The 57671-nt window shown below is 71.3% G+C and carries 47 protein-coding genes, 3 rRNA genes and 1 pseudogene (2 of these 51 only partly in view); 30 read left to right on the forward strand and 21 right to left on the reverse strand.

The features are described from left to right. Window positions 1-254 carry the 5' portion of an STAS domain-containing protein gene (locus EV372_RS11500; RefSeq protein ID WP_013156307.1) on the reverse strand. The gene continues 94 nt to the left of window position 1, outside the view, so 254 of the gene's 348 nt are visible here — the first part of the coding sequence; it begins with the start codon at window positions 252-254; the stop codon falls past the left edge of the window. A gap of 233 nt (window positions 255-487) precedes the next feature. Between EV372_RS11500 and EV372_RS11505 the strand changes: the two genes are divergently transcribed. The 5 genes from EV372_RS11505 to EV372_RS11525 all read left to right on the forward strand — a co-directional run bounded on the left by EV372_RS11505 (window position 488) and on the right by EV372_RS11525 (window position 4507). After that, window positions 488-2782 carry a DEAD/DEAH box helicase gene (locus tag EV372_RS11505; RefSeq protein ID WP_197044248.1) on the forward strand — a complete coding sequence of 765 codons (2295 nt, stop codon included), beginning with the start codon at window positions 488-490 and terminating at the stop codon, window positions 2780-2782. A gap of 154 nt (window positions 2783-2936) precedes the next feature. Further along, window positions 2937-3146 carry a DUF4244 domain-containing protein gene (locus EV372_RS11510; RefSeq protein WP_130395990.1) on the forward strand — a complete coding sequence of 70 codons (210 nt, stop codon included), beginning with the start codon at window positions 2937-2939 and terminating at the stop codon, window positions 3144-3146. Continuing rightward, window positions 3124-3474, forward strand: coding sequence for a TadE family type IV pilus minor pilin (locus EV372_RS11515; RefSeq protein ID WP_130395991.1), 351 nt, complete (start codon window positions 3124-3126; stop codon window positions 3472-3474). The genes EV372_RS11510 and EV372_RS11515 overlap by 23 nt, the downstream gene beginning before the upstream one ends. 5 nt (window positions 3475-3479) lie before the next feature. Then, window positions 3480-3836 (forward strand): Rv3654c family TadE-like protein, encoded by a 357-nt coding sequence (locus EV372_RS11520; RefSeq protein ID WP_130395992.1) that lies wholly within the window; start codon window positions 3480-3482, stop codon window positions 3834-3836. 482 nt (window positions 3837-4318) lie between these two features. Then, window positions 4319-4507: a hypothetical protein gene (locus EV372_RS11525; RefSeq protein ID WP_486483972.1), complete on the forward strand. Its 189-nt coding sequence runs from the start codon at window positions 4319-4321 to the stop codon at window positions 4505-4507. Window positions 4508-4565: 58 nt separating this feature from the next. Here EV372_RS11525 and EV372_RS11530 read toward each other — a convergent pair whose 3' ends face one another. From EV372_RS11530 to EV372_RS11550, 5 genes are all read right to left on the reverse strand, one after another. Then, entirely contained in the window at window positions 4566-5276 is a 711-nt protein-coding gene (locus EV372_RS11530) for a type II secretion system F family protein (protein ID WP_130395993.1), read from the reverse strand. A gap of 208 nt (window positions 5277-5484) precedes the next feature. Then, the gene (locus tag EV372_RS11535) at window positions 5485-6165 is read right to left on the reverse strand and encodes a type II secretion system F family protein (RefSeq protein WP_130395994.1); all 681 of its coding nucleotides are present in this window, start codon (window positions 6163-6165) and stop codon (window positions 5485-5487) included. After that, on the reverse strand, window positions 6150-7301 hold the full coding sequence (locus EV372_RS11540; RefSeq protein WP_130395995.1) for a TadA family conjugal transfer-associated ATPase: 1152 nt from the start codon (window positions 7299-7301) through the stop codon (window positions 6150-6152). Before EV372_RS11540 ends, EV372_RS11535 begins: the two co-directional genes overlap by 16 nt. Then, complete coding sequence (ssd, locus tag EV372_RS11545) at window positions 7298-8644, reverse strand: septum site-determining protein Ssd (RefSeq protein ID WP_130395996.1); 1347 nt, start codon at window positions 8642-8644, stop codon at window positions 7298-7300. The genes EV372_RS11540 and ssd overlap by 4 nt, the downstream gene beginning before the upstream one ends. A gap of 1062 nt (window positions 8645-9706) precedes the next feature. Then, entirely contained in the window at window positions 9707-10519 is an 813-nt protein-coding gene (locus tag EV372_RS11550; protein WP_130395997.1) for a Fic family protein, read from the reverse strand. Window positions 10520-10761: 242 nt separating this feature from the next. Between EV372_RS11550 and acs the strand changes: the two genes are divergently transcribed. The 9 genes and pseudogenes from acs (at window position 10762) to rrf (ending at window position 24400) form a co-directional block, all read left to right on the forward strand. Next, entirely contained in the window at window positions 10762-12732 is a 1971-nt protein-coding gene (gene acs / locus EV372_RS11555; protein ID WP_130395998.1) for an acetate--CoA ligase, read from the forward strand. A gap of 238 nt (window positions 12733-12970) precedes the next feature. Then, complete coding sequence (locus tag EV372_RS11560; protein WP_130398880.1) at window positions 12971-13447, forward strand: phage holin family protein; 477 nt, start codon at window positions 12971-12973, stop codon at window positions 13445-13447. Between the two features lie 114 nt (window positions 13448-13561). Further along, window positions 13562-14311, forward strand: a pseudogene (locus tag EV372_RS29410) (alpha/beta fold hydrolase); the annotation flags it as partial. Window positions 14312-14407: 96 nt separating this feature from the next. After that, entirely contained in the window at window positions 14408-14941 is a 534-nt protein-coding gene (locus EV372_RS29415) for a DUF309 domain-containing protein (RefSeq protein WP_253797570.1), read from the forward strand. A gap of 607 nt (window positions 14942-15548) precedes the next feature. After that, window positions 15549-17969, forward strand: a complete 2421-nt coding sequence (locus tag EV372_RS11570) for a sodium-translocating pyrophosphatase (RefSeq protein ID WP_130398882.1) — start codon at window positions 15549-15551, stop codon at window positions 17967-17969. A gap of 200 nt (window positions 17970-18169) precedes the next feature. Next, entirely contained in the window at window positions 18170-18643 is a 474-nt protein-coding gene (locus tag EV372_RS11575) for a SixA phosphatase family protein (RefSeq protein WP_130395999.1), read from the forward strand. Between the two features lie 572 nt (window positions 18644-19215). Continuing rightward, window positions 19216-20748, forward strand: a 16S ribosomal RNA gene (locus EV372_RS11580). A gap of 332 nt (window positions 20749-21080) precedes the next feature. Further along, window positions 21081-24177 (forward strand): 23S ribosomal RNA (locus tag EV372_RS11585). A gap of 107 nt (window positions 24178-24284) precedes the next feature. Further along, window positions 24285-24400 (forward strand): 5S ribosomal RNA (rrf, locus tag EV372_RS11590). Together the 16S, 23S and 5S rRNA genes form the textbook arrangement of a ribosomal RNA operon. A 284-nt stretch (window positions 24401-24684) precedes the next feature. On the opposite strand, the gene serB is transcribed toward rrf, so the two are convergent. Both serB and EV372_RS11605 read right to left on the reverse strand, forming a co-directional pair. Beyond that, window positions 24685-25944, reverse strand: a complete 1260-nt coding sequence (gene serB, locus EV372_RS11600) for a phosphoserine phosphatase SerB (protein WP_130396001.1) — start codon at window positions 25942-25944, stop codon at window positions 24685-24687. Window positions 25945-26045: 101 nt separating this feature from the next. Next, the gene (locus EV372_RS11605) at window positions 26046-26699 is read right to left on the reverse strand and encodes a DUF1707 SHOCT-like domain-containing protein (protein ID WP_130396002.1); all 654 of its coding nucleotides are present in this window, start codon (window positions 26697-26699) and stop codon (window positions 26046-26048) included. A 368-nt stretch (window positions 26700-27067) separates the two neighbouring features. Between EV372_RS11605 and EV372_RS11610 the strand changes: the two genes are divergently transcribed. Beyond that, complete coding sequence (locus tag EV372_RS11610) at window positions 27068-28627, forward strand: serine hydrolase domain-containing protein (protein ID WP_130396003.1); 1560 nt, start codon at window positions 27068-27070, stop codon at window positions 28625-28627. A gap of 108 nt (window positions 28628-28735) precedes the next feature. Here the strand turns inward: EV372_RS11610 and EV372_RS11615 are convergent, their stop codons facing one another. Next, complete coding sequence (locus EV372_RS11615; protein WP_130396004.1) at window positions 28736-29515, reverse strand: hypothetical protein; 780 nt, start codon at window positions 29513-29515, stop codon at window positions 28736-28738. A 56-nt stretch (window positions 29516-29571) separates the two neighbouring features. Between EV372_RS11615 and EV372_RS11620 the strand changes: the two genes are divergently transcribed. The 3 genes from EV372_RS11620 to EV372_RS11630 all read left to right on the forward strand — a co-directional run bounded on the left by EV372_RS11620 (window position 29572) and on the right by EV372_RS11630 (window position 32675). Further along, the gene (locus EV372_RS11620) at window positions 29572-30357 is read left to right on the forward strand and encodes an ABC transporter ATP-binding protein (RefSeq protein WP_013156327.1); all 786 of its coding nucleotides are present in this window, start codon (window positions 29572-29574) and stop codon (window positions 30355-30357) included. 403 nt (window positions 30358-30760) lie between these two features. Beyond that, on the forward strand, window positions 30761-31684 hold the full coding sequence (locus EV372_RS11625; RefSeq protein WP_130396005.1) for an SPFH domain-containing protein: 924 nt from the start codon (window positions 30761-30763) through the stop codon (window positions 31682-31684). A 232-nt stretch (window positions 31685-31916) separates the two neighbouring features. Next, window positions 31917-32675: a sulfite exporter TauE/SafE family protein gene (locus EV372_RS11630; protein WP_130396006.1), complete on the forward strand. Its 759-nt coding sequence runs from the start codon at window positions 31917-31919 to the stop codon at window positions 32673-32675. A 72-nt stretch (window positions 32676-32747) separates the two neighbouring features. On the opposite strand, the gene EV372_RS11635 is transcribed toward EV372_RS11630, so the two are convergent. The 3 genes from EV372_RS11635 to EV372_RS11645 form a co-directional block, all read right to left on the reverse strand. After that, window positions 32748-33371 carry an HD domain-containing protein gene (locus EV372_RS11635; protein WP_017563491.1) on the reverse strand — a complete coding sequence of 208 codons (624 nt, stop codon included), beginning with the start codon at window positions 33369-33371 and terminating at the stop codon, window positions 32748-32750. Window positions 33372-33581: 210 nt separating this feature from the next. Continuing rightward, the gene (locus EV372_RS11640) at window positions 33582-34451 is read right to left on the reverse strand and encodes an alpha/beta hydrolase (protein ID WP_130396007.1); all 870 of its coding nucleotides are present in this window, start codon (window positions 34449-34451) and stop codon (window positions 33582-33584) included. Then, window positions 34445-35035 (reverse strand): TetR/AcrR family transcriptional regulator, encoded by a 591-nt coding sequence (locus tag EV372_RS11645; protein ID WP_130398883.1) that lies wholly within the window; start codon window positions 35033-35035, stop codon window positions 34445-34447. Before EV372_RS11645 ends, EV372_RS11640 begins: the two co-directional genes overlap by 7 nt. Window positions 35036-35437: 402 nt before the next feature. Here EV372_RS11645 and EV372_RS11650 point away from each other — a divergent pair, with 402 nt between their 5' ends. Continuing rightward, a complete protein-coding gene (locus EV372_RS11650; protein ID WP_071620995.1) occupies window positions 35438-36895 on the forward strand; it encodes an aldehyde dehydrogenase (NADP(+)) in 1458 nt (485 codons plus the stop codon). A 236-nt stretch (window positions 36896-37131) separates the two neighbouring features. Here EV372_RS11650 and EV372_RS11655 read toward each other — a convergent pair whose 3' ends face one another. After that, complete coding sequence (locus EV372_RS11655; RefSeq protein ID WP_130396008.1) at window positions 37132-37749, reverse strand: hypothetical protein; 618 nt, start codon at window positions 37747-37749, stop codon at window positions 37132-37134. 145 nt (window positions 37750-37894) lie between these two features. On the opposite strand from EV372_RS11655, the gene add reads away from it, so the two are divergent. From add to EV372_RS11680, 5 genes are all read left to right on the forward strand, one after another. Next, on the forward strand, window positions 37895-38953 hold the full coding sequence (gene add / locus EV372_RS11660; protein WP_130396009.1) for an adenosine deaminase: 1059 nt from the start codon (window positions 37895-37897) through the stop codon (window positions 38951-38953). Window positions 38954-39676: 723 nt separating this feature from the next. Next, window positions 39677-40723 (forward strand): chaplin, encoded by a 1047-nt coding sequence (locus EV372_RS11665; RefSeq protein WP_130396010.1) that lies wholly within the window; start codon window positions 39677-39679, stop codon window positions 40721-40723. Window positions 40724-40934: 211 nt separating this feature from the next. Then, entirely contained in the window at window positions 40935-41900 is a 966-nt protein-coding gene (locus EV372_RS11670; RefSeq protein ID WP_130396011.1) for an SURF1 family cytochrome oxidase biogenesis protein, read from the forward strand. Window positions 41901-42012: 112 nt separating this feature from the next. After that, entirely contained in the window at window positions 42013-42840 is an 828-nt protein-coding gene (locus tag EV372_RS11675; protein ID WP_130396012.1) for a class I SAM-dependent methyltransferase, read from the forward strand. 344 nt (window positions 42841-43184) lie between these two features. After that, window positions 43185-44078, forward strand: coding sequence for a transposase (locus EV372_RS11680; RefSeq protein ID WP_130395136.1), 894 nt, complete (start codon window positions 43185-43187; stop codon window positions 44076-44078). Window positions 44079-44104: 26 nt separating this feature from the next. Here the strand turns inward: EV372_RS11680 and EV372_RS11685 are convergent, their stop codons facing one another. Beyond that, window positions 44105-44653 carry an RNA 2'-phosphotransferase gene (locus tag EV372_RS11685; protein ID WP_130396013.1) on the reverse strand — a complete coding sequence of 183 codons (549 nt, stop codon included), beginning with the start codon at window positions 44651-44653 and terminating at the stop codon, window positions 44105-44107. Between the two features lie 475 nt (window positions 44654-45128). On the opposite strand from EV372_RS11685, the gene EV372_RS11690 reads away from it, so the two are divergent. The 4 genes from EV372_RS11690 (at window position 45129) to EV372_RS11705 (ending at window position 47545) form a co-directional block, all read left to right on the forward strand. After that, window positions 45129-45584, forward strand: a complete 456-nt coding sequence (locus EV372_RS11690; RefSeq protein WP_130396014.1) for a GNAT family N-acetyltransferase — start codon at window positions 45129-45131, stop codon at window positions 45582-45584. Between the two features lie 98 nt (window positions 45585-45682). Then, the gene (locus tag EV372_RS11695) at window positions 45683-45934 is read left to right on the forward strand and encodes a Smr/MutS family protein (protein WP_130398884.1); all 252 of its coding nucleotides are present in this window, start codon (window positions 45683-45685) and stop codon (window positions 45932-45934) included. Between the two features lie 35 nt (window positions 45935-45969). Further along, window positions 45970-46467 (forward strand): GNAT family N-acetyltransferase, encoded by a 498-nt coding sequence (locus EV372_RS11700; protein ID WP_253795839.1) that lies wholly within the window; start codon window positions 45970-45972, stop codon window positions 46465-46467. A gap of 280 nt (window positions 46468-46747) precedes the next feature. Continuing rightward, a complete protein-coding gene (locus tag EV372_RS11705; RefSeq protein WP_130396016.1) occupies window positions 46748-47545 on the forward strand; it encodes a VOC family protein in 798 nt (265 codons plus the stop codon). Between the two features lie 67 nt (window positions 47546-47612). Here the strand turns inward: EV372_RS11705 and EV372_RS11710 are convergent, their stop codons facing one another. The 3 genes from EV372_RS11710 to EV372_RS11720 all read right to left on the reverse strand — a co-directional run bounded on the left by EV372_RS11710 (window position 47613) and on the right by EV372_RS11720 (window position 51201). Further along, on the reverse strand, window positions 47613-49184 hold the full coding sequence (locus EV372_RS11710; RefSeq protein ID WP_130396017.1) for a long-chain-fatty-acid--CoA ligase: 1572 nt from the start codon (window positions 49182-49184) through the stop codon (window positions 47613-47615). 136 nt (window positions 49185-49320) lie between these two features. After that, window positions 49321-50316 carry an amidohydrolase family protein gene (locus tag EV372_RS11715; protein WP_130396018.1) on the reverse strand — a complete coding sequence of 332 codons (996 nt, stop codon included), beginning with the start codon at window positions 50314-50316 and terminating at the stop codon, window positions 49321-49323. A gap of 45 nt (window positions 50317-50361) precedes the next feature. After that, on the reverse strand, window positions 50362-51201 hold the full coding sequence (locus EV372_RS11720; RefSeq protein ID WP_130396019.1) for an EamA family transporter: 840 nt from the start codon (window positions 51199-51201) through the stop codon (window positions 50362-50364). Between the two features lie 375 nt (window positions 51202-51576). On the opposite strand from EV372_RS11720, the gene EV372_RS11725 reads away from it, so the two are divergent. Further along, a complete protein-coding gene (locus EV372_RS11725; protein ID WP_130396020.1) occupies window positions 51577-51873 on the forward strand; it encodes a DUF4287 domain-containing protein in 297 nt (98 codons plus the stop codon). Window positions 51874-52418: 545 nt separating this feature from the next. Next, window positions 52419-53711 carry an MFS transporter gene (locus tag EV372_RS11730; RefSeq protein ID WP_130396021.1) on the forward strand — a complete coding sequence of 431 codons (1293 nt, stop codon included), beginning with the start codon at window positions 52419-52421 and terminating at the stop codon, window positions 53709-53711. Window positions 53712-53809: 98 nt separating this feature from the next. Here the strand turns inward: EV372_RS11730 and EV372_RS11735 are convergent, their stop codons facing one another. From EV372_RS11735 to EV372_RS11750, 4 genes are all read right to left on the reverse strand, one after another. Continuing rightward, window positions 53810-54550 carry an anti-sigma factor gene (locus tag EV372_RS11735; RefSeq protein WP_130396022.1) on the reverse strand — a complete coding sequence of 247 codons (741 nt, stop codon included), beginning with the start codon at window positions 54548-54550 and terminating at the stop codon, window positions 53810-53812. Beyond that, on the reverse strand, window positions 54547-55158 hold the full coding sequence (locus tag EV372_RS11740; protein WP_130396023.1) for a sigma-70 family RNA polymerase sigma factor: 612 nt from the start codon (window positions 55156-55158) through the stop codon (window positions 54547-54549). The genes EV372_RS11735 and EV372_RS11740 overlap by 4 nt, the downstream gene beginning before the upstream one ends. 250 nt (window positions 55159-55408) lie before the next feature. Beyond that, complete coding sequence (locus EV372_RS11745) at window positions 55409-56053, reverse strand: fasciclin domain-containing protein (protein WP_130396024.1); 645 nt, start codon at window positions 56051-56053, stop codon at window positions 55409-55411. Between the two features lie 76 nt (window positions 56054-56129). Then, window positions 56130-57671 carry the 3' portion of a molybdopterin-dependent oxidoreductase gene (locus tag EV372_RS11750; RefSeq protein WP_130396025.1) on the reverse strand. 96 nt of this gene lie beyond the right edge of the window, so 1542 of the gene's 1638 nt are visible here — the last part of the coding sequence; its start codon lies beyond the right edge, outside the window; its stop codon occupies window positions 56130-56132.

The following is a 57671-nucleotide window of genomic DNA, read 5'->3' on the forward strand; positions in this document are numbered from 1 at the left end:
CGCTCCTGGGTGCAGACCAGGTCGAGGGTCCCGTCGTGGGCCCGGACGCGCTTGAGCCCGCCCACGAGCACACCGAGGCCCGTCGAGTCCAGGAACTCCACCTTCTCCATGTTGACCACGAGGTGGAAGTTGCCCTTGTTGACCAGGTCGATCAGCAGCTCGCGGAGCCGGGGCGCGGTATAGACATCGATCTCACCCTCAACGACGACGATCTCGGTGTCGCCCTCGGTGTAATGATCAAGCTTCAAGTCCACTAGTCCTCCAGCGCCGAACCGCGAAAAACGCGAATGATCTCTGCCGGGCGTTACCCCACCAGCACGCATTCAACCACGCGTGTCGAGTGCGTCTTCCTGTGATGCACAGAAAAACCGTGACACCGCGCCACTGTTCCCTCGGATGTCACACTGAAACCAATGTCCCAGTGCTCCACCCTTGGGTGAGAGGCGCCTGCGGGCCTCGAACGCGTACCAGTGAGGAGGGGTCTCGGATGAGGCGACCGGAGCCCGTGCTTCCCGGTGTGTGGCGTGACGATACCCGGTACCCACAGGTGACCCACATCGAGCACGTGGCCCGCAACGACGGGGTGAGCGGGGAGTGGCCGGTGTGGACCGCGCCCCGCCTGGTCGAACGGCTCGCCGACAGGGGGATCACGGGACCGTGGTCCCACCAGGCCGAAGCCGCCGACCTCGCACGTTCGGGCCGTGATGTGATCATAGCCACGGGTACCGCCTCGGGAAAGTCACTCGCCTTCCTCCTACCCGCTGTGGACGCGATTGACGCGGGCGGGACCGTGCTCTACCTCTCCCCGACCAAGGCTCTCGCCCAGGACCAGCTGCGGTGGATAACGGACCTCTCCCTGCCGGGGATGCGGACAGCCGTCTATGACGGCGACACCTCGACCGAGGAGCGCTCCTGGGTGCGCGAGCACGGCAACTACGTGCTCACCAACCCGGACATGCTGCATCACGGCATCCTGCCCCGCCACGGGGCGTGGGCGCGCTTCCTGCGCCGGCTGCGCTACGTGGTGATCGACGAGGCGCACCGATACCGGGGGGTTTTCGGCTCGCACGTCGCGCAGATCCTGCGTCGGCTGCGCCGGGTGTGCGCCCGCTACCGGTCGCGTCCGGTGTTCGTGCTCGCCTCGGCCACCTCCGGCAGCCCGGCCGAGAGCGCCACCCGGCTGACCGGCGTGCCCGTCACGGCGGTCAGCCGGGACGGTTCCCCGCGTCCGGGGATGTCCGTGGCGCTGGTGGAGCCGGAGCTGACCGACCTGACCGGCGAGCACGGAGCGCCGATCCGCAGGACGGCGCCCTCGCAGGCCGCCGAGATGCTCGCCGACCTGGTACGCGACGGTGTGCGCACCCTGGTGTTCGTCCGCTCCCGGCAGGGTGCGGAGGTGGTCGCGCTGACCACCCAGCGCCTGCTGACCGAGCGCGGCGACCACGCCCTGGCCGGGAGGGTGGCCGCCTACAGGGGCGGATACCTGGCCTCGGAGCGCCGGGAGCTGGAGGAGGCCCTGCGCTCGGGGGAGATCCTCGGCCTGGCCAGCACCAACGCCCTGGAACTGGGGGTGGACATCAGCGGTCTGGACGCGGTGCTCATCGCCGGGTGGCCGGGAACCCTCGCGTCACTGTGGCAGCAGGCGGGCCGTGCCGGACGGCACGGGGAGGACGCTCTGGCGGTGTTCATCGCCCGTGACGATCCTTTGGACACCTATCTGGCGCACCACCCGGAGGCCATTTTCGGCCGGTCCGTAGAAGCGACCGTTCTCGATCCGGAAAACCCGCACATCCTGGGGCCGCACCTGTGCGCCGCCGCCCAGGAGCTGCCGATCACCAAGGACGACTTCGACCTCTTCGGAGCGACGACCGAGGAGCGGCTCGCCGAACTCGTCGAACGCCGCCTGCTGCGAAGGCGTCCACGGGGCTGGTTCTGGACGAGTAACGAACGGGCTAGCGACCTGGCCGATATCCGCGGGTCGGGCGGGCCGCCCGTACAGATCGTCGACACCGGGAGCGGCCAGCTGCTCGGCGAGGTCGACGAGCCCGCCGCCCACGGCACCGTCCACCCCGGCGCGGTGTACCTGCACCAGGGGTACACGTACCTGGTCGACGACCTCGACCTCGACGAGGGCGTCGCCCTGGTCCGCCCGGCGGAACCGCCCTACAGCACCTGGGCGCGCGACACCACCGACATCACGGTCCGGTCGGTGCTGCGCCAGGAGGAGTGGCCGAGCGGGGCCACCGTGTACTTCGGTGAGGTGCAGGTGGTGCGCCAGGTGGTCGGGTTCCTGCGCAGGGACGTGCGCACCGGTTCGGTCCTGGGGGAGCAGTCGCTGGACCTGCCCGAGCGCACCCTCGACACCCGCGCGGTGTGGTGGACGCTGCCAGCCGAGGGCGAGGAGCGGCTGCGCCGGGAGGACGTGGGGCTGCTGGGCGCCGCCCACGCCGCCGAGCACGCCGCGATCGGGCTGCTGCCGCTGCTGGCGACCTGCGACCGCTGGGACATCGGCGGGGTGTCCACCTCGATGCACGGTGACACCGGCAGGCTGACGGTGTTCGTCTACGACGGCTACGAGGGCGGCGCGGGCTTCGCCGAACGGGGGTACGCGGCGGCGCGCGAGTGGCTGTCCGCGACCCGCGCGGCCATCGCCGACTGCGAGTGCGACCAGGGCTGCCCGTCGTGCATCCAGTCGCCCAAGTGCGGTAACGGCAACGAGCCGTTGAGCAAGGCCGGTGCGCTGCGCCTGCTCGACGAGGTCCTCGCGGACGGCGAGGACTGACGGCCGGGTCGAGACCGTCCACAGCCTGTGGACGAAGCGCGGGGCGCGGAGGGAGTTGTCCACAGGCGGGGGAAGGGGCTTTCGCTTCGGCTCCGGCCCGCCGAAGCTGGAGGAAGAGGGCCGGAGCAGACGGCCCCCCACCAGGAAGGCCGCCATGTCCGCTCCCGTGCCCACGTCCGCTCCCGTGCCCCCGCCCATCGCCGCGCCGCCTCCGGCGGACGCCGGGATGACGACCTCCGAATACGCCTTCTGCACCATCGCGGCGGTCGCCTTCGCCGGAGTCCTCTACGCCGTGCTCACCAGCGGCGCGGTCGAGGACGTCCTCACCGATCTCGTGGTCAATGCGCTCGGCTCGGGTTTTTGACCGGGGCTCGGCCACCGCGGAGGCGGCGATGGTGCTGCCCTCCCTGCTGCTCGTCCTGGCCGTGGCCCTCGGTGCCGTCCAGGCCGCGTCGGCCCAGCTCTCCTGCGCCGACGCGGCGCGCGTGGGCGCCCGGGCGCTGGCCCGCGGCGAACCCCACGACCGTGCCCGCTCCCTGGCGCTGACCGCCGCCCCCGACGGAGCGGACGTGCACCTGTCCGAGGACGGGGGCATGGCCCGCGTCACCGTACGGGCCCTACTCCCCTTCGGCACGGGGATCTCCCTGCCGGTGGACGGCAGCGCCGCCGTCCCCCTCGAACCCGGGAGCTGACCCCGGTGCGCTCCGACTCCGGTTCCGCCACCGTCTGGTGGGTCGCCTTGGGGGCGCTGCTCTGGTTCGTCACCCTCGCCGTCCTCGCGACCTCCGCGGCGCGGCTCGACCGCGACCGCGCCACCACCGCGGCGGACCTGGCCGCGCTCACCGCCGCCGCCGAGGCCGTCCACGGAACGGAACGGGCCTGCGCGCGGGCCCGCGACACCGCCGAGGCCAACCGCGCCTCCCTCGAATCCTGCGTCCTCACCGGCTCCACCGTCGAGGTGGTGGTCGCGGTCTCCTCGTCCCTCATCGAACGGCCCGTCCGGGCGCGCTCCCTGGCCGGACCGGCCGCCGTCTCCTCCGAGGAAGTGGAATGAGTCCTGCCCCCGTCTCCGTGCTGATGTGCGCCCTCCTGCTGGGAGCCCCCGCCCAGCCCGGGGGCGCACCGCCCTGCCCCGCCTCGCCCGCGCCACAGAACACAGATCCCGTCGGTGCCGACCACTCCGGTGTTTCCATCACTCCCGAGGACTCCGCGCACGCCCCCGGTTCCGCCGGTCTCACCCACGCCGTTGGTCCTCAAGACAGAACGGGTGCCACCGGTGTGGAGGATGCGGCCCCCTCCGGCGGGCCCACCGATGCCGCGCGCTCCGGCGACCCCCTCCGCTCCGGCGACCCCCTCCGCTCCGACGAACCCGTCGGCTTCGGAGCCCTCGAGGACTCCGGCCGGACGGCCCCTTCCGCCGGTCCCGAGCGGTGCGCCGAACCGTCACCGGTCCCCGCCTCCCCGGAACCGTCCCGCCTCGCGCGGGAGAGCCCGCGCGACGCGACGGACGCGCCCTCGCCCGTCAGCGAACCGGTGGTGTACCGCACGGCCGCCGCTCCGTCCCCGACCAGTACGGCGTTGCGGATCGTCGGCAACGTCTCGACCGGAATCCTGGCGCTGCTGTGCGTCGTGGTGCCGGTGCTGCGCCTGTCCGTCGGCTGGCCCCGCTTTCCCGTCCCCTACGAGGGTCAGCGGCGGCGCGGCTCCCGGGACGAGCAGCCCTGACCGCCACTGCGCCCCCGCGCCCCCCCGCACCGCCGCGCACGCGACCGGGCCCGGGCCCTCAACCGCCCAGGGCCCGGGACAGCAGCTCGGCGGCCATCGGCACGATGCCGATCAGCACGAACGCGGGCAGGAAGCACAGACCCAGGGGCGCCACCACCAGCACGCCCAGCCGCTCCACCCGTGCTGTTCCCCGGGCCCGCAGGGTCCGGCGCAGATCGACCGCGTGCCGGTCCAGGAGGTCGGCCACCGGCGCCCCGGTGTCGGCGGCCCGGGCCAGGTCGCGCCCCACCGGGACGAGGGGCTCGGGCAGCGCCGGGCGCCGCCACGCCTCGGCGGGAGCGGCGCCCAGGCGCAGTTGTTCGGCCACCGCCGCCAGTTCCTCGCCCAGCCTCCCCCGCGTCGCCCGGGACACCGCCGTGAGGCAGGCGGGCACCGTCGCCCCGGCGCGGATGCCCGAGGCGAGCAGACCGATTACCACGGGCAGGTCGGCGGTCACCGGCAGCCGTTGCGAACGGGAACCGGCGCTCCTGCGGGCGCGTACCCACAGGGCGGCGCACACCCCGGCCACGACGAGGCCCCCGACCGCGCCGAACAGGGCCACCGCGACGGTCAGCGCGAACGACCCCGCCAGGGCCGGTCCCAGCAGCCGGACCGGCAGCCCCGGCCCGGCCGGAGCACGGGAGGGCGGACGCAGTTCGCGCGCCGTTCCCCCGCCCAGCAGTACCCACACACACGCGGCTCCCAGAACCGCGGCGGCCGTCAGGAACATCCGTCCTCCCCCTTCTTCCTCGCGCTCCGCCACCGCGGCCGGAGCGGTGCCGACCGTGTCCAGTCGTCCCCCCGGGCGCGGCTCGATGGCCGACGCCCGGGCCCTGGGCCCGAATCCCGGGCCGGATTCCCGACCGAGGTGCCCGGACGGCTCTCCGGGCGGTTCCCCGGACGGGGCCCGCCGTCCGAGTCCCGTTGCCCGGGTCCTGTCAGGGAAAGGAGGTCGCCGAACGCACCATGCGCAGCGTCCACCAGGTCCCGAGAGCGTCCAGGGCCGCCCCGCCCACCAGGCAGGCCAACCCCAGCGGCGTGGTGAACAGGAACACCAGCGGCGATCCGCCCAGGCCCGAGGACAACAGCAGTCCGACGGCGGGAAGGGCGGCCAGCACGATCGCGGTGGTGCGCGGACCGGTGGTGCGCGCGGCGGCCTCCGTGCGCTGCTCCTCCTGCTCGGTGAGGTTCGCGGCCAGGGCGTCCACCACCTCGGCCAGACCCGCCCCGGTGTCCGCGGCCACCTCCCAGCACACCGCCAGGTAGGCCAGTGCCCACAGGTCCGGTTCGCGCTCGGCCTCGCGGCGCAACGACGCCGCGTCGGTCAGGGCGCCCACCAGCGGGCCCGCCTCGGCGGCGGAGATCCGCAGGGCCTCCTCCGGCGGCTGCCCGGCGCGCAGTTCGGCGGCCAGCACCCGGCACAGCACCACCACCGCGGCGCGGCGCAGGGCGCCCTCACCGGCACGGGCCGCCAGCGCCCGCCAGTCCACGGACCGCGCCACCGGCCGCCGGGGCCGGGGAAGGAGGGACGCCAACCGGCTGCGCCGCTCCCCGGGGACCAGGCACAGCAGCACCAGGCCTCCCGAGCAGGCCGCCAGTGCGGTCACCACCGGCGCCACCCCCCGCCCAGCCGGGCGGCCACCTCGTCCGCCCCGGCGTGCTCCCGGCGGCTGCCGTCGGGACCGAAGGACACCGCCGGCACCGCGTCCACCAGCCCGTCCGAACCGCGTCTGAGCACCCGCAGCTCGGCCAGGCGCCGACCGCCGGAGTCCCGGACCAGGTGCACGATCATGACCCTGGTGGCGGCCAGCTGGCTGTGCACGGCGGCCCGGTCCAGTCCGGCCGCGCACCCCAGCGCCTCCACCCGGGCGGGCACGTCGCCCGCGCCGTTGGCGTGCAGGGTCCCCGCGCCGCCCTCGTGCCCGGTGTTCAGGGCGCCCAGCAAGGACACGATCTCCGGCCCGCGAGCCTCGCCGACCACCAGCCGGTCCGGACGCATCCGCAGCGCCTGTCGGACCAGGGCCTCCAGCGACACCTCGCCGCTGCCCTCGATGTTGGGCGGACGGGTCTGGAGACGGACCACGTGCGGATGTTCGGGCCGCAGCTCGGGGGAGTCCTCGGCCAGGACGATCCGCTCCCCCGGGTCCACCAGGGAGAGCAGGCACGACAGCAGGGTGGTCTTGCCCGTGCCGGTGCCCCCGCTGACCAGGAACGGCGCCCGCGAGGCCACCAGGGACCGCAGCAGCGCGACCCCGCACGGGGTGACCGTCCCCCGCCGGGACAACCGCTCCAGGGTGAACACCCGCCGGGGCGGCAGCCGCAGCGACACGCACGCCCCGGCGGGCGCCACCGGCGGCAGCACCGCGTGCAGCCGCGCGCCGCTGGGAAGCCGTGCGTCCACGTAGGGCACGGCCGCGTCCAACCGTCTCCCCGCCTGCGCCGCCAGCCGCTGGGCCAGTCGGCGCACCGCGTCCGCCGACTCGAAGCGCACCCCGGCCCGGCGCAGGCCTCCGCCGTCGTCCACCCACACCTCGTCGGGACCGTTGACGAGGATGTCGGTGACCCCCGACGTCATGAGCTCCTCCAGCGGCCCCGCCCCGGACAGGTCGGCGGCCAGACGGCGGGTCATGGACAGCACCTCGGTGTCGCCCAGCAGACCTCCCTCGGCGCGCAGCGCCGCCGCGACGCTCGACGGGCTCACCGGCACCCCGGACGCCACCAGGCGGTTGCGCACGGCCTCCACCAGGGGGCTCACCGGACCTCCTCCAGCGCGGGCAGGCCCGCGACGACCCGGTCGGCGAACCGGGCCAGGGGCGAACGGGGATGGCGGGCGGGCACGTCCCCCGCGGCCAGCGACCGGGCCAGCCCCGGCTCGGACGGCAGGTCCGCGCCCAGGTCCACCTTCAGGGCCCTGGACACCACGTCCGCGCTCAGTTCGCCCCGGGCGCCGCGCACCACCAGCCGCACGGTCCGCGTCTCCTCGCGCAGCCGGGCGACCGTCCTGGTCGCCGCCACCACCGAGGGCACGTCCGCCGGGACGACCAGCAGCACCAGGTCGGATCGGTTCAGGAACACGGTGGTGGCCGGGTCGAAGGAGCGCGGCAGGTCGGCCACCACCAGGTCGGTGCCGTCCCTGGCCGAGGACAGGACCGCGCGCACGGCACCCACCGGCAGGGGGCCGGTCGGCTCCCGGCCGCGCGTCCAGGTCAGCACCGACACCCGGGACGTCCCCGGCAGTCCGGCGCGCAGGTCGCGCCAGCGCACCCGGCCGCGCCTGCGCAGCAGGTCGCCCCAGCCGGTCCACCGCTCGGGAGCGGGGGAGGGGGCCCGGTCGCATCCGAGGTAGACGTCGGGGCCGCACCCGAACGGGTCGGCGTCCAGCAGGGCGGTGGAGCGTCCGGCGCGCTCACCGGCCAGGGCGAGGGCCACCGCGAGCAGGCTGGCCCCGGCACCGCCCCGGCCGCCGACCACCGACACCGTGGGCGCCGGAGCCCGCCCGGGGGAGGAGGCCCTCGCGAGCAGGTCGACCAGCAGCGCCTCGTCCCTGGGCAGCAGGAGCACGCGTGCCTCCCGGAACCCCCGCGGGGATCCCTCCCGGGCGACGTCCGAAGCCGGGGCCTCCACGGGAAGGCCCGGCCGGTGTCCGGCCACGCGCATGTCCGAGGTCGGGTGCTCCGCGGCGGGGCTCGGCCGGTACGCCTCCGCTGGGGCGTCCGGAGAGGAGCGCCCCGCGGGAGCGCCCGGAGGGGAGCCCTGCGCGTGGGCGCCCGGTCGGTACCGCTCCGGGGGGACGCGCGGCCGGGGCACCGCGGCGACCGGCGGCGCGTCCCCCTCCTCCGGCGGGCCCCCGCCGGCGGCGGCCTCCCGGGGATCCCGGGTCACGACCACGTGGCGGCCCGGCGGAGGGTCGGCGGCCCGCAGGAGCGCGCGCAGGTCGGTGCCGACCACGACGAGCGGGGCGCGCGGCCACAGGTTCAGTGCCCGGTCGAGCGTGTGTGCGACGGTGACCTCGGTGGAGGCGGCGGCGGCCAGCCTGAGGAGGTCGTCGAGGAGGAGGGGGTCGGCGGTCGCGAGCAGGGGCCGGTGCTGGGCGTCCATGGGACCTCCCGGGTCGAGGGGCTTTCCTCGACCTTCGCCGACCGGGCACGACGGCGAAAGCCCCGATGCGAAGCTGTGGACAACGTCGGCGGGGTTCGGAACAGCGCGGGGAGGCCGGGAGCCGCGCAGGTGGGCGACCCGGTGCGTCGGCGGCCCGGATCAGCCGGGGTCGGCGGGTTCGTGCGCGGTCCGGCTCACCTGGCGGGCGGGATGCGTATACGGGGGCGGATACGCACCCCCGCCCGACAGGCGAGATGAGCGGACGCGGGGACTCGCCTTCACAGGGGGAGAAGGCCGCCACGCGGGGTTGCCGGTCCCGGGGGGGTGAGGACCGGGTCCGCTCTCTGGTGAGGGTCGGCGAAGAGACGTGCTCTCGCGACCACCGGAAGGCACACGGACGTCATTCGGCGAAGAGGGATACCACCGGAACGCGAAATGGGGCGCGTACGGCGGAGGCGCGAAGCGGGCGGCCCGCCCTCTTGGGAACGACGGGACAGACGTTACCACGGAGAGTTCCGTATCGGTTCTGGAATCAAGGGCAAAAATTCGGGTCAACCGCCTTTTCGTCGCCGGAACATCGGCGTAGAAAGAAAGCAGTCGGTGGCTGAGAACCACCCCGACACGACAACCGGGAACCCACGCGCCACTTGGCCCCGTGAGGCCCGTCTAGATCGGACAGGCTGATGTCCTGCCTGGTCAGACTAGGGAAATGGACGCCTGCTAACCCGGCGGAACGTGTCGGAGGCGGCGCCCCGGGAGACAGGACGGGGCGCCGTTCGTCCTGTGCGCACGCAAGGGCCGTGCCACCCCCGCCCCCTTGTGGAACCGGCAAGCGTGATCGAACCGATACTCTTCCTGAACCTACCGGTCGGTAAATAAACGATTAGTGTTCAACATTTCGGTCGCGCACAGTTGCCGACCGTCAAAAGTTGTTGCCCTTTCCCGGCTTCTCCGTGCGCCTCGCACAACCCCGCGTACCGCCGAGGCCTCCGGTCCGTCCGTGGGCCCCGCGCTCCCCCGGGCGTCTCCGAGGCGTCCGGCCCGGAAACCGGCGCCCCGCGCTCAGCCGCGCTTGAGGGCCTCACAGGTGGCCAGCGAGTCCTGCGCCCCCGCGCGGACCGCGCGGCAGCAGTAGGCCACCCACTCGGCGACGCCCTCCGGGGTGCCGCCCATGTAGCCGCGCAGCGCCGGCCCGTACTCGTCCCGCAGCGTCCGGTGACCGAGCTCGGAGGGCACCAGCGACTTGGGGTCCAGGCCCCGCTCCACCAGCGTCAACCGCTCGGCCGCGCGCGCCACCAGGCCGTCGCCCCACCCGAACGGCCGGACCGCCATCAGCTCCCCGTGCACCAGGGCCGACATCACCAGCGCGGGGACCGACGTGCGCGCGCCCAGCAGCGAGTACAGACCCTCCAGCCGAGCCATCGCCGCCTCCGGGGCCGGGGCCGGACCCAGCCCCAGGGGGTCCTCGACGCGTTCCCCGGCCCTGCGGGGGCGGCCCAGCGCGTCCGCGGACACCGCGTCCGCCGCGGCCAGCGTGTGCAGCCGGGCCAGGGCCTGGCGCGGCGCCCTCGGCCAGGTGTCCACCAGGCTCCCCAGCTCTCCGGACACCCGCAGCGCGCCCTTGACGCGCGTGTCGTACACGTGCCCCTCGCGGATCTCCTCCATCGAGACCTCGGCGCCCTCCAGCGCCGCCGACGCGACCGCGCCGCGCAGCGCGGACTCCATGGACACGTCGCTGCTGCGGCGGCGCAGCACGCGGTGGCCCAACAGGCGGTCGACCAGGGTCCGTGTCTCGGCGACCGCGTCGGCCACACCGGGCAGCTCGGCGATCCGGGCCAGCGGGTCGGACACGGGGGAAGAAGTCGGTTCGCTCACGGAAAACAACACTACGCGCCGGTAACCCGGGAGGCCCACACCGGCGGGCCGGGTCGGCGGTCCGCGCCGACGGCAGCGCGCGAACCGGTCCCCGCGACCGCTCGTCGCGGCGGGGCGACCGTTCGCCGCCCGTTCGTCGCGCGCCCGGCCTTCCCCGCCGCTGGACGCCACCCCGCCTGTTCACGGGGTATCGCACGACATGATTAATTGGGTGTGAACCAGCCTACGTAAGGAGAATCACAGTGGCCGACAGCACTCCCGCGAGCCAGGAGACACTGTCCAACCTTCTCCACGAGACGCGCAGCTTCCCTCCCCCGGAGGCGCTCGCCGCCGACGCCAACGTCAAGGCCGACGCCTACGCCAGGGCCGACGAGGACCGTCTCGGCTTCTGGGAGGAGCAGGCCCGCAGGCTCCAGTGGGAACAGCCCTGGGACACCGCCCTGGAGTGGAACCCGCCCTTCGCCAAGTGGTTCGTCGGCGGGAGGATCAACGCCTCCGTGAACTGCGTGGACCGGCACGTGGCCAACGGCCTCGGCGACCGGGTCGCCTACCACTGGGAGGGCGAGCCCGGCGACACCCGCACCATCACCTACGCCGAGCTCAAGGACCTGGTCTCCCAGGCGGCCAACGCCATGACCGGACTCGGTGTGCGCAAGGGCGACCGCGTCGCCATCTACATGCCGATGATCCCCGAGACCGTCGTGGCCATGCTCGCCTGCGCCCGGCTCGGCGCCGTCCACATGGTCGTGTTCGGCGGCTTCTCCGTGGACGCCCTGGGCCAGCGCCTCGACGACAGCCAGGCCAAGCTCGTGGTCACCGCCGACGGCGGCTACCGCCGCGGCAAGGCCAGCGCCCTCAAGCCCGCCGTGGACGCCGCCGTCGCCGACCGCCCCGCGGTCGAGAACGTCCTCGTCGTCCGCCGCACCGGCCAGGACGTCGAGTGGACCGACCGCGACGTGTGGTGGCACGACGTCGTGGAGTCCCAGAGCACCGAGCACACGCCCGAGGCGCACGACGCCGAGGACCCGCTGTACATCATGTACACCAGCGGCACCACGGCCAAGCCCAAGGGCATCCTGCACACCACCGGCGGCTACCTCACCCAGGTCGCCTACACCCACTGGGCGGTCTTCGACCTCAAGCCCGAGACCGACGTCTACTGGTGCGCCGCCGACATCGGCTGGGTCACCGGCCACTCCTACATCGTCTACGGCCCGCTCGCCAACGCGGCCACCACCGTCCTGTACGAGGGCACCCCGGACACCCCGCACAGGGGCCGCTTCTGGGAGATCATCGAGAAGTACAAGGTCACCATCGCCTACATGGCCCCCACGGCGATCCGCACCTTCATGAAGTGGGGGGACGACATCCCCGCCAAGTTCGACCTGTCCAGCCTGCGCGTCATCGGCTCGGTGGGCGAGCCCATCAACCCCGAGGCCTACGTCTGGTACCGCAAGAACATCGGCGGCGACCGCACGCCGGTCGTGGACACCTGGTGGCAGACCGAGACCGGCGCCGTCATGGTCAGCCCCCTGCCGGGCGTGACCTCCGGCAAGCCGGGCGCGGCCATGCGGGCCATCCCCGGCATCGTCGCCGACGTCGTGGACGAGCAGGGCGAGTCCGTCCCCGACGGCGAGGGCGGCTTCATCGTCATCCGCGAGCCGTGGCCGTCCATGCTCCGCGGGATCTGGGGCGACCCCCAGCGCTACAAGGACACCTACTGGTCGCGCTTCGAGGGCCTGTACTTCCCCGGTGACGGCGCCAAGAAGGACGCCGACGGCGACCTGTGGCTGCTGGGCCGCGTGGACGACGTCATGCTCGTCTCCGGCCACAACATCTCCACCACCGAGGTCGAGTCCGCGCTGGTCTCCCACCCGCGCGTGGCGGAGGCCGCGGTCGTCGGCGCCACCGACAAGGTCACCGGCCAGGCCATCGTCGGCTTCGTGATCCTGCGCGGCGGTGAGGAGGAGGTCCCCGAGGACCTGGTCCAGGAGCTGCGCAACCACGTCGGCACCTCGCTCGGCCCGATCGCCAAGCCCGCCCGCCTCCTGGCGGTGCCCGAGCTGCCCAAGACCCGCTCGGGCAAGATCATGCGGCGCCTGCTGCGCGACATCGCCGAGAACCGGGCCGTCGGCGACACCTCCACGCTCACCGACTCCTCGATCATGGAGGTCATCGCCAAGCAGCTGCCCTCCGCCAAGCGGGAGGACTGAGCCGAGGGGCCCCGCGCCGGGCCCCTCGTCCACCGGTGAACGGCGCCCCGGTCCGGGGCGCCGTTCGCTGTCTCCCCTCTCCCCCCGCGTTCCCCGGTTCGGGGACCCGCGCCCGCCGCCCGTGTGACCGAAGGCGGCGGCGCCGTTGTGCGTGCCGTGAGAGACGTCCGAGACGGGGTATGTGCGAGGATGCGGAGGATCATCCGTGCGTTCGGACCGAGAGAAGGGAACCTCCACGATGGCGGAGAAGCCGGGTACCGGTGGACCTGGCGCCACCAGGGACACCGACCGTTCGATCAGCGAACTGGTCTCAGACGCCACGGGCAACATCTCCCGTCTGGTCAGCCTGGAGATCAAGCTGGCCAAGCTGGAGGCCAAGGCCGACGCGGCCAAGATCGGCAAGGGCGTGGCCGGTTTCGCCGTGGTCGGGGTCCTCGCCCACATCTTCGTCATCCTCCTCTCGGTGACCGTGGCCTTCGTCCTGTACGAGGTCGCCGGGCTCCCCGGCTGGGCCAGCTTCGGCATCGTCACCCTCGTCTACCTGCTGCTCGCCGCGGCCGTCGGTTTGTACGCGCTCGCCACCCTGCGCAAGCGGGAGGGCCTCCAGCGCACCGCGCTGACCACCTCGCGCCTGGCCGGCATCCTGCGCGGCGACATCCGCCCGCCCTCGAACGCCGTCGAGACCGCCGAGGCGTCCGCTCCCGCGGCCCGGTAGGCCCTCGCGTTGTTGGACGACTCGGCCGCCTACGTCGACGGCCCCTGGACCCACAGGACCGTCAGCGCGGCGGGGGCCCGGTTCCACGTCGCCGAGGCCGGTGACGGGCCTCTGGTGCTCCTCCTCCACGGCTTCCCCCAGTTCTGGTGGGCCTGGCGTGCCCAGCTGACCGCGCTCGCCGACGCCGGTTACCGCGCGGTCGCCGCGGACCTGCGCGGCTACGGCGCCAGCGACAAGACCCCGCGCGGCTACGACCTCGTCACCCTCGCCCAGGACGCCGCCGGACTGGTCCGCGCCCTCGGCTCACGGGACGCGGCCGTGGTCGGGCACGGCCTGGGCGGCCTCGTCGCCTGGACGATGACCGCCTACCACCCCGGCACCGTGCGCGCCCTGGCCGCGGTGTCGTCGCCGCACCCGCTGCGCGCGGCCCGCGTCCTGGCCTCCGGCGGTCCCGGCGTCCGCCACATGCTCCGGGCACAGCTGCCGGTCCTCCCCGAGCACCGGCTCCTGAGCGACGGGTGCGAACGCGTGGGCGACCTGCTCCGGGCGTGGTCGGGCCCCGGCTGGTCCGACACCGAGGCCGAGGAGCGCTACCGCCGCGCCTTCGCCATCCCCAAGGTCTCCCACTGCTCCCTGGAGAGCCACCGCTGGATCTTCCGGTCGCGGTGGCGCGCGGACGGACTCCGCTACAACGCGCGGATGCGCCGTGCTCCCGTGCGCGTCCCCGTCCTCCAGCTCCACGGGACCCTCGACCCGGTGTGCCCGCCCGGACCGGCACGCGCCTCACGGGGCGCGGTGACGGGGCCCTACCGTTGGAGGCAGGTCCACGGCGCGGGACACTTCCCGCACGAGGAACGACCGGAGGAGGTCTCCCGCGCGCTCGTCGAGTGGCTCGCGGAGGTCTCGGCGGTGAGGCGGACGGAGTCCTCGCAGGCGAGGGGGAACGGCGGTGAGGCACTGATGGCGACGGAGACCGCGGACGGGCACCGGGAGTCCGGGGGCCGCGGAGGCGGGCGGGACCGCAACGAGACCGGGCAGGCGCAGAACCAGCGCCCCCGGGACCGGTACGGGCGCCCGATGCCGCACGGGAGCCGGGGCGAGGTGGAGCGGGTCCCCGACGACGCCGAGTTCTCCGCGGAGGAAGGTCTGGACGAGGCCCAGAGGCTGCTCGACCAGGGATACGCTTTCACCGCCCACGAAGTCCTCGAAGCCGTGTGGAAGTCCGCGCCCGACCCCGAGCGGGAACTGTGGCGCGGCCTCGCCCAGACGGCCGTGGGGGTCACCCACGCGCAGCGCGGCAACATGGTCGGCGCGGCACGTCTGCTGAGGCGGGGCGCGGACCGCGTGGAGCCGTTCGGACCGGACGCCCCCCACGGGGTGGACGTGGCGGGGGTGGCGGCGTTCGCCCGCGCCCTGGCCGACGACCTCGACGCCGGGCGCGCCCGCCCGGGCGACGGGATCGACCCTTCGGGGATGCGCCTGCTCGGCCGGTAGCCGCCGAGCAGCGTGTCCTCCGGCCGACGCGGCAGGTGTTCTTCGGTCGCCGGCGCACGCGTCCGCGACTCCCGCCGCGGACCGGTGGCGGACCCCGCGGAAGGCCCCGTGGCACCAGCACCTCCTGTGACCAGTGAGGTCTGTGTGACCTGCGGGGCTGATTCCCTTTTTGTGGGCTTATGCACGCTTTAGCGTTAACATCGCATTACGGCATTATGAGATGTTATGTAAGCTGCATATCACCGAAAAAGGCATTTATCCTTTTTCTGAGATCACCGGAAGATCACATCTTCGGATTTTCTTGAGGAATGGCGGGTTCGGCTCTCACCTTTCTTTGTCGCCGTGCGTAGACTCCCCGGATCACCGCCCGTGAACACGCGGCACGGGCGGTACGCACCACAACCAAAGGTGGCACCGCTTCGACCCCGCCAAGCGTGCCGTCGGGCCAGCTCAGGCTCCTTCCGGACGGCGGTACGTCCACGACCGCGAGGACCGGCGCCCACAGGGCGAGCCGTTCCGCGCGTTCTCCCGTGGACGGGGCCGAAAAGGTCGTGCCCGTCTCAAGGAGGACGGATTGTCTGGGCTCAACCTCGCCGCTGAAGGCGGCATGGCCCTATCACTGGCAGGCACCGACTTCACCCTCGTCATCATCGTCATGGTGGTGGCCCTTCTGGCACTCGCCGTCGCGGGCGTGCTGGTACGTGAGGTCCTCGCCGCAGGGCAGGGCACAGAGCGAATGCGCGGCATCGCGCTCGCGGTGCAGGAAGGAGCGGCGGCCTACCTCAAACGACAGTTCCGCACCCTCGCGGTCTTCGTCGTCCTAATCCCGCTCCTGCTGCTCCTGCTCCCCGCCGACTCGTGGGCCATCGCGATCGGCCGGTCGGTCTTCTTCGCCCTCGGCGCCCTGCTGTCGGCGGCGACCGGATTCATCGGCATGTGGCTCGCCGTGCGCGGCAACGTCCGGGTCGCCGCGGCCGCCCGGGGCGGTGACGAAGCCTCCAACCGCACCGCCATGCGCATCGCCTTCCGCACCGGCGGAGTGGCGGGCATGATCACCGTCGGCCTCGGCCTGTTCGGCGCGGCCGTCGTCGTCCTCCTCTACCGGGGCGACGCCCCCATCGTCCTGGAGGGCTTCGGCTTCGGCGCGGCCCTCCTCGCCATGTTCATGCGCGTGGGCGGCGGCATCTTCACCAAGGCCGCCGACGTCGGCGCCGACCTCGTCGGCAAGGTCGAGCAGGGCATCCCCGAGGACGACCCCCGCAACGCCGCCACCATCGCCGACAACGTCGGCGACAACGTGGGTGACTGCGCCGGCATGGCCGCGGACCTGTTCGAGTCCTACGCGGTCGTGCTCGTCGCCTCGCTGATCCTCGGCCGCGTCGCCTTCGGCACCGAGGGACTGGTGTTCCCGCTCCTCGTCCCCATGATCGGCGTGCTCACCGCCATCGTCGGCATCTTCCTGGTCGCCCCCCGCGCCAAGGACAAGACGGCGATGTCGGCGATCAACCGCGGGTTCTTCATCTCCGCGGCGATCTCCGCCGTGCTCGTCGTCGGCACCGCCTTCTGGTACCTGCCCTCCAGCTTCGACCAGCTCTCCGGCGTCAGCCCGCAGGTCCTGGCCGAGATCGAGGAGGCCGGGACCAACCCGGACCCGAGGATCCTCGCGGTCGTGGCGGTCCTCATCGGCCTCGTGCTCGCCGCCGCCATCCAGCTGCTCACCGGCTACTTCACCGAGACCGACCGGCGCCCCGTCCGCGAGATCGGCGACAGCTCCGAGACCGGCGCGGCGACCGTCATCCTCTCCGGCATCTCCGTCGGCCTGGAGTCGGCCGTCTACTCCGCCCTCCTCATCGCCGGAGCCGTCTACGCCGCCTTCCTGCTCGGCGGCGGCTCCATCACCCTGAGCCTGTTCGCCGTCGCCCTCGCCGGAACCGGACTGCTCACCACCGTCGGCATCATCGTGGCGATGGACACCTTCGGCCCCGTCTCCGACAACGCCCAGGGCATCGCGGAGATGTCCGGCGACGTGGAGGGCCCGGGCGCGGAGATCCTCACCGGGCTCGACGCCGTCGGCAACACCACCAAGGCCATCACCAAGGGCATCGCGATCGCGACCGCGGTCCTGGCCGCGACCGCGCTCTTCGGCGCCTTCCGCACCTCCGTGCAGGCCCAGCTCGGCGACGCCGACGAGGCGTTCTCGCTCTCACTGGACCAGCCCGACGTGCTCGTCGGCGTCATCATCGGCGCCAGCGTGGTGTTCTTCTTCTCCGGGCTCGCCATCATGGCGGTCGGCCGGGCGGCGGGCCGCGTGGTCATGGAGGTGCGCGACCAGTTCCGCACCCGCCCGGGGATCATGGACGGCACGGAGAAGCCCGAGTACGCGCGCGTGGTCGACATCTGCACCAAGGACTCGCTGCGGGAGCTGGTCACCCCGGGCCTGCTGGCCGTCCTCGCGCCGATCGCGGTCGGCTTCGCCCTCGGCTACGCCCCGCTGGGCGCGTTCCTGGGCGGCGCCATCGCCGCGGGCGTGCTCATGGCCGTCTTCCTGTCCAACTCGGGCGGGGCCTGGGACAACGCAAAGAAGCTCGTCGAGGACGGCCACCACGGCGGCAAGGGCTCGGAGGCCCACGCCGCCACGGTCATCGGCGACACGGTCGGCGACCCCTTCAAGGACACCGCGGGTCCCGCCATCAACCCCCTGCTCAAGGTGATGAACCTCGTCGCCCTGATCGTGGCGCCCAGCGTGGTGATCTACGCCGACAACGTCGTCCTGCGGGCGGGGATCGCGGTGGCGGCCGTCGCCGTGCTCGTCGGCGCGATCCTGTGGTCCAAGCGCCGAGGGGGAGGCACCGAGACCGACCTCGCCGAGACCGGCGGCCGGTCCGCGCCCAAGGGCGCCCCGGAGACCGGAGGCGGAGCCTCGCCGAAGGGTGAGGTCTCCCCCGCCGGGGACGGCGGTGTCGGCGGGGACACCGCGGACGGCGCCGACGACCGCAAGGAGGAGGCCCGCGCAGGAGAGGGGAAGTAGGAGGGAGCACCGACCTCCGCGGCCGCCCGGGCAGCCCCCGGGCGGCCGCGCCCGTGTCGGGGCGGGGCCTAACCTGGGAACACAGCCGAGCGAGCGAAGGGGTGGTTCCCGGTGTCCGGGATGAAGGGACTGTTCGTCATCGTGGGTGTCATGGTGGCGTTCATCGTGGCCCTCTCCGTCGTCGCGACGGTGGTCTCCCCGTGAGCGGCGCGCGGAGGCTGCTGCTGATGCGGCACGCCCAGGCCGAGAACGGGTTCGAGGACTTCGAGCGCGGTCTCACCGACCGGGGCCGGAGCCAGGCCGAGGCGGTCGGCCGCCTGCTCGCCGAGCGGGGGTACGTGCCCGACCACGTCATCTGCTCCGCGGCCCGGCGGACGCGGCAGACGCTGGACGGTGTGCTCGGGGCCATGGAACCGGGGGTCCGTCCGGAGGTGGACTACTCCGAGGCGGCGTACTCGGCTGGGGTGGACACACTCCTGGAGCTGGTGAACCAGGTGGACCCCGACGCGGGGACGGTCCTGGTCGTCGGGCACAACCCGACGGTGGCCCAGCTGGCCGGTGCCTTCCTGGGGAACCCGGTCGCCTATCCACCGGCCACGGTCGCGGCCGTCGAGCTGGAGGTGGAGTGGCTCTACGCCGCCCCGGGGACCGGTTCCGGCACACTGCTGAACTAGTGTGACCCACGACACGCAAACTTCGAGTTGCCAGACCCCCGGACCGCGGGTAATGTACTCCGAGTCGCCACCGAACGGCCCAGGGCCGCGAGGGGCTGCGACACCCTTCCGAGCGAAACGAACGCGATTTTTCGCGGGCGTGCCGGATACCCCTTCTTCCTCCGAATCACTGTTCCGAGCACTGCTTCGGTTCGGGTAGGCTCGGAGGGCGCTTCCAAGGAAACACGGAAGCGGAACAGGAAACGGGCTTTACCCCGATCAGAAACACCCCAAACCGCCGATTTGGCGGGGTGCGGAACACCTGATAAAGTAAAGACACAACAAAGCGGAAACGCACAACGCCTTCGGCGGAAAAGCTCACAGCAGCTTGTAAGCGAAGAGCGGTTGTTTCTTGAGAACTCAACAGCGCGTGTTTGATTTTCTTTAAGCCATGTTTGTTTTGGCCCCGTCACACAGAACCATCACGGTTCGTGTGCGGAGGTTCCTTTGATTAGCCGGGGTAACCCGGTTGGTCAGGATTACTTCTAGGTTTACCCGCCCAGACCTTCACGGTCGGGTCGGGTTGAGTGACCTTTATGGAGAGTTTGATCCTGGCTCAGGACGAACGCTGGCGGCGTGCTTAACACATGCAAGTCGAGCGGTAAGGCCCTTCGGGGTACACGAGCGGCGAACGGGTGAGTAACACGTGAGCAACCTGCCCCTGACTCTGGGATAAGCGGTGGAAACGCCGTCTAATACCGGATACGACCCGCCACCTCATGGTGGAGGGTGGAAAGTTTTTCGGTCAGGGATGGGCTCGCGGCCTATCAGCTTGTTGGTGGGGTAACGGCCTACCAAGGCGATTACGGGTAGCCGGCCTGAGAGGGCGACCGGCCACACTGGGACTGAGACACGGCCCAGACTCCTGCGGGAGGCAGCAGTGGGGAATATTGCGCAATGGGCGAAAGCCTGACGCAGCGACGCCGCGTGGGGGATGACGGCCTTCGGGTTGTAAACCTCTTTTACCACCAACGCAGGCTTCCAGTTCTCTGGAGGTTGACGGTAGGTGGGGAATAAGGACCGGCTAACTACGTGCCAGCAGCCGCGGTAATACGTAGGGTCCGAGCGTTGTCCGGAATTATTGGGCGTAAAGAGCTCGTAGGCGGCGTGTCGCGTCTGCTGTGAAAGACCGGGGCTTAACTCCGGTTCTGCAGTGGATACGGGCATGCTAGAGGTAGGTAGGGGAGACTGGAATTCCTGGTGTAGCGGTGAAATGCGCAGATATCAGGAGGAACACCGGTGGCGAAGGCGGGTCTCTGGGCCTTACCTGACGCTGAGGAGCGAAAGCATGGGGAGCGAACAGGATTAGATACCCTGGTAGTCCATGCCGTAAACGTTGGGCGCTAGGTGTGGGGACTTTCCACGGTTTCCGCGCCGTAGCTAACGCATTAAGCGCCCCGCCTGGGGAGTACGGCCGCAAGGCTAAAACTCAAAGGAATTGACGGGGGCCCGCACAAGCGGCGGAGCATGTTGCTTAATTCGACGCAACGCGAAGAACCTTACCAAGGTTTGACATCACCCGTGGACTCGCAGAGATGTGAGGTCATTTAGTTGGCGGGTGACAGGTGGTGCATGGCTGTCGTCAGCTCGTGTCGTGAGATGTTGGGTTAAGTCCCGCAACGAGCGCAACCCTTGTTCCATGTTGCCAGCACGTAATGGTGGGGACTCATGGGAGACTGCCGGGGTCAACTCGGAGGAAGGTGGGGATGACGTCAAGTCATCATGCCCCTTATGTCTTGGGCTGCAAACATGCTACAATGGCCGGTACAATGGGCGTGCGATACCGTAAGGTGGAGCGAATCCCTAAAAGCCGGTCTCAGTTCGGATTGGGGTCTGCAACTCGACCCCATGAAGGTGGAGTCGCTAGTAATCGCGGATCAGCAACGCCGCGGTGAATACGTTCCCGGGCCTTGTACACACCGCCCGTCACGTCATGAAAGTCGGCAACACCCGAAACTTGCGGCCTAACCCCTTGTGGGAGGGAGTGAGTGAAGGTGGGGCTGGCGATTGGGACGAAGTCGTAACAAGGTAGCCGTACCGGAAGGTGCGGCTGGATCACCTCCTTTCTAAGGAGTCTTTACAGGTCGGCATTACTTCTACAGCCGGCCGGACTCGAAAGTGGACCTGGTGCTGCGTGCAGTATCCAGGATGGCTCAAAGACAAATCGGACTTGACCTCGGGCGACTAGAAGCGTCCGGGGGCGCGCTGTTGGGTGTCTGAGGAAGCAACCTCCGGCTGGGGCCTTTTCGGTTCTGGTCGGGTGTTGGTTCCCGCGGACCGCCTCTGAGAACTCTCAGTTGTCGTCAGGACGAGGATCCTGGTGGTGTGAGTGGTGTCGGGGTGTGCGGTTGGTGTTTTGATTTGTGAATAGTGTGCGCGAGCATCTTATTATCTGTAGTGGCCAAGTGATAGTGGCACACGGTGGATGCCTTGGCACCAGGCGCCGATGAAGGACGTGGGAGGCCGCGATAGGCCACGGGGAGCTGTCAACCGAGCTGTGATCCGTGGGTGTCCGAATGGGGAAACCTAGCCCGAGTTGTGTCGGGTTGCCGCCACCTGAATGTATAGGGTGGTTGGTGGTGACGCGGGGAAGTGAAACATCTCAGTACCCGCAGGAAGAGTAAACAACAGTGATTCTCCTAGTAGTGGTGAGCGAACGGGGAAGAGGCTAAACCGCAGGCGTGTGATAGACGGCAGTCGTTGCGTGTGCGGGGTTGTGGGATGCGTCTGTCTGGGTCTGCCGACTCAGAGCGCTGAGTGGTTCTTGTAGCTGAAACCGTTGGGAAGCGGTACCGGAGTGGGTGAGAGTCCCGTAGGTGTAGGAAGAACCTAGGTGTTGGACGTATTCCCGAGTAGCGCGGAGCCCGTGAAAGTCCGTGTGAATCTGGCAGGACCACCTGCTAAGCCAAAATACGTCCTGGTGACCGATAGTGCACTAGTACCGTGAGGGAAAGGTGAAAAGTGCCCCGGTGAGGGGTCGTGAAATAGTACCTGAAACCGTGTGCTGTCAAGCCGTCAGAGCTGAAGCTTGTCTTTGGTGATGGCGTGCCTTTTGAAGAATGAGCCTGCGAGTCATGGTGTGTGGCGAGGTTAACCCGGGTGGGGTAGCCGTAGGGAAACCGAGTCTGAATAGGGCGTTGGAGTCGCATGCTGTGGACCCGAAGCGGAGTGATCTACCCATGTCCAGGGTGAAGCGGGGGTAAGACCTCGTGGAGGCCCGAACCCACCAGGGTTGAAAACCTGGGGGATGAGGTGTGGGTAGGGGTGAAAGGCCAATCAAACTCCGTGATAGCTGGTTCTCCCCGAAATGCATTTAGGTGCAGCGTCGCGTGTTTCTTGCTGGAGGTAGAGCTACTGTTTGGCTGATGGGCCCGACAAGGTTACTGACGTCAGACAAACTCCGAATGCCGGTCAAGTGAAGCGCGGCAGTGAGACTGCGGGGGATAAGCTTCGTAGTCGAGAGGGAAACAGCCCAGATCATCAGCTAAGGCCCCTAAGCGTGTGCTAAGTGGGAAAGGTTGTGGAGTTGCTGAGACAACCAGGAGGTTGGCTTAGAAGCAGCCATCCTTTAAAGAGTGCGTAATAGCTCACTGGTCAAGTGGTTCTGCGCCGATAATGTAGCGGGGCTAAAGCACACCGCCGAAGCTGTGAAGCTCAGGACTAGATTCCTGGGTTGGTAGGGGAGCGTCGTGCGTCCGGTGAAGCTGCCGAGTGATCGTGTGGTGGAGGGCGTGCGAGTGAGAATGCAGGCATGAGTAGCGATAGCAACGTGAGAAACGTTGCCGCCGATTGACTAAGGGTTCCTGGGGCAGGTTAATCCGCCCAGGGTGAGTCTGGACCTAAGGCGAGGCCGACAGGCGTAGTCGATGGATAACGGGTTGATATTCCCGTACCCGTGCACGAGCGTCCAGTACTGAATCAGGTGATGCTAACCACGCTGGTTCTTGGTGGTTCCTTCGGGAACTGCCTCTGAGCTGGTCTGGGAACCGAGCTTGTAGTAGGTAAGTGATGGGGTGACGCAGGAGGGTAGCTCTACCCGGCGGTGGTTGTCCGGGGGTAAGCGTGTAGGCTGAGAGGTTGGCAAATCCGCCTCTTATATGAGCTGAGACGTGATGCCGAGCCGTTTTTGGTGAAGTGAGTGATCCCATGCTGTCGAGAAAAGCCTCTAGCGAGTTCGTGTGTGGCCAGTACCCTAAACCGACGCAGGTGGTCAGGTAGAGAATACCGAGGCGTTCGGGTGAACCATGGTTAAGGAACTCGGCAAATTGTCCCCGTAACTTTGGGAGAAGGGGAGCCCTGTCTGGTGACGGATCTTGCATCCTGAGCTGGGTGGGGTCGCAGATAGCGGGGGGAAGCGACTGTTTATTAAAAACACAGGTCCGTGCGAAGTCGTAAGACGCTGTATACGGACTGACGCCTGCCCGGTGCTGGAACGTTAAGAGGACTGGTTAGTGGGGGTTCGCCCTTGCGAAGCTGGGAATCTAAGCGCCAGTAAACGGCGGTGGTAACTATAACCATCCTAAGGTAGCGAAATTCCTTGTCGGGTAAGTTCCGACCTGCACGAATGGCGTAACGACTTCCCCACTGTCTCAACCATGGGCCCGGTGAAATTGCACTACGAGTAAAGATGCTCGTTTCGCGCAGCAGGACGGAAAGACCCCGGGACCTTCACTATAGCTTGACATTGGTGTTTGGGATGGTTTGTGTAGGATAGGTGGGAGCCGGTGAAGCTGTCACGCTAGTGGCGGTGGAGGCGTTGGTGAAATACCACTCTGACTGTTTCGGGCATCTAACTTTGGACCGTGATCCGGTTCGGGGACAGTGTCTGGTGGGTAGTTTAACTGGGGCGGTTGCCTCCCAAAGAGTAACGGAGGCGCCCAAAGGTTCCCTCAGCCTGGTTGGTAATCAGGTGTTGAGTGTAAGTGCACAAGGGAGCTTGACTGTGAGACGGACGTGTCGAGCAGGAGCGAAAGCTGGGACTAGTGATCCGGCACCGGCGTGTGGAAGCGGTGTCGCTCAACGGCTAAAAGGTACCCCGGGGATAACAGGCTGATCTTCCCCAAGAGTCCATATCGACGGGATGGTTTGGCACCTCGATGTCGGCTCGTCGCATCCTGGGGCTGGAGTTGGTCCCAAGGGTTGGGCTGTTCGCCCATTAAAGCGGCACGCGAGCTGGGTTTAGAACGTCGTGAGACAGTTCGGTCCCTATCCGCTGTGCGCGTTGGAGACTTGAGAAGGGCTGTCCCTAGTACGAGAGGACCGGGACGGACGAACCTCTGGTGTGCCAGTTGTCCTGCCAAGGGCATGGCTGGTTGGCTACGTTCGGGAGGGATAACCGCTGAAAGCATCTAAGCGGGAAGCTTGCTTTGAGATGAGGTCTCCTGCCTCCTTGAGGGGGTAAGGCTCCCTATAGACGATGGGGTTGATAGGCCGGGTGTGGAAGCCTTGTGAGGGGTGGAGCTGACCGGTACTAATAGGCCGAGGGCTTGTCCGCTGCAGATAATTGGATGTTCGCGCACACTTTTCACGGAGCTTGCTGCTCGCTGTGATTCCTTGCTCCTTTGTGGGGGTCGGTGGAGTCGGGTGGGTGGTGTGTGGTTTCCGTGGTGGTTATTGCTGGAGGGTCACACCCGGTCTCTTTCCGAACCCGGTCGTTAAGTCTCTTTGCGCTGATGGTACTGCCCTGTGGTGGGGTGGGAGAGTAGGTCGCTGCCACGGTTTTTTGTGAGAGGGGGGTCGCCTGTTGGGGCGGCCCCTCTTTTTTTGTGTGGGGGTGGGGTTGCCGGGGAGGCTTCCTCACCCCCTTTTTTTTTGTGGGGTTGTTTGTGCGTTTGTGAATGTGGGGGTGGGTGGGGGTGTGGGTCCTTGGGTGGGCCCCCTGTGTTCCAGTGAACCGGGTGCGGGGGTGGGGGTGCCAGGGCCTCTTGCAGGCTGTGGACAAAAGGCCCCGCTCCCGGGTGCGGGAGCGGGGCCTGGTGGTTCCGGGGATCCGGTCGGAGACGTCAGTCGGGCAGCACCGCACTCGACACCGGCTCGATCTGGCCCCGCATGTCCGCGGCCTCGATCTCCTCCCGGGTGATCCCGAGGATGAACGCGATCGTGTCCAGGTAGGGCACACTCACCGAGGTGTCGGCCTGCTGCCGCACGACCGGCTTGGCGTTGAACGCCACGCCCAGCCCCGCCGCCTGCAGCATGTCCAGGTCGTTCGCGCCGTCGCCCACGGCCACGGTCTGCTCCAGCGGCACACCGGCCTCCGCGGCGAACCGCTCCAGGGTGGTCGCCTTGCCCTTGCGGTCGATGATCGGCCCCACCAGTTCGCCGGTGAGCTTGCCGTCGACGATCTCCAGGGTGTTCGCGGCGGCGTAGTCCAACCCGAGGCGCTCCACGAGCACGTCCGTGAACTGGGTGAAGCCGCCGCTGACGATCCCGCACTCGTAGCCCAGGCGCTTCAGGGTGCGCACCAGCGTCCTGGCGCCCGGTGTCAGCTGGATCTCCTCGCACACCTTGGGAATGGCGGAGGCGTCCAGGCCCCTCAGCAGCATCACCCGGCGGCGCAGCGACTCCTCGAAGTCCAGCTCGCCGCGCATGGCCTCCTCGGTGACCCGGGCGACCTCGTCCGCGCATCCGGCGTGCGCGGCCAGCAGCTCGATGACCTCGCCCTGGATCAGCGTGGAGTCCACGTCCATGACGATGAGGTGCTTGGCCCGCCGGTGCAGGCCGCTGGGCTGCACGGCCACGTCCACCCCCTGGGTGGACCCCTCCATGGCGAGTTCGGCGCGCAGCTGGTCGGCGTCACCGCCGGAGATCTCCATCTCCACGGAGGTCACCGGGAAGCTGGACAGCCGCTCGATCCGGTCGATGTTCGCGCCCGCGCGCGCGACGCACGAGGTGAGGGCGCCCAGGGCGCCGGGACGCAGCGGGTCGGCCAGGACGGTCACGTGCAGCCGGTCGTGGACGACCGCCTTCACACGGCCGTTGTCCTTCCCGCCGCTCTTGCCGTAGCCGACCTCCATGTCGAGGTCGATGGCGGTCTTGTCGAGCGCGTTGCGGACCTCCTCGAAGACCCGCGAGGGACTCACACCGGGAGCCACCCGCTCGTCCACCTCCAGGACCGCGCCCAGCACGAGGCGGCCCGCGAGGACCACCTGTTCCAGGTCGGCGATGGTCACCGGAAAGACGGAGAGGGTGCTCAGCAGACGGGCACTGATGCCCGGACGGTCGTGGCCGGTCACCGTCACCAACAGCGTGGATTTCTCATTCATGGCGGTGTCCACGGTACTCGGCCGTCCCGGAGGGGCGTCGCGCAGGGCCGACCCTTTTCCCAGCTAGTTCACTATGTGGACAGCTGTAGGCGCGACGTGCGTCACCTGTCCTTCCGACTCTTTTTCTTTCGCTTGGGGCCCTTGGCCTTGACGTCCACCCCGCCCAGCATGCAGGTTCCCGTCAGACGGACGACCGGGGCGTTCGGGTCGGTGACCTGGTCCGTTCCGTGCAGATCGGCGCCGCCCAGGATCCCGGACGTGTTGTTGATCACCCTGACCCCGTGGGGCACGACGATGTCCACGCCGCCCATGATCACCGCGACCTGGACGGTCACCTCGTGCTGGCTGAGCACAGCCTCGCGCAGGTCCAGTTCCACCCCGCCGCACAGCACGGACACGTTCGTGCGCGGCTCGACCAGCCAGCGGCCCTTGCGCTCGCAGCCGCCGAACACCGCGACCAGGTTCTCCGAACCCTTGCTCTGTCCGGCCAGGTCGCGCGCCTCGCTGCCCAGGATCTCCATGCCGCTGGGCGCGTCGGAACGCCGCTCCATCGACGCGTAGTCGTACCCGTGGCCGGGTGCGGGCAGGTCCTCCACGATGGGGCCGAGCTCGCCCATGGTCTTGGCCTTGTAGAGGGTGTCCAGCCGCTCCTCGTGCTCGACTGGTGTCAGCCGCCCCTCGGCCAGGGCCTCGCGCAGCCGCTCGGCAACCTTGTCCCGGTCCGCGTCGGAGGCTCGGATGTGCTCGGGCTGCATGATGACGGGTCTCCTCGTTCCTTCCGTGGGGCCGGGGATCCGGCCGACCACACAACCAGTATCGGTATTCTCCGCCTCCACGGGATCAGGTAACGCCCCTGGCCCGACCCCGAGAATTCCGCTCCCCGTCCCAGGGTGTTCCCGCCCCCCTCCAGAGTGGCCCGCGATCCCACGCGGAACAACCCCCGCCCCGCCCCCGCTCAACGCCTCCGCGTCCGGCCGGACCGACGTCCGGCCGGACGCGTGCCGGGGCCGGGCACGGGACCGCGGGGTGGTGCGCACCGCAGGGCCGCGGTGGCGGGGACCCCAGGACGGTTCCGGGGCCCGCACCATGGAGGGCGCCCCGCCGCCCTCCCTAGCGTGGCCGCATGACTCCCGACCCACGCGCCCGCCCGCATCCGGACCCCCGCCCGGGGCCACGCGGCGGACACCGCGTCCTCAGCGTCCTGGGGGCCGCCGCGCTGCTGCTCCTGCACGCGGCCCCCGCCTCCGCCGAACCCCTGCGGACCCCGGCCCCCGCCGCGGTCGACGCCCTCGTGGAGGAGTACCGGGAGGCCACCGGCCTTCCCGGCGCGGCGGTGGTCCTGACCCACGGCACGCAGGTCGTCCACGCGGAGGGGTACGGCACCACCCCCGGCGGGGAGCCCGTCACCGAGCACACACCCATGGCCGTGGCCTCGGTGAGCAAGTCCTTCACCGCGCTGGCGGTCCTCCAGCTGGCCGAGGCGGGAGAGCTCGGCCTGGACGACCCGGTGCGGGAGCACCTGCCCGAGTTCACGACGGCCGACCCCCGCGCGGCGCGGATCACCGTCCGCCAGCTGCTCGACCAGACCTCCGGCATGTCCGACTCCGAGTTCGCCTCCTACAGCCGGGGCCGGAGCACCCTCACACTGCGCCAGTCCGTCGAGGACCTGCGCGACGCGGGTCTGGCCGCCGAACCCGGTACGCGGTGGGAGTACCACAACCCCAACTTCCAGGTCGCCGCCCGCCTGGTCGAGGTGGTCGGCGGACGGTCCTTCGCCGACCACCTGGACGAGCGGGTCCTCTCGCCGCTGGGGATGGACGACACCACCACCGTCGACACCGACCTCGACCTTCCGCCCAGCGCGCGCGGCCACATCAGCGTGCTCGGCCTCCCGTTCCCGGCGGACGAACCCCCCGGGTTCGGCAACGGCTCGGGCGGCGTCCTCAGCACCGCCGCGGACATGGGCGCGTGGCTCGTCGCCCACAGCAACGGCGGTCGGGGCCCCGGCGGGGAGCGGATCCTGTCCGAGGAGGGGATCGAGGCCCTGCACACCCCCTCACCGGTCTCCGGGGGCTCCTACGCCCTGGGGTGGTCTTTGGACCAGACCCGTTCGGGGGCGCCGGTGGTCGAGCACAGCGGCAACCTGCTCACCGCCACCGCGCACCAGGCGCTGCTGCCCGAGAGCGGTCACGGTGTGGCGGTCATGGCCAACAGCGGGTCGGCGGGCAGCGGAGCCTCCGCCCTGGCCGCCGCGCTCGTGGAGCTGATCGACTCCGGGCGGGCGCCCGCTACGCCGACGGGCACGGTGGTGCTGGTCTCGGACGCCGTCCTGCTCGCCCTGGGCACCGCCGCCGTACCGCTCGCCTGGCGCGGCGTCCGGCGCGCGGGTGACTGGGCCCGTGCGCGCGGGGGACGCCCGTGGTGGGCCGCGGCGGCGCGCCTGCTGCCCTACGCCGCGCCGCCGCTGCTTCTGGCGGTCCTGCACGAGGTGGTCGGGTGGCTCTACCGGGGCAGGGACGTGGCGTGGTTCCAGGTGCCCTACCTCTTCACGTCCTTCTGGGTGGCCCTTGTCATACTCGCTCTGGCCTGCTCGGCGGTCGCCTCGGTCCGCGTCGTCCGTCTGGTGTCGGTGCGCCGTGGGACAGGCGGTGCCGGCGGGACAGCGGAGCGCGCGTCGGGCTGAGCGGCGGGGGCCGCCCGGTCGCCCGGGGACGGGCACGGCCGTCCCCGGCTTCCCGTCCGTTCCCGGACCGGGGCCCGGTGCCCGCGTCCCGGCCGCTCCCGGGTCCGCTCAGCGCCCCGGCACGCCCCGGTCGGACGGGTCGATCGCCCCGTGCGCGGCCACCAGGGCCCTGCGCACCGCCGCGTCGAGCCTGCGCAGCCCCTCGGAGCGGGCCGTGGCCTGGTGGGCGGTCAGTCCCCGTCCCGACGACGGCTCGGCCAGCTCCACCACCCCGGCCAGCCGGGCCGCCTGCTCCGCCACCCGGTGCGCCCGGGGCGGGTACCCGCGCGCCAGAGAGGGCGGGCCGCCGTCCAGGTCGCCCAGCCGACGGTGCACGTCCGGTGCGAACGGGGCGACGTCGTCCACGCCCTCCATGGCCTGGACGGCCTCGATGAGGGCGAGCTTCAGCGCCTGTTCCGCCTCGGCCAGGCCGGGTACCTGCGGCAGCGCGTCGTTCGCCGGATACGGTGTCCACGAAACGCCCACATAGGATGAACCACGCCGGTCGGCGGAGGGCACCAGGCCCACCTGCCGGTCGGCGAGCCGCACCAGCACCCCCTCCCGCGCCTCGACGGCGGCCTGGTTGAGTTCCTTGGGGCCCACGAGCCCGAGGGGATCGCCCCAGGTGGGCAGGGCCAACCGGAAGGCGGACAGCCCCAGGCCGCGCAGCCGTGTCAGTGCGGCCCGCAGCGGTACGCCGCTGTCGAAGGGCAGGTCCACTGCCGGTACTGTCCCGATCAGGTTGGGACCACCGCGCCGCTCGACGGCGTCGACGGCCTCGTCGAGGCCGACGTGTCCGGCCAGCCAGGCGTTGCCCCAGGCGACGAGTGGTGCGGACGAGAGATGCATTGCTTCAGGGTAGGGCGGCCCGTGCACCGGCGTGGGACGTGACGTGAGGGAGGACGATGGACGGGCGTGTTCTGGGCCTGAGCGGGGTCACGGTGCGGAGGGGCGACGCCCATCTGCTGGACGGGGTGGACTGGACGGTCCTGGAGGGCGAGCGCTGGGTGGTCCTGGGCCCCAACGGTGCGGGCAAGACCACGCTGCTCAACGTGGCCTACAGCCAGACGCATCCGACCGCGGGCGAGGTGGAGATCCTCGGTGAGCGGCTGGGCCGGGTGGACGTGTTCGAGCTGCGTCCGCTCATCGGCTACGCGGGCGCCTCGGTGGCGTCGCGGATCGAGGAGGGCACCGAGGTCCTCGACATCGTGCTGAGCGCCGCCTACGGCTACGTGGGCCGCTTCCGCGAGGAGTACGGGAACCCGGACTACGGCCGGGCCCGCGCCCTGCTGGGCCACTGGGGCGTCGCCGACCTGGCCGACCGCCGGTTCCACACCCTCTCCGAGGGCGAGCGCAAGCGCGTGCTCATCGCCCGCGCGCTGATGTCCGACCCGGAGCTGCTGCTCCTGGACGAGCCCGCCGCCGGGCTGGACCTGGGCGGCCGTGAGGACCTGGTGCGCCGTCTGGGGAGCCTGGCCCGCAACGAGGCCGCGCCCGCGCTGGTGGTGGTGTCCCACCACGTGGAGGAGATCCCCGCCGGGACCACGCACGCCCTGCTGCTGCGCGGGGGCTCGGTGGTGCAGGCCGGTCCGATCGACGGGGTCCTGACCGCGGACCACCTGTCGGAGACCTTCGGGCTCGCGCTGAAGGTGGAGAGGGACGGCGAGCGCTGGAGCGCCCGGGCCGTCTGAGGGTCCGGGACGCCGGGGGCTGGCGGTACGGGTGCGCCGGAGTCCGTCCGGGCGGATGCCCCGCCCCGGGGTCCGGGCGTGCGGACACCCGGCCGTCCGGGCAGGTGTTCCGTCCGTACGCATGAGCCTCCGACGTCAGAATCCCTCTTATTGGATTGCATTAACGGAGCAAATGTATTGACCATAAACAGTGTTTCTGTCCGGATGTGGTCGCCCCGGCACATATGGGGTAGCGTCAGCGGACGGTGAGCGGATCGCTTCATTTCGGCGCGCTTTATGATCTTCGGGTGGGCGGGGCCGCCGGGTGCGGTCCGTGCCCGCCTGTCACCCCCGTCTGGAGATCCGGAGCTGCCCAGATGCCGATACCGAATGACGTCCTCCGTCCGGAAACCGGGGCGGCCCCATGACCATGATCATCATCGTGGCGCTTTTCGTCGCGGTTCTTCTGCTCGTCTTCTGGCGGAGCGTGCGTATCGTTCCGCACTCGATGGAGGACGTCGTCGAGCGTTTCGGTAAGTTCCACCGGACGTTGAGCTCGGGTTTCAACATCGTCGTCCCCGGTGTGGACCACGTGCGCGAACGCATCGACCGCCGCGTCCAGGTCGTGAGCTTCCCACCGCAGTCGGCCATCACGGAGGACAACCTCGCGGTCGAGGTCGACTCGGCGGTCTACATCAGGGTCGTGGACGCCTACCGGGCCACCTACGAGGTGGCCAACTTCATCCAGGCCGTCGAGCAGCTGACCCTGGCCACGCTGCGCAACGTCATCGGCGGCATGAACCTGGAGGGGACGCTCACCTCCCGGGACGCGATCAACCGCGAGCTGAAGGCCGTGCTGGACGAGGCCACCAGCGACTGGGGCATCGAGATCAGCCGCATCGAGCTCAAGGGCATCGAGCCGCCGTCCTCCGTGCAGGAGGCGATGGAGATGCAGATGCGCGCCGACCGCGAGAAGCGCGCCCAGTTGCTCAGCGCCGAGGGCGAGAAGCAGTCCGCGGTCCTGCGCGCCGAGGGTGAGCGCTCGGCCGCGGTGCTGCGGGCCAGGGGCGCGGCCGAGGCACAGGCGCTCACCTCCAAGGCCGACGCCGAGGCCCAGACCACCCGGGCCCGCGGTGAGGCCGACGCCATCCACATGGTGTTCAAGGCCCTGCACACCAGCCGGGTCGATCCGGACGTGCTGGCCTACCACTACCTCCAGAAGCTCCCGGAGATCGCCCGGGGCGACGCCAACAAGGTGTGGGTCGTCCCGGCCGAGATGGGCCAGGCCCTCAAGGGGGTCAGCGCCGCGTTCGACCGGCTGCGCGACGACGTGGTCCGGGCCCCCTGACCCGGCTCCGCCGCCCGGCCGTCCGGGTGCGCGTCCCGCGCGGCGGGGCCCGCCCCGCGAACCGGTTCCGCGGCGTCGGACCGGCCGGCTGAGGGTCGGACCGCCAGGGCCCGAGCCCGGTCCAGTACCGGGCTCGGGCCCTCCGCGTATCCCGGCATGATCATCCGATGACCTGCTCTCGTAGTCTGTTGTCGTCCTCGACCGTCGGGGGCGGACAGGGAGAGCTGGGCGGATGGAACTCTGGGAGGCGGCGGTCATCCTTCTCGCCGGTGTGGCGGCCGGCGGGATCAACGCCATCGCGGGGTCGGGGACCCTGTTCACCTTCCCCGTGATCCTGGCGCTCGGCTACCCGCCGATCACCGCGACCGTCTCCAACAGCATCGGCCTGGCCCCCGGGACGCTGAGCGGCACCATCGCCTACCGCCGGGAGCTGGCGGGCCAGCGCGCCCGCATCCTCCGGCTGGGCAGCATGTCCTTCCTCGGAGCGGTGACCGGCGCCCTGCTGCTGATCTACCTGCCTCCGGGCGTGTTCGAGGCCGTGGTGCCGTTCATGATCGGACTCGCCTGCGTGCTGATCGTCCTCCAGCCGCGGATCACCCGGTGGGTCCGCTCGCGCAGGCCCGCCCACAGGGACGGCGGCCCTCTGCTGCCCCTGGGCGCCTACGCGACCGGCGCCTACGGCGGCTACTTCGCCGCCGCCCAGGGGATCATCCTCATGAGCATCCTGGGCACCGCCCTGGACGAGGAGATCCAGCGGCTCAACGCCCTGAAGAACATGCTCGCGACCATCGTCAACACCACGGCCTCGGTGTTCTACATCGTCCTGGCCGAGCCCGCCTGGCCGGTGGTCGGCCTCATCGCCTGCGGGACCATCATCGGCGGGTACCTGGGCGGAAGGTTCGGGCGCAAGCTCAGCCCGGCCGCCCTGCGGGTGTGCCTGGTCCTGGTGGGGCTGTCCGCCGCGGTCCAGATCATCATGGGCCGGGTCTGACCCCGCCCCGCCGAGCCCTCGCACGGACCCGCGGCGCCCCGCGAGAGGGCTTCGGGTCGTGCCCCGCCGGGGTCAGGTCCGGAAGTACCCGCGGCGGTCGGCGTCGTCCACCAGGGCGGTCGCGTAGGCGCCCAGCGCCTCCGACCCCTCCTGGATCAGCTTGACCTTCTCCATCACCTGCGCCCGGGTGATCCCGAAGCGCACCCACGTGCCGCCCTCGTTGTGCCAGTTGGCGAGCATGGGCGAGAGCCGGTCGACCGCGCGGGCGAACCGCGCCTCGGCGGTGGCGCGCGCCTCGAACTCCTCCCACAGCTCGCGGGCCCGCTCGGCCTGGTCCTCGGGCAGGAGGGGGAAGATGCGGTCGGCCGCGGCCCGCTCGCGCTCCGCCTGGGTCCGGGAGTTGACGGTGTCGAAGAGGAAGGTGTCCCCGGCGTCGATCTCGACGATGTCGTGGAGGACCAGCATCTCGACGACGCGGTCGATGTCGGTGCCCTCGGGCGCGTACTCGGCGAAGGTGCGGGCTGACAGGGCCAGGTGCCAGGAGTGCTCGGCCGAGTTCTCGCGCCGGGAGCCGTCCACCAGGAGGGACTGCCGCAGGATGCGCTTGAGTTTGTCGACTTCCAGAAGGAAGCGGAGTTGCGCGTTCAACCGCTCGTTGTCGACCCCGCTGGCAAAGACCGGTGCCGGTTCCGTCACGTGGTTCGCCCTCCTGAAGGATGAGTCGAAACGGTCAGGTGGGCCGCTCCGTGCGGCCGCCACTGGATGATCCCATGGAACGCGCACCAGCTGTCGCGGCGGCGTCCGTTGAGGGGACGCCGGAGGAGGTGCCAGGGTGCACCCGGTGAACGGGGGGTTTCGCACCGGACCGGAAAGCGGACGAAGCGCCCGGCGGGTCCGCCGGAGCCCCTACTCGGCCGTCCGGACCTGGTCGGAAGAGCTGAGGTGCTGGTGGAACCACTCGGTCAGCGCCCGGTCGGTGAGGACTCCGGCCGGGGTGAGCGGGCCGGGTCGCAGGCCCGGCTCCGGACCGATGGCGTGGGCCAGCTCGGGGACCACGATGTGACGGAGCGCATGTTCGGGTGCGTGGGCCGCCACGGCGTCGTGCAGTGACCGGCCGTGCTCGGGGGGCACGACCTCGTCCCGGCCCCCGCTGACGACGAGCAGGGGGACGCGGTCGCGGGACACCTCCTCGGCGCGGTCGCAGAAGTCCAGCCAGTCGCGGGTGCTCAGGGCCTGCTCGGTCCACTCGTAGGCCGTGCCGGTGCGCCGCTCGCGCGCGGCGATGACCAGGGCGGGGTCCACGACCGGGTTGACGACGGCGGCGGCGCCGACGGGCAGGCGCCCCTCGGCCAGGGTGAGCAGGACGGCCGCGGCTCCGGCGCCCACGCCGACCAGCCCGACGGGCGCGTCGGTGACGGGGAAGGCGGCGCGCAGGTCGGCGGTGACGCGGTGGAGCTCGGCGGCGGCCTCCTCCACCACCGGGCCGAACAGTTCGACGAGGTAGTCGCGCTCGCCGCGCCGGTTGATCTCGGCGACGCCGCCCTCGGGGAGCCGGGCCCCGAACAGGGGCAGGCCCAGGTAGACCCGCCAGGCCGGGAGCGGGGCCATGGGCACGGTGCCGGCCAGGGCGGCCTCGGCCCGGGGAGGCTCGAAGGCGTGCAGGCCCAGTACGAGCGGGGCCGGGACGTCACCGCTGGCGGGCGGGAGGGCCAGGAAGGGCACTCCGGCGGCCGTTCCGGTGACGGGCCGGGAGAGGGTGCCGGCGTCGGCTACCACGGATGGTCGCCTCCGTTGCGTTGGGAGAAGTGGGACAGGTAACTGCTGACCAGGTGCTTGGCCTCGCGGACGAGCGCGGGGTCGCCCTCGGGGTCGTCGCGGAAGGCGAGCTTGAGCACGGCGTCCGCGGCCTCGACGGCGACGTCGATGGCCCGGTCGAGTTCCTCATTGTCGGGGATGCCTGTGACAGAGACGATGATCCTGCGCAGGCGGATGGAGATGACGCGGTTGTTGTCGGCGCCTCCGTTGAGGAGGCGTGCGTCGACGATGTCACCGAAGTGCAGGCTGCGAAAGCCTGGCACGTGGCGGTGCATGTCGATGTACTCGTCGACCACCGCGTCCACGGCCAGGGTCCAGTGGCTGAAGGAGGCGTCGGCGAGGCGCTCGGTGACGCGCGTGCCGAACTGGTCGAGGAAGCGCAGGCCCAGGGCCTGGGTGATGGCCTTCTTGTCCGGGAAGAACTGGTAGACGGAGCCGATGGCGACCCCGGCGCGTTCGGCGATCCTGGTCGTGGAGAGGTTGTCGTAGCCGACCTCGTCGAGGAGTTCGGCGCAGCAGTCGAGCATGCGCTGGACCCTGAGCATGCTGCGCTGCTGGGCGGGCAGCCTCCGCAGCGGCGCCTGCGCGAAGGCGAGTTCGTCGTGGGCGACGCTGGCTCGTCCACGGTCCTCGCGTGACGCGTGGTCGCTCCCCGTGCTGCCTGGGGAGCGTCGTGACCGCGGGGGCGTTGAGCTTCGGGAGTTTGTCGTCACAGCTCCTATGATGCCTTTCCGGAATCACCTGGTTCCGGGGAAATTCCAGTTTCGTTCCACCGCCCCTCCCGGAGCGGGGCCAGCGGCCCGGAGCGGGGGGAGCCCCGGCCCGGGCCTCCCGGACGTTGCGTGCGCGGAGTGCGCCCCACGTTTGGATAGCGCTTTCCTGCTCGGCTCTGGCATGGTTGGATCAGGGCCGACGCAGCGTACACACCCTCCTGGAGGCTGAGAGCCATGACCACCGCCCCGGACACCACACCGGAGGAACTCGACGCCGTGATGGAACGGGCCGCCGCGGCGGCGCCGCTCCTGGCCGCGCTCACCCCGGGCGAGCGCGCCGGACTGCTGCGCGCCGTCGCCGACGCCTTGGACGGCGCCGCCGACGAGCTCGTGCCGATCGCGATGGAGGAGGCGCACTACCCCGAGGCGCGCTGCCGGGGGGAGCTGGGCCGCACCACCTTCCAGCTGCGCCTGTTCGCCGAGACCCTGGAGGAGGGCTCCTACCTGGAGGCCGCCGTGGACCCGGCGGACCCCGACTGGGGCACCCCGCGCCCGGACGTGCGCCGCCTGCTGGTCCCGCTGGGGCCGGTGGTGGTGTTCGGGGCGAGCAACTTCCCGTTCGCGTTCGCCACGGCCGGAGGGGACAGCGCCTCCGCCCTGGCCGCCGGGTGCCCCGTGGTCGTCAAGGCCCACCCCGGGCACCTCCGGCTCGCCCGGCGCACCGCGGAGATCGTGGTCGCGGCGCTCGACGGCGCCGGGGCGCCCGAGGGCGGTTTCGCCCTGGTCGAGGGAGTGGAGACGGGCAAACGCGCGGTCACCCACCCGCTCACCCGGGCCGTGGGCTTCACCGGGTCCATCCCCGGCGGGCGGGCCCTGTTCGACCTGGCGGTCTCGCGACCGGACCCGATCCCCTTCTACGGGGAGCTCGGCAGCGTGAACCCGGTGTTCGTCACCCGCGCGGCCGCCGCCGCGCGCGGCGACGAGATCCTGGGCGGGTACGCGGACTCGGCCACCATGGGCTCGGGCCAGTTCTGCACCAAGCCCGGCGTGCTGTTCGTGCCGGAGGAGACCAAGCTCGACGCCCTCGTCGCCGACTTCGGCGGGCGCGCCGCAGCCCCGCTGCTCAACGAGCGGGTCTCCGAGGGCTTCGTGCGCGGGCTGGACGCCCTGAGCGCCCACCCGGCCACCGAGGTGCTGGTCCAGGGCGTGCGCACCGGTGACGACTGGACCCCGTCCCTGCTGCGCACCGACCTGGACTCCCTGTTGGAGAACGCCGAGACCCTCCTGGAGGAGTGCTTCGGCCCGGCGACGCTCGTGGTCACCTACCCCGACGAGCGGCGGCTGCTGGAGGCGGCCGGGGTGTTCGGCGGCCAGCTCACCGTGACCGTGCACGGCGAGGAGGACGACGAGATCGCGCCCGCGCTGCTGGCGCTGGGCGCGTCCCTGGCCGGACGGGTGCTCTGGAACAGCTGGCCGACCGGGGTGGCGGTCACCCACGCCATGACCCACGGCGGCCCCTACCCGGCCACCACCGCGCCGCTGCACACGTCGGTGGGCACCACGGCGGTCCGGCGCTTCCTGCGCCCGGTCACCTACCAGTCGGTGCCGCAGTCGCTGCTGCCCCGGGAGCTGCGCGACGACAACCCGCTGGGTGTGCCGCGCCGCGTGAACGGCGCCGCGCCCTCCGCCTGACCGCCTGCCGGGCGCGTCTGCCGACGCGCCCGGCGGGTGCCCGTGCCCGGTGGGCGCGCCGTCGGTGGACCGACCGCGGACGTGCCGGGTGCGGCTTCGGGGGTTCGTGTTCGGCGAGGGCCGGTCTCCTGGGTCGGCACAGGGGCGGAGCAGTACACCGAGGGCACGTGCCGGGTCGCCTTCCGGAGCGGGCGGCGCGTCGTACGCGGAGTCGCGAGGGGCGCGGTGGGCGGGTCCTAGGAGTGCCGTCCTCCGGCCGCGTAGTGGTCGTAGGCGTCGCGGAGCGCCTCGGCACAACGCCTGTCCCGAGCCGCCATGGACGGGTGCAGGAACACGAACAGCACGTTGCACAGGAGGGTGAAGAGGAGCCACACGGTGTTCACGGAGAGGCCCTCCGTCGACAGCCACCACACCAGGAATCCCGCCTGCACGCACGACACCGCCGCCCAGATGGCGGACGTGCGGCGGGGGAACCGGATCCCGTACTCCCTCAGCTTTCGTTCGGCCATGATCCGGGCCAGCCAGTTGGTCTCGGGGTCGGGACTCAGCACCCCCTCCTCCACCAGCTTCTCGGCCATCGCCAGCCGGTACGGATCGGTGTTGACCGGCAGGGGGACGTCACGGGAAGAGCGGCGCGTCCCCCGGGCGGTCAGCTCACCGACGAGCGCGGTCGCCCCGACAGCCAGGGCCAGCCCGGCACCGGAGTAGGAGAGGAACCGCGCGGGGGTGTCCGTGAGGTGGGCGGTCGGGATCAGACAGACCAGCCACAGGACGAGGAAGATCGTTCCGCAGACCACGTAGGGGGCGAGGCGCGGCCTGCTTTGCGCGCGGATCAGGTTGCGCGCGCGGAACACGGCGGGGCCCGACGGGGGACGCGGAGACCGCGGCGGGGGCTGGGGGACCACCCCCTCACCGTATCCGGGCCCGCTTCTGACGGACGGCTGTGAACTTGACCGGCAGGGGCTTGGGGCGGCTCCCCGGCACGCGTAACTTGTCGCCATGCACACCCACTCCACGCCTCCCGACGTCGAGGCGCTCATCCGCGACCTGCCCAAGGTGGAACTGCACGTCCACCTGGAGGGGTCGATGCCCGCCGACACCCTGTTCGACCTCGCCCGCAGGCACGGCGTCACCGACGTCCCCGACACCCTGGAGGCGCTCCGGGACTGGTACGTCTTCACCGACTTCCCGCACTTCGTCGAGGTCTACCTCGCCTCGGTCGCGACCCTGCGCGAGGAGCAGGACTTCGCGCTCCTGGCCTCGGCTGTCGCCGAACGCCTGGCCGCGCAGAACGTGCGCTACGCCGAGATGCACGTCAGCCTCTACACCCACCTGATGCGCGGGGTGCCCGCCCGCGTGGTCTTCGACGGCATCGAGGAGGCCCGCCGCGCGGCCGAGAGCCGGCACGGCATCCAGCTGCGGTGGATCCCCGACTTCCCCGCCGACTTCGGCCTGGAGAGCGCGGAGGCCACCGTGGAGGCGGTCCTGCGCGACGCGCCGCCCAGCGTCGTCGGCTTCGGCGTCGGCGGCGTGGAGACCCCGCTGGAGCAGTACGCCGGGGTGTTCGGCAGGGCGCGGGCCGCCGGACTGGCCAGCCTGCCGCACGCCGGTGAGCACGGCGGTCCAGAACGGGTGCGCGAGGCCCTGGACGCGCTCGGCGCCGAGCGCATCGGCCACGGCATCGACTCCATGCGCGACGAGGCGCTGGTCGACCGCCTGGCGGAGGGGCGGATCCCGGTGGACGTCAGCCCCACCTCCAACGTGTGCACCCGCGCCGTGGCCGAGCTGGGCGACCACCCGCTGCCCCGCATGCTGGAGGCCGGTCTGCTGGTCACCCTCAACACCGACGACCCGACCATGTTCGGCACCGACCTGAACGGCGAGTACCGCGCCGCGCACGCCCTGGGCCTGGACGCCGCCGACCTGGTCGGGCTCGCCGCGAACGGCGTGCACGCCTCCTACCTGGGCGCGGCCCGCCGCCACGCGCTGCTGGCCGAGATCGGCGGGGTCGCCGCGCGCCACGGCGTCGACCCGGCGAAGGTCGCGGCGCTGCGCTAGCGTCCTGGCCGGAACCGTCGCCGGTGTGACGTGCGGGTCCGCGAACGGCCGCCGCGGCCCCAGGCGGGCGAGGACGGGTTGCCTGCACGTCCCAGGGGGGAAACGGGGCGTGTCCTGACGAGGGGGACGCACGTCACACGCTTCCGGCGGTCGCGTCCTCCGGGCGGTACGGCGCCGCTGGCGGGGTTCCGCGGGCATTCCCTTTTTTCGTCTTTTCGCCCATAAGGGAATTATCTGTACGCGGGAGGGAAAGCCTGACACGGGGTTTCGGGCGCAAAGGGGTGACTTGGGTGCGAATCTGCGAAGTTGCTTAGTAGGTTCGGTTGTGGGGTTTACCGGGAAAATTTTCTTTTCCTGTGGCAACCTGGAGTAGGTGACCATAAGCGCAGAGTAGTCAATAGAGCACGCTGTGAGCTGCTGTTATGACTTCGTGTAGCGAATCTGTTGCGGACTGTACTTATACTGGGGAAGAGTATTTCCCGAAAACGCCTGCGAGCCTTCGGTGGCTTGCTAACGTTTCGGTCCGTCGGCGGTTCCGCGAACTTTCGAACCGCGACTTCACACATGCGGGTCGCCCCGCCGTCACGCAGTCTTCTCTGCTGGCGGACCCGCACCGCCGTGGACAGCCGGACCCGCGAGACGACGCGGGCACCGGTCCCGTCGCGGACCAGCGTCGCAACGGCGCGATCACCGAGCCGTACCCGTGAAAGGTCACCTCCGCACATGCGCAACACACTCCGTTACTCCTTCGCCACCGTCATGACCGCCGGGCTGGTCGTGGCGCCCGTGGCGGCGGCCTTCGCCGACACCACCACCAGCGGCTCCGGCGGGATCGGCAGCGGGAACCAGATCGTCGTGCCCGTGGACGTCGAAGCCGAGCTGTGCGGCAACTCGATCGCGATCCTCGGCATCTCCAGCGCCACGTGCACCCAGGTCTCGGAGGTCCTCTACGAGGCCAGCGGCCAGGGCGGGGCCTCCACGGACGGCTCCGGCGGTGTGGCCAGCGGCAACCAGATCATCGTTCCCGTGGACGCCGCCATCGACGCCTGCGGCAACGCGGCCGCGGTCGGCGGCATCAGCCAGGCCGAGTGCGTCGAGGTGGTCGAGGTCCTGGAGGAGGAGAGCGCCGACGCGCCCACCACCAGGACCGACGGCTCCGGCGGTGTGGCCAGCGGCAACCAGATCATCGTTCCCGTGGACGCCGCCGTCAACATCTGCGGCAACTCGGTGGCCATCCTGGGCGGCTCCAGCGCCAAGTGCACCACCATCATCAACATCATCCAGGCCTCCCCCGAGAACGAGGGCGCCCCCGACGCCGCCACCAGCGGCGCGGGCGGGATCGGCAGCGGCAACCAGGTCGTGGTCCCGGTGGACGCGGCCGTCGACATCTGCGGCAACGCCGTGTCCGTGCTCGGCCTGGCCGAGGGCTCCTGCATGGAGATCATCTCCGAGGAGGAGCGGCCGGAGGAGCCCGGCGAGGAGAAGCCCGAGGAGCCCGGCCAGCCCGAGGAGGAGAAGCCGGAGGAGGAGAAGCCCGAGGAGCCGGGTGAGGAGAAGCCCGAGGCGCCCCGCGAGGAGGACAAGGGCGAGGACGACTCCAGCACCGGCGAGGAGCCGACCGAGCCCCAGGCCGACGAGCAGCTCCCCGTGACCGGTGGCGCCCTGGCCGGTCTGGTCGCCGCGGGCGTCGCCGCGGTCGGCGCGGGCGGCGCCGGGCTGTACTTCGCCCGCAAGCGCAGGGCCGCCGCCGCGACCGGCGACGACGAGTAGCAGGGGCGGGGGACCCGGGTCCCCCTCTCACACACGCGGGGCCGCCGGTGACCGGCGGCCCCGTCCGCGTGCGGACCGTCGGAGGGGAGCGGTCGGCGGCGCTCGGCCCCGACCGCGGCGGCGGGTCCGGCCAGGCGGGCCGAGGGCCGCGCGGTGCGGGGAGGCGAGGGGCGGTGCGAGGCGGCCGGAGGAGTCTCATAACCTCGAAGACGTGCTCAAAGTCCTGTTCTCGCAACGCATGCTGGCCTTCCACGCGCTGGTGCTGGTGCTGGTGCCCAGCTTCGTCTGGCTGGGCTTCTGGCAGCTGGACCGGGCCGGGCAGCGCGGCGCGGCGGTCGACCTCCAGCAGTCCAACCTCGCCGCCGACCCCGTGCCGGTGGCCGAGCTGACCCGGGTCGGCGAGGACGTCGCCCCCGACGACCGCTGGCGCACCGTCGAGGCCACCGGCACCTGGGACACCGGGCACGAGCTGCTGCTGCGCAACCGCGACGGCTCCGGGGGCGTGGGCTTCCACGTGCTGACCCCGCTGGTCACCGAGGAGGGGACCGCGGTCCTGGTCAACCGCGGATGGGTCGAGCGCGGCGAGACCGCCCTCGACCAGCCGGAGGTGCCGCCCGCGCCCGAGGGCACCGTGGAGGTGGCCGGGCGCCTGCACTACTCCGAGACCGAGGAGAACACCGGGCTGCGCAACCGTGACGACCTGCCCGAGGGGCAGCTGATGATGGTCGACGTGGACCAGATCGCCGCGGACCTGCCCTACCCCGTCTACGGCGGGTACGTCGACCTGACCCGCCAGGACCCGATGCCGGAGGCGGCGCCCGAGCCGGTCGTCCTGCACGAGGAGGACGCGGGGATGAGCGCGTCCTACGCCGTGCAGTGGTGGGTGTTCGCCGTCGTCGCCGTGGGCGGATGGGTCTTCCTCGTCCGCCGTGAGATCCAGGACGTCCGCGAGGCCGGGGCGGGGGAGTCCGGTGAGACCGCGGAGGTCGCAGGGGCTGCTGAGACCGTGGAGTCCGGTGCGACAGCCGATGCCGCGGAGCCTTCCGAGTCCGCCGAGACCACCGAAGCCGTGGAGTCCGCCGAAGCCGTGGAGTCCGGCCGGAGTTCCCCGGGGTCTGAGGGGTCCGGCGAGGACTCCGGTGCGACCGCGGGCACGGGCAGGCCCGGGAGCGCCTAGCCCGGGGACGCGTCCGGTACGACCACGGGGTCCCTGTCTCCGGAACCCGATCGCGAAAGCGCCTGGGCGCCCGGGCCCCGTGCACACCCGCCCTTCTGGGAAGCTGGGCCCCATGAACGACGACGGCTATCCGGATCCCGGGCGCGTGGCGCGCCGCACCGTGGACGCCGAGGAGAGCGCCCGCGCCGGACGCCGGTGGTGGGACGGCGCGGCCGACGCCTACCAGGCCGAGCACGGGGCCTTCCTCGGCGACGCCGAGTTCGTGTGGTGCCCGGAGGGCCTGACCGAGGCCGAGGCGCGCCTGCTCGGCGACCCGGAGGACCTCCCGCGGGCCCGGATCCTGGAGGTGGGCTGCGGCGCGGGCCAGTGCGGGCGGTGGCTGCGCGCCCAGGGGGTGCGCGAGGTGGTCGGGTTCGACCTGTCCTTCCGCCAGCTCCAGCATTCGCGCAGGATCGACGCGGGGACCGGGCACGCGCTCGCGGCCGTGCAGGCCGACGCCCAGCGGCTGCCGTTCGCCGACTCCGCCTTCGACGTGGTGTTCTCCTCCTTCGGGGCCTTCCCGTTCGTGCCCTCGGCCGACGACGCCCTGGCCGAGGCCGCGCGGGTGCTCAGGTCCGGAGGGCGGCTGGTGTTCTCGGTGACCCATCCGGTCCGGTGGAGCTTCCCGGACGACCCCGGAGAGGACGGGTTCACCGTGAACCAGTCCTACTTCGACCGCCGCGCCTACGTGGAGGAGGACGACGGCGGGGACGCGGTCTACGTGGAGCACCACCACACGGTGGGCGACTGGGTGCGCGGGATCGCCCGCGCGGGCCTGGTGCTGCGGGACGTGGTCGAACCGGAGTGGCCCGAGGGGCTCGACCGGGTGTGGGGCGGCTGGGGGCCGGTGCGCGGCCGGATGATCCCCGGCACCGCGATCTTCTCGGCGGTCCGGCCCTGAGCCTCGGAAAGAGCGGGAGGGCGGCGCCCCGGCGCTGCGGTGCCCGGCCCCGGGGTCTGTTTCTCGAACCGGTTTCAGCTTGTGGGGGGCGGGCGTCCACGGGGTTCCGGAGGTGGCGGAGGCGGGTTCGTGGGGAGCGAGCGAGCCCGCCGTAGGCGCCGAGGGTTCCCGCATCGAAGGACGCCCGGACACCAGCGGGACCGCGCCGTAGGCGTCCGTTGGGGGTGGTGGCGGGCGGCGGGTGGGGCGAAGCGAAGCGGAGGTCCAAAGAACACTGCCTAGATCGTTGATGGGAAATTCCTGAAACGCCTGCGCCCATGACGAAGGGCGTCGAGGATCGGTGTGTGACGACCAACCTTGACGCCCTTCTGACAGCACTCTACGTCCATCTGGACGATGACGTGATCCCTTCGGCCAACTCACGCACCGGCCCGGGCCGCCCACCCCTGCTCACCGACGCCGAACTCATCTGCGTCGCCACCGCCCAGGTACTGCTGCGCTGTGACGACGAGCGCCGCTGGCTGCGTCTGGCACCAACCCGGATCGGTCACCTCTTCGGCCGCCTACCGCACCAGTCCGAGTACAACCGGCGCCTGACCCACCTGGCCCCGCTGCTGTTCACCGCCGCGGGCTGGCTGGCCCGCCACACCCCCACCTGGCACGAGAAACTGCGGCTGATGGACGGCACCCCCGTGCCGTGCGGGGCCTCGCGCACCACCGTGGACCGCTCGAACCTGGGCGAGATGTGCGGCTACGGGCGCGACGCCTCCCACCACCGGTTCTACTGGGGGTCCAAGCTGATGCTCATCACCACCACCGACGGGGCGGTGGTCTCCTTCTCTTTGGCCAACCCCAAGGAGCTGGACGAGCGCAAGCAGGCCCTGCACCTGCTCCACGTCCAGCGGTGCGCGCAGGGGCCGTGCCCGATCGTGTGCGACAAGGGTTTCGCCGGGGCCGGTATCGAAAAGGCCGCGGCGGACCTGGGGCATGTGCTCGTGCGCCCGGCGCGCAGGGACGAGGCCGATACCGGGGTGTTCCCGGCCTGGTTGCGTCAGCGGGTGGAGGCGATCATCTGGACGTTGAAGAACCAGCTCGGGCTGGAGCGTCACAACGCCCGTACCAGCGAGGGGCTCTGGGCCCGGGTGTGCCAGCGGGTTCTGGCGCTGAACGCGGCGATCTGGCACAACTGGCTGGTGGGTGCCCCGGTCAAGCGGTCGTTGATCGCTTACGACCACTGACCAGGACACATTTTCCCATCAACGATCTAGACGGGCTCGCCGAGGTACTCCGGGGGCACGGCGGGCACCAGCCACACTCCGTTGCCGGTGACCCGGAAGACGTGGCCGTCGCCGTGCATGCGCCCGGAGGCGACGGTGAGGACCACCGGCGCTCCGCGCCGGGCGCCCACCCGGCGGGCGGTCGCGGCGTCGGGGGACAGGTGGACGTCGTGCCGCCGCATCGGTCGCAGCCCCTCAGCGGTGATGGCGGGCAGGAGCCGGCCCACGGTGCCGTGGTAGAGCAGGGCGGGGGGCATGCTCGGCTCCAGCCCCAGGTCGACGCGGACGGAGTGGCCCTGCCGGGCGCGGATGCGGGTGCCGTCCGGGCTCAGGACGAAGCGCTTCTTGTCGTTGGTGTCGACGACCTCCTGGAGGGCCGCGCGGCTGAGGCGCACTCCAGACCTTCCACAGCCCGCGAGGAGTTCGTCCACCCCGACCCACCCCTGCGGGTCGAGCCGCACCCCCACACGGGCGGGATCGTGGCGGAGTACGCGCGACAGCAACTTGGAGGCGCGTACGAGTTCTCTCTGGTTCATGGTTCCGATGATCCCCGCCGGGCCTCCGACCGGGCCAGGGCTTTTCGGTCGGATACCGGGGCGGTGCCCGGATGTCCACATCTCTACGGTGGCCAGGCGACCCGGTCCTCGGAGGTACCGGTGGACCGCGGCGAGGCGGTGCGCGGGGTCTTCGAGGCGGTGCCGTCCTACGCCGCCCTGGTCGCCCTGACCACGTGGCAGGCGCTGCGCGGCCAGTCGGTCGTGCGCCCCGACGCCCTCACCCTCGCCGTCGCCGGGGCGCTGGCGGCGGCCGCCCCGCTCGGGCTGTGGTGGGCGCTCCGGCGGAGGAGGAAGGAACGGGGGAGCGGAGCGCGCCGGTCCCGGAGCGGGAGCCCGGGCGCCCCTGAGCGGTTCCCCGCACCCGGAGCGGGCGGGTCCGCGAAAGCGGTTCGCGGACCCGTCGGCGGGTATCGCCGGATTCGGAACACCCTCCGACGACGAGCAGGAGCCCCGCGTGACCGACGTCCGTGTCCGGACCGCCCTCCCCTCCGACCACCCGCGCATCCTGGCGGTCTGCGACGACTGGTGGGGACGCCCCGTGGCGCACATCCTCCCCCGGCTCTTCCTCGACCACTTCCACACCACCAGCCTCATCGCCGAGGCGGAGGGGGAGCTGGCGGGCTTCCTGATCGGCTTCCCCTCGCCGTCCGTGCCCGGGGAGGCGTACGTGCACTTCGCCGGGGTGGCCCCGGGACACCGCAGGGCGGGGCTCGCGAACGGGCTGTACCGGCGCTTCACGGACGGGGCGCGGGAGCGCGGGTGCACGGTCGTGCGCGCGGTCACCTCCCCCGCCAACGAGCGCTCGATCGCCTTCCACCGCGCCCACGGCTTCACCGTCACCGGATCGCACGCCGACTACGAGGGGCCGGGCGCGGACCGGATGGTCTTCACCCTGCGCCTCGGGGCGTGACGGGGACGCCGCGAGCACCGAGGAGAAGGCCGCGCCGCGGCTTCGGCGCGCGGTCCCGCGACGCGTATGATCCGGCTACCGGACGCGGAGGAGGCACGGTGCGGCTCAAACTCGACCTGCACGACATCTTCAACAAGGGGCGGGACATCGACCGGGCCCTCGACGACATCATGGACGAGGCCGAGCGCACGGGCGCCAAGAGCATCGAGATCATCCCCGGCAAGGGGTCCGGGCAGCTCAAGAAGCGGGTGCTGCGCTTCCTCGACCGCAAGGACGTCAAGGCCCGCTACCACCGGGTCGAGAAGGACTCCAAGAACTTCGGGCGCCTGTTCGTGCACTTCAAACACTGACTCCCGGCGGTCCGATGGGTGAGCGGCAGAAGTGCTTGTCCAGCGACCGGCTGGTCCTGGAACCCCTTGCGGAACGGCACGCCGAGGACGTGGTGGACCTGTTCGCCGACCCGGCCATGAGCTCCCTGTTGGGGGCGGATCTCTCCGACCCGACCCTGGCCCGACGGATGGTCGACAACCGGCTGGCCTACGACGGACCGCCGGAACTGGGACACTGGGCCGTGCTGCTCGACGGCGTTCTGGTCGGCCTCGCCCATCTGCGCCCCTCGGGGGAACTGCCCGGTGGGCTGCCGGAGATCGGCTGGTACCTGGCTGTCCGCCATGGCGGGCGGGGTCTGGCCACGGAAGCGGCTGGCGCGCTGCTCCGCCACGGCCTTGACTCTCTCGGCCTGCACTCGGTCTGGGCGCTCATCCACATCGACAACGCGCCCAGCTTGCGCTTGGCCGCCCGACTGGGCTTTCTTCCTGTGGGCGAGGGCCACCACTACAACGGTCCGCACCGCGTCCATGTCGCCCTCCCCGGCCAGGCCTGAGCGCCTCCAGGGTTGCGAAGTGCGGCTTCGCAAGTATCTTGGGCGCCTGTTCGTGCACTTCAAACACTGAGCGCGTCCGTGCCGAGGTCGGCAGCGGGCCCTCGCGCGCGGAGCCGTCGGGGCCCGTGCGAACTCGTACCCCCGGCGGGCGCGTCGCGTGCCGTCCGCGGACGGGCTCGGCAACGGCGAGTTGTGTGAGTCTTTGCCCCTCCGATCCCCGAAACCTCCCTCACCAGGGAAGGAACCGAAGGGTGGTGTGCCGTCACGGAGAGGGACAGCGATGATCAGTACGGATTTCACGCCCGGGTCTCCCTGCTGGGTCGAGGTGTCCTCGCCCGACGTGGAGGCCTCGACAGCCTTCTACAGGTACGTGTTCGGCTGGAGCTCCGAGACGCACATCCGGCAGCTGGAGGGCTACAAGTTCCTGTGCGGTGAGGGGCTTCCGGCGGCGGGGGTCAGTCCGGTCATGGGGGAGAGCGACCACCCCTCGTGGACGGTGTACTTCGCCGACTCCGACATCGAGGACACCATCACACGGGTGGAGCGGCTGGGCGGCACGCTTCTGGTGGAGCCGTTCGACATCTTCGACCTGGGCCGCCAGGCGCTGTTCCGCGACCCCCAGGGCGCCTCCTTCGGCGTCTGGCGGGGGGAGATGTACCTCGGCCTGGTGGGGCGGGTCAACAGCCTCTGCTGGGTGGAGCTGCGGACCACCGACGCACGCGGCGCGGCCGAGTTCTACACCGGGGTCTTCAAGTGGGACCTCAGCCCGTTCGACCCGTCCCTCGGAGGGGAGGAGATCGGCGGGTACACGGTCCTGCGCCCCGCGGGCACCGGTGACGAGCGCACCCACGGGGGCATCCTGCAGGCGGGCCCCGGGGACGGCGCCCGGTCCGGCGGGGAGGAGGACTGGCACCCGGTGTTCGCTGTGGCCGACTGCGACGCCGTCGCGGAGAGGGTCGTGGCAGCGGGCGGACACGTGCACGCGGATCTGGAGAACGTCCCGGGCGTGGGGCGCCGCGTGGTCTGCTCCGACCCCTTCCAGGCCGGGTTCGTCCTGCTCAACTGGCCGCCCGGGTGACACGGACGCCGCCCGGACGGGGGCCCGCGCCCTGCGGGGACGCGGGCCCCCGTCCGGCACCCGGCGGCTACTGCCGCGACACCGCGGACGCGCCCCCGCGCAGCACGAACTTCTGGATCTTGCCGGTGGCCGTCTTGGGAAGCCGCTCCACGAACTCCACCCGTGTGGGCGCCTTGAAGTGCGCCAGGTTGTCGCGGGCGAAGGCGATCAGCTCCTCCTCCGTGGCCGCGGCGCCCTCACGCAGCACCACGGACGCCTTCGGCGACTCGCCCCAGCGCTCGTGCGGCACGCCCACGACGGCCGCCTCCAGCACGGCCGGGTGCCGCAGCAGGACCCCCTCCACCTCGACGGAGGAGATGTTCTCCCCGCCGGAGATGATGACGTCCTTGATCCGGTCCTGGATCTCCACGTACCCGTCCGGGTGGGTGACCGCCGCGTCGCCGGTGTGGAACCAGCCGTCGCCCATGGCCTTCCGGGTGGCCTCCGGGTCGTTGTAGTAGCCCTTCATCACCACGTTCCCGCGCACGGTGATCTCCCCGACCGTCGTGCCGTCCCAGGGCACCTCGACGCCGTCGGCGTCCACCACCCGCAGCTCGCCCGAGGTGATCAGCTCGACCCCCTGGCGTGCCTTGACGGCGGCGCGGTCGCGCGGGGACAGGCCTCCGTGCTCGGCGCGCGGCTCGCACACGGTGATGAACGGCGTGGTCTCGGTCAGCCCGTAGACATGGGTGACGGTCCACCCGAAACCGTCCTCCAGGCGCTCGATGGTGTCGGCGGCGGGGGAGGCCCCGGCCGTCACCACGTGCACGCCGGACGGAACCTCGCCGCGCACCTCCTCGGGGGCGTTGGACAGCATGATCAGCACGGTGGGGGCCGCGCACAGCCAGGTGACCCCCTCGGAGCGGATCAGTTCGTACACGGCGGCCGGGTCCATCGCGGGCAGGCACACGTGGGTGGCGGCCGCGGCGGTCACCGTCCACGTGTAGGTCCAGCCGTTGGCGTGGAACATCGGCAGTGTCCACAGGTACCGGTCGTCGATGCCGATCCGCAGGTGGAGGAGGGTGCCCACCGAGTTCATGTACGCGTTGCGGTGGGTGATCATCACGCCCTTGGGCCGGGCCGTGGTGCCGCTGGTGTAGTTGATGGTCAGCAGGTCGGTCTCGTCGATCCCGGGACGGGTGTAGTCCGCCGTGGCCCGCGCGACGAGGGTCTCGTAGTCCTCCCAGCCGGGGCGCGCCCCCTCCAGGGCGACGAACCGCTCCACGCCCGGCATCTGGTCGCGGACGGTGTCCACGGCGTCGAGCTGGTCGGCGTGCACGCACAGGACCCGGGCCCCGGAGTGGTTGACGATGTAGACGAAGTCGTCCGCCGACAGCCGGAAGTTGACCGGTACCAGCACCGCGCCGAGCTGCGGCACGGCGTAGAAGGACTCCAGCTGGGCGTGGGTGTTGGGGGAGATGTAGGCGACGCGGTCGCCCTTGGAGACCCCCATGTCCTGGAGGGCGCGGGACCAGCGGTCGCAGCGGTCGAAGAACTCCTCGTAGGTGAGCCGGAGGCCGCGGTCCACCACCGCCTCGCGCCGGGGGTGCAGTCTTCGGGTGCGGCGGGCGAACTCCAGGGGAGTCAGGGCGAGTTCCATGGTGCCGGGGTGCCTTTCCGCGTCGGTGATGGCGGGCGGTGGTCGGGGCGGCGGAGGCCGAAGGCGGTCGCCCCACGACCACCATCACCGGACGGCCGTCGGCTGTCCAGCACCGGTTGCCGGAAGTCGGTGGCCCTCAGAGCCCGAACAGCCGGGCGGCGTTGCCGTACAGGACGTCCCGCAGCCAGTCGTCGCCCAGGTCGAGCCGGGCCAGGGCCCGGAGCTGTTCGAGGTAGGGGTGGGGGATGTTCGGGAAGTCCGTGCCGAACAGGATCCGGTCCGCGACGCCCTTCAGGCGGGGCACCTGCGCGTCGGGGAAGGGCGCCCAGTCCTTGGAGAACTCGGTGAACACCATCGTGGTGTCCAGGTGGACGCGCTCGTGGTCCTCGGCCAGGTCCAGGAACGCGCGGTAGTCGGGGGCCCCGGCGTGGGCGACGACCGCGGTGAGACCGGGGTGGGCGCGCAGGGTCTCGGCGAAGGGTTCGGGGCCGGTGAAGGGGCCCGCCTCGGGGCTCGAACCGCAGTGGACCACCACGGGCGTGCCCGCGTCCGCGATCATCCCCCACACGTCGGCCAGCAGCGGGTCGCGCGGATCGTAGCGGCCGACCTGGAGGTGTGCCTTGAACACGCGGGTACCCGCCTCCAGCGCCGCGGCCACGTAGTCCCGGGCCTCCGGCTCGGGGTAGAAGGTGGCGCTGCGCAGGCAGTCGGGGTTGCGGTCGGCGAAGTCGCCCGCCCAGTCGTTGAGCCAGGCGGCCATGCCGGGGCGGTGCGGGTAGGAGAGGGCGGTGAAGCGCCGTACCCCGAAGCCCCGGAGCAGGGACAGGCGTTCGTCCTCGTCGAAGCGGTAGGTGATCGGCCACAGGCCGCCGAGGGCGTCGAAGTGGGCCCACACCTTGCGCAGCACGTTGTCGGGCATGAAGTGCGTGTGGACGTCGATGAGTCCGGGGAGCCCCAGGTCCTGCCAGACCGCGCGTACGGCGGCGGACTCGGGCCCGTGGTCGGGCGCGGGCTCCGACGCGAGGGGGGAGCCGGGATCGGTTCCGGAACCGGTGTCGGCGTCGGTGGCGGTAGCGGTGGCGGCGGTGTCCGTCGCGGCGGTGGACCCGGAGGGGGTCGAGGCTCGTGTCACGCCGGTAACGATACGGGTAAGCGCTGGTCAGAGTCATGAAGACGCTCAGAAAGCCAGGAGGAGAACTCCGGTCACGACGATGACGGAGGCGGCGACCCGCACCGGGCCGAACCGCTCCCCGAACAGCAGTGCCCCCAGCACCGCGGCGAAGACGATGCTCGTCTCGCGCAGCGCGGCGATGCCCGCGACCGCGCCGGTCAGCTGCGCCCACAGCACGAGCCCGTAGGCGACCGCGCTGACCACGCCGCCCAGGAGCCCGAACTTCCAGACCGGCTTGAGCTGGCGCGGAAGTGCGCCGCGGCGGGTGAACACCGCCACCACGAAGAACACCGGTCCCTGAAGGAGCATGAGCCACGTGATGTAGCCCAGCGGATCCTGGGTGAGGCGGACCCCGTGGGCGTCGACCACGGTGTAGACGGCGATGCTGACGCCGGTGGCGAAGGCCGCCAGCAGCGCGGGGAGCTGTGCGCGGGAGGGGCGGCCGCCCGCGAACACCAGCGTGGTCAGCCCGGCGGAGACGACCAGGACCCCGGCCAGGTCGGACGGGGGCATCGACTCGCCGAGCAGGAGGATGCCGGTCAGGGCGACCACCCACGGCGCCGTGCCGCGTGCCATCGGGTACACCTGGCCGAACTCGCCGGTCCGGTAGGAGGCCATCAGCAGGCTCATGTACAGCAGGTGGGTGGCGAGGGAGGCGAGCAGGACCGGCCAGGCCTCGCGCGGGGGAGGCCCCACGACCGGGAGCAGGGGCAGGGCGGCGAGCATTCCGCCGAGGCCGATCAGGGCGAATCCGAGCAGGCGGTCGGTGATGGAGTGGGCGATCGCGTTCCAGCCCGCGTGCAGCAGCGCCGCGAGCAGGACCACGGCCACGACCCACGGCGTCATGGGGTGGAGACGGAGGACGGGGAGGGGTTCCGACGGCGCGGGGGCGGAAGGGGCATCCGGCAAGGCTAGGCGGTTGTCCACAGGCCGGGGAGCGCGGGGTGGTGCCGGGCCCGCGGTGGGCATACCCGTCATGGGGGACGTGTTCCACGGCGCGGAGGCCGGGAGCCCCCATCAAGAGCATGCCCCTCCCGGGAGCCGTCCACCACCCCGCTGTCCCGCCTGTGGACAACCCTCCTGCTCCCGCGCGCTTCACCTCCTGCTCCCGCGCGCTCCGGCTCCCGCGCGGCTGGGGCCGCCTCGGAGACCGGTGCCGCTGCCGCGGGAATGTCGCAGGCGCGTGTGACCATGGGGACCTGCCCAGTCGAGGAGGCCCCCATGTCGTTCCAGGCTTATCTGGATGCCGTCGAGGACAAGACCGGTCTGACCCCGCGCACGCTGGTCGACCGCGCCAGGGAGAAGGGCTACGACGACCCTTCGGTCAAGGCGGGCGCCATCGTCCAGTGGCTGGCCGAGGACTACGGGCTGGGGCGCGGCCACGCGATGGCCCTGGTCCACGTCATCAAGAAGGGCCCGCGGATCAGCGCCAAGCACGTGGGCAGCACCGGTACCCACCGGGACGCCTCCACCGAGCTCTGGCTCGACGGCAAGGCGACCAGACCGCAGGCGGTCTGAGGCCGCGAGCCCCCGCACGGCCGGACGCCGCCGAGACCTCCTCCGGCCGCGCGGGCCCCGGAGCCGCCCTGGCCGAAACCCCCCGGCCCAATCCCCCCGCCCCGAGCCCCCGTGGCCGAATTCGGCCACCTCCTCCGCGCGCACCGCGACGGCCTTCCGTACCCCTCCCCGCCGTCGTCGCTGGCAGCCGTTCCCCGCTCCCGTTCATCCCAGCCAACTCACCTTTCGCACAGAACCCGACGCATTCCACTTCCCACTCCCGCCACGTACCAGCCCATCCCGGCTCGAACTGACACGGAATCCACGTTTTCCCTGCTCAGGGCATGTGGGAAGTCGAGAAGGCAGCCACACGCGCCCCAAAACACCCTTGCGTGACGCGGGAGCTACACCACTCCCGGAGTGGATTTTCCAGGTGTTCTCTACCGTGCGGAGTACAGAACCAACAAAGCTCACTAATGCGGGCAATGCGCGCATAATTGCGAAATGAGAACCACACCCCCCGACAGGCCCGCCGCGCGGGCCCGCGGACGGGGCAGACGATCGCGATGACGGCGGAACAGGACCGCCCGTCCCGGCCCCCCGGCCAGACCCCGCCGGTCCGCAGCGCGCAACAGCTCGTCCCCCTCACCCGCAACCGCGACTTCCAGGTGCTCTGGACCAGCCGGTTCCTGGCGGGACTGGGCAAGGAGAGCGGCGAGATCGCCTACCCCCTCCTCGCACTCCTCCTCGCGGAATCGGCGGCGCAGGCGGGCGTCATCGGAGCGGCCCAGGTCACCACGGCCATGATCACCGCCGTCCTCGGCGGTTCGCTCGCCGACCGGGCCAACCGCCGCACGGTGCTGCTGTGCTGCGACCTCGGACGGCTCGCGCTGCTCTCCCTCTTCACCGTTCTCCTGCTCACCGGGAACGTCACGTTCACCGTCATCGTGGGCGTCGCGGTCGGCTCCGCCGCGCTGATGGGCGTCTCCAACCCCGTCGCGATGGCCTCCGTCAAGCAGCTGGTCCCGGCCTCGCAGATGGCCGAGGCCTCCGCCCAGAACCAGATCCGCCTCTTCAGCACCACCGCCCTCGGCGGACCCTTCGCCGGAACCCTGTTCGGCGTGGGCCGGGCCTTCCCCTTCGCCGCCGAGGCCCTCGCCTACCTGGTGTCGGCGGCCCTGGTGCTGCTCATCCGCCGCCCCATGCAGGCCCACCCGACCGACGTGCGCGGACCGTGGACCCCGCGCGAGGCGGTCAGCGGGTTCACCGTGCTGGCCAGGCACCCGATCCTGCGGCCGATGATCGCGTGGATCGTCGGGTTCAACCTCACCTACACACAGACGGGCGCCTTCCTGGCCCTCATCGCGACCGCCCAGAGCCAGGGCGCCAGCCACCTCCAGATCGGGCTGACCGTCTCCCTGGCCGGATCCGGCGGCCTGCTCGGCGCGTTCTGCGCCGGGGCGGTCGTCAGGCGGGTGAGGCCCTCGGCCATCTTCCTGGTCGCGGCCTGGGCCGCCCCGGTGTGCGCTCTGGGGCTGCTGTTCGCGCCCAACGTGATGTTCCTCGGGGCGCTGGTGGGCTGCGTGTTCGCCATCGTGCCCTGCGTGAACGCCGTGTTCCACGGTTACGTCGCGGTGTCGGTCAGCGACCGCTACCAGGGCCGCGTCCTGGGCGCCGTCACGTTCATGGCGCTGGTGTCGCAGCCGGTGGGCATCCTCGGCATCGGGGTGATCTTCGACCACGCCGGACCCGCCTGGGTGTTCCTGACGATGGCGCTGGTCTCGGCGCTCGCCGCCCTGTTCAGCCTCTCCCCGGTCATGCGCGACCTGCCCCGGCCCGAGGAGGTGGCCGTGGCCTGACCGCGGCCCCGCCCCCCCCGAAGGGGCCGAGCGGTCAGGCCACGGCCGGTCGGGTGTCCGGACCGCCGCCCGGCCGGGAACCGAACGGCGACAGGCCCTCAGCCCTCGAAGGGCATCGCCATGAGCGGATCGGAGGTGGGCTGCTCGGAGCCGCCCTCGGGCTCGACGGTGACGGCCACGCCCCCGGTCGCCTCGTCCCGCGGCGCGGCCAGCACCGGGAGCACGAAGCCCGACTCGTCCACGGAGAGCACCCCGGCCGAGTAGACGCTGCCGTCGTCACGGGTCAGCCAGAGCTGGTAGTCCTCGCCCTCCAGCCGCTCCAGTCCGTGGGCGCTGAACACCAGCCGTCCGCTGCTCTCGGAGTGCACCACCGTCACGGACACGCCCTCCATGGGCTGGGCCGTGGTGTGGTCGGCGTTCGGGTCGGAGAGCACCGCCGCGATCTGCCGCTCGTTCTCCCGCAGGTCCCGCACCTGGCGCACCTGGTCCATGACGACCGCGCCCAGCGCGACCATGACGGCCAGGCAGGCGGCCAGCACCAGTCCCAGGCCCCGGGTCCAGCGCCCCGGACGCGGCACCGGCAGGCGTTCGGGAGCGGGGGCGAGCTGGCGGGTGCGCGCTACCTCCTCCAGCACGCGCTCGCGCAGTTCGTCGGGCGGCGTACCGGCGGCCGCGGTGCCCAGGAGCGCGACGGTTTCGGTGAAACCGCGCGTCTCCTGCACACAGGAGTCGCATTCGGCCAGGTGGTCCTCGAACCGCACGCTCTCACTCGGCGACAGGGCGCCCAGGGCGTAGGCCCCCGAGAGGATGTGCGGGTCCTGGCCCAGTGTCCTCCTCACCACTCCACCCCCAAGCAGTCCCGCAGCCGGATCAGGCCGTCGCGCATCCGCGTCTTCACGGTTCCCAACGGCGTCGAGAGCAGGCGGGCCACCTCACGATAGGTGTATCCGCCGTAGTAGGCCAGACGCACGGACTGGCCCTGGAGTTCGGTCAGGGTCTCCAGACAGCGGCGCACCCGCTCGCGCTCCAGGCGGTTCGTGGCCTCCTCGGCCACCTCGTCGTAGGGGCGCTGCGTGTTCGCCGCCGCCACCCTGGCCTCCCGGTCGGTGGCGGCCTGCTCGGAGCGCACCCGGTCCACCGCCCGGCGGTGCGCGAGCGTCATCACCCAGGCCTGGGGGCTGCCGCGCCGCTCGTCGTAACGGCAGGCGGTGCGCCACACCTCCACCATCACCTCCTGGGCGACCTCCTCGGACTGGGCGGGGTCGCGCAGCACACGGCGGACGAGCCCGTACACCGACGGGATGACCAGGTCGTACACCTCGCCGAACGCGCTCTCCTCACCCCGGGCCACCTGGCGGAGCAGCTCCGTGAGCCGCTGGGCCGGCGGAACCGGCGGCTCCGCCTCCGCCCCGCGGGGGCCCCGGGGCATCGCGGCGTGCTCGTCCATCCGCTCCTCTTCCTGGTGGTCCTGCGCTGCTCGCCTCGTCCGTGCGCCGGGCGGGCCCGGGTGTGCCCCGAAGGATCCCGACTCCTTCAGAGTCGCACGTCAGCCGTACCGTTCGGCTGTTCTTCCGTAGTGCGCCCGGCGGGGCTCCGTGGACACCACGGAGCCCCGCCGGGCGCGGGTGCGGTGGCGGTCCCGGACGGCCCGGCGCCAACGCTGGGACCGCCCGGGGGCCGCACCGTGCCGGAGGCCGTCAGGCGGGCATCAGCACGCCGTCGACGATGTACACCGTGGCGTTGGCGGTCTGCACGTTGCCGCAGATGACGGCCGCCTCGCCGTTCACCGTGAACTCCTCGCCGGAGCCCTCGGTGGTGACCTCTCCGCCCTGGAGCGAGGTGAACGTGCCGTCCTCCAGGTCGGCCGGGGTCTGGCGGCCCTCGACCACGTGGTAGGTCAGCACCTCGGTCAGCTGCTCCTGGTCGGCCAGCAGCGCGTCGAGGTCCTCCTGCGGGATCGCCTCGAACGCGGGGTCGGCCGGGGCGAAGACCGTGATGTCCTCGGCCGAGTTGAGCGTGTCCACCAGGTCCGCCTCGGTCACGGCCGTCACCAGCGTGGACAGCACCGGGTTGTTGGACGCGGCGGTGGCGACCGGGTCGTCCGCCATGCCCTCGAAGCTGCCCTCGCCGTCGGCGGGCACCTCGGCGCAGCCGGAACCGAAGTTCTCGCCCGCCATCTCGGTGGCGCCCTCCTCGCCGTCCACGCCGCCGCTCTCGGACTCGGTCGCGGCGGGGGTCTCCTCGGCGGCCTCCTCCTCGCCACTCATGTCGCCGCCACAGGCGGTCAGACCGAAGGCGAGCGCGGCGGCGGCCGTGATGGTGAGGCTGCTCTTGCGGATCATTGTTCGCTCCTTCAACTTGGTTAACTTCTGTTTGCTCACGTCACCGACTTGCGGCGGTGTTGGTCGAGGGGTACGTCTACTCGGCGGTGAACCGGATCCCGTGCCAGCCGGTGGCGCCGTCGGGCACGGGGTCCGCCCGTTCGGCGGGCTGGGTGAACCCGGTGGCGTCGGTGGCCCGGACCTCCACGGAGTGCTGGCCGGGTTCGACGGTGGTCTCGGCCACCCACTGGACCCAGGTGTCGATGCCGGGGACCTCGGCGAGTTCGGCCCTCTGCCACCCGCCCTCGTCCACGCGCACCTCCACGGCGTCGATCCCGCGGTGCTGCGCCCAGGCCACTCCGGCCAGGACGACCTCTCCGGCGTCCACCCGGCTCAGGGGCGCGGGCACGTCCACGCGGGACATGGCCTTGACGGGGGCGCGCACGGCCCAGCCGCGCTGCGCCCAGTAGGCCTGCTCGTCGGCGAAGCGGGTCAGCTTGACGTCGGTGACCCACTTGGTGGCGCTGACGAACCCGTAGAGGCCTGGGACGACCATGCGCGCCGGGTAGCCGTGCACGTGGGGGAGGGGTTCTCCGTTCATGCCCACGGCCAGGAGCGCGTCGCGGCCGTCCATGACGACCTCGGTCGGCGTGCCGCAGGTCCAGCCGTCGTCGGAGGTGCTGAGGATCTGGTCCGCGCCGGACCGCACGCCCGCGCGCCGCAGCAGGTCGGCCAGGGGGAAGCCCAGCCAGCGGGTGTTGCCCGCGAGGTCGCCGCCGACCTGGTTCGACACGCACGTCATGGTGATGTCGGCCTCGACGAGCTCCTCGGCGAGCAGTTCGTCCATGTCGATCTCGAAGGGGCGGTCCACCATCCCGTGCACCCTCAGCGTCCACCGGGTGGAGTCCAGCCGGGGAATGGTCAGGGCGGTGTCGATCCGGTAGAACTCCCGGTTGGGCGTGGTGAAGGGGGTCAGCCCCGGAACGCCCAGTTCGGTCGCGGCGGGCAGCGGCGGCAGCGGGTTCGCCGCCGCGGGAAGGGCGAGGGCGGAGCGCGAGCCCGCGCCTCCGCCGAGGGTCGGCAGCAGGCGTCCGAGGACACCGGCGGTTCCGGACACGGCCAGGACGCCCGCCGCGGTCAGCACGAAACCGCGTCTGCCCGGGCCCCGGTCCGGTCCGGCCTCGGGAGGAGCCTCCTCCGCACCCGCCGGTGTCCTCGGACCGCCCACCCCCGGTGGCCCGGAGTCCGCCTCGGGCCGGAGCGTCCCGCGCGCGCCGCGCACCAGGAGCGCCAGGGCCAGAGCCCCCGCGACCGCCCCGACGAGCACGGGCACCGGGGCGCCCGGGTCGTCGGAGCGGTGCGGAAGCACGGCGGCCAGCCCGACCGCGGTGAACACCGCCAACCCCGTGTACCCGGCGACGGGCCGCCGGAGCGACGCCGTGCCGAGTACGGCCCCGACACCCAGGAGGACGACGATGACCCCGGCCACGAGCACGACCTTGTCGGCTCTGCCCAGCAGGTCGATCGCCGCCTCCACCAGGGAGGGCGGTGTGATGTCGACGACCGTGTCGCCGACGGCGATCACCGGAGACACGGTGCGGAGCAGTCCTGCGGCCAGTTCGGCGGTGCCCAGTGAGGC

Source organism: Nocardiopsis sp. CNZ308 (genome assembly GCF_004217075.1).

What these genes read in the sequence shown, in the direction of transcription:
- EV372_RS11505 (WP_197044248.1), top strand. Translation starts at nt 488, where the DNA reads ATGAGGCGACCGGAGCCCGTGCTTCCCGGTGTGTGGCGTGACGATACC.
- EV372_RS11510 (WP_130395990.1), top strand. Translation starts at nt 2,937, where the DNA reads ATGTCCGCTCCCGTGCCCACGTCCGCTCCCGTGCCCCCGCCCATCGCC.
- EV372_RS11515 (WP_130395991.1), top strand. Translation starts at nt 3,124, where the DNA reads ATGCGCTCGGCTCGGGTTTTTGACCGGGGCTCGGCCACCGCGGAGGCG.
- EV372_RS11530 (WP_130395993.1), bottom strand. Translation starts at nt 5,276, where the DNA reads ATGTTCCTGACGGCCGCCGCGGTTCTGGGAGCCGCGTGTGTGTGGGTA.
- ssd (WP_130395996.1), bottom strand. Translation starts at nt 8,644, where the DNA reads ATGGACGCCCAGCACCGGCCCCTGCTCGCGACCGCCGACCCCCTCCTC.
- EV372_RS11560 (WP_130398880.1), top strand. Translation starts at nt 12,971, where the DNA reads ATGGCGGAGAAGCCGGGTACCGGTGGACCTGGCGCCACCAGGGACACC.
- EV372_RS29415 (WP_253797570.1), top strand. Translation starts at nt 14,408, where the DNA reads ATGGCGACGGAGACCGCGGACGGGCACCGGGAGTCCGGGGGCCGCGGA.
- EV372_RS11570 (WP_130398882.1), top strand. Translation starts at nt 15,549, where the DNA reads ATGGCCCTATCACTGGCAGGCACCGACTTCACCCTCGTCATCATCGTC.
- serB (WP_130396001.1), bottom strand. Translation starts at nt 25,944, where the DNA reads ATGAATGAGAAATCCACGCTGTTGGTGACGGTGACCGGCCACGACCGT.
- EV372_RS11605 (WP_130396002.1), bottom strand. Translation starts at nt 26,699, where the DNA reads ATGCAGCCCGAGCACATCCGAGCCTCCGACGCGGACCGGGACAAGGTT.
- EV372_RS11610 (WP_130396003.1), top strand. Translation starts at nt 27,068, where the DNA reads ATGACTCCCGACCCACGCGCCCGCCCGCATCCGGACCCCCGCCCGGGG.
- EV372_RS11615 (WP_130396004.1), bottom strand. Translation starts at nt 29,515, where the DNA reads ATGCATCTCTCGTCCGCACCACTCGTCGCCTGGGGCAACGCCTGGCTG.
- EV372_RS11620 (WP_013156327.1), top strand. Translation starts at nt 29,572, where the DNA reads ATGGACGGGCGTGTTCTGGGCCTGAGCGGGGTCACGGTGCGGAGGGGC.
- EV372_RS11625 (WP_130396005.1), top strand. Translation starts at nt 30,761, where the DNA reads ATGACCATGATCATCATCGTGGCGCTTTTCGTCGCGGTTCTTCTGCTC.
- EV372_RS11630 (WP_130396006.1), top strand. Translation starts at nt 31,917, where the DNA reads ATGGAACTCTGGGAGGCGGCGGTCATCCTTCTCGCCGGTGTGGCGGCC.
- EV372_RS11645 (WP_130398883.1), bottom strand. Translation starts at nt 35,035, where the DNA reads ATGCTCAGGGTCCAGCGCATGCTCGACTGCTGCGCCGAACTCCTCGAC.
- EV372_RS11650 (WP_071620995.1), top strand. Translation starts at nt 35,438, where the DNA reads ATGACCACCGCCCCGGACACCACACCGGAGGAACTCGACGCCGTGATG.
- add (WP_130396009.1), top strand. Translation starts at nt 37,895, where the DNA reads ATGCACACCCACTCCACGCCTCCCGACGTCGAGGCGCTCATCCGCGAC.
- EV372_RS11665 (WP_130396010.1), top strand. Translation starts at nt 39,677, where the DNA reads ATGCGCAACACACTCCGTTACTCCTTCGCCACCGTCATGACCGCCGGG.
- EV372_RS11675 (WP_130396012.1), top strand. Translation starts at nt 42,013, where the DNA reads ATGAACGACGACGGCTATCCGGATCCCGGGCGCGTGGCGCGCCGCACC.
- EV372_RS11685 (WP_130396013.1), bottom strand. Translation starts at nt 44,653, where the DNA reads ATGAACCAGAGAGAACTCGTACGCGCCTCCAAGTTGCTGTCGCGCGTA.
- EV372_RS11705 (WP_130396016.1), top strand. Translation starts at nt 46,748, where the DNA reads ATGATCAGTACGGATTTCACGCCCGGGTCTCCCTGCTGGGTCGAGGTG.
- EV372_RS11710 (WP_130396017.1), bottom strand. Translation starts at nt 49,184, where the DNA reads ATGGAACTCGCCCTGACTCCCCTGGAGTTCGCCCGCCGCACCCGAAGA.
- EV372_RS11720 (WP_130396019.1), bottom strand. Translation starts at nt 51,201, where the DNA reads ATGACGCCGTGGGTCGTGGCCGTGGTCCTGCTCGCGGCGCTGCTGCAC.
- EV372_RS11725 (WP_130396020.1), top strand. Translation starts at nt 51,577, where the DNA reads ATGTCGTTCCAGGCTTATCTGGATGCCGTCGAGGACAAGACCGGTCTG.
- EV372_RS11730 (WP_130396021.1), top strand. Translation starts at nt 52,419, where the DNA reads ATGACGGCGGAACAGGACCGCCCGTCCCGGCCCCCCGGCCAGACCCCG.
- EV372_RS11740 (WP_130396023.1), bottom strand. Translation starts at nt 55,158, where the DNA reads ATGGACGAGCACGCCGCGATGCCCCGGGGCCCCCGCGGGGCGGAGGCG.
- EV372_RS11745 (WP_130396024.1), bottom strand. Translation starts at nt 56,053, where the DNA reads ATGATCCGCAAGAGCAGCCTCACCATCACGGCCGCCGCCGCGCTCGCC.